Source organism: Phenylobacterium soli, from assembly GCF_003254475.1.
Classification (GTDB): Bacteria; Pseudomonadota; Alphaproteobacteria; order Caulobacterales; family Caulobacteraceae; genus Phenylobacterium; species Phenylobacterium soli.
Genome location: NZ_QFYQ01000001.1, coordinates 2,861,368 through 2,915,620, shown reverse-complemented (window position 1 = coordinate 2,915,620; position 54,253 = coordinate 2,861,368). Strand labels below are relative to the sequence as shown.

The 54,253-nt window shown below is 69.4% G+C and carries 57 protein-coding genes and 1 tRNA gene (2 of these 58 running past the window's edge); 37 read left to right on the top strand and 21 right to left on the bottom strand.

Annotated elements, in window-relative coordinates:
* Nucleotides 1-1,520, top strand: the 3' portion of a protein-coding gene (gene ppdK / locus DJ017_RS14510; protein ID WP_111529381.1) for a pyruvate, phosphate dikinase. It extends 1,177 nt beyond the left edge of the window; only the last 1,520 of its 2,697 coding nucleotides appear in the window; its start codon lies off the left edge, out of view; it ends in the stop codon at nucleotides 1,518-1,520.
* Nucleotides 1,521-1,526: 6 nt separating this feature from the next.
* Nucleotides 1,527-2,054 carry a GNAT family N-acetyltransferase gene (locus DJ017_RS14505; protein WP_111529380.1) on the top strand — a complete coding sequence of 176 codons (528 nt, stop codon included), beginning with the start codon at nucleotides 1,527-1,529 and terminating at the stop codon, nucleotides 2,052-2,054.
* On the opposite strand, the gene DJ017_RS14500 is transcribed toward DJ017_RS14505, so the two are convergent.
* Nucleotides 1,982-3,151 carry a class I SAM-dependent methyltransferase gene (locus DJ017_RS14500; protein ID WP_165830637.1) on the bottom strand — a complete coding sequence of 390 codons (1,170 nt, stop codon included), beginning with the start codon at nucleotides 3,149-3,151 and terminating at the stop codon, nucleotides 1,982-1,984. The genes DJ017_RS14505 and DJ017_RS14500 overlap by 73 nt on opposite strands.
* A gap of 219 nt (nucleotides 3,152-3,370) precedes the next feature.
* On the opposite strand from DJ017_RS14500, the gene DJ017_RS14495 reads away from it, so the two are divergent.
* A complete protein-coding gene (locus tag DJ017_RS14495; protein WP_111529378.1) occupies nucleotides 3,371-4,579 on the top strand; it encodes a M48 family metalloprotease in 1,209 nt (402 codons plus the stop codon).
* On the opposite strand, the gene DJ017_RS14490 is transcribed toward DJ017_RS14495, so the two are convergent.
* Nucleotides 4,566-5,681, bottom strand: coding sequence for a beta-ketoacyl-ACP synthase III (locus DJ017_RS14490; protein WP_111529377.1), 1,116 nt, complete (start codon nucleotides 5,679-5,681; stop codon nucleotides 4,566-4,568). The genes DJ017_RS14495 and DJ017_RS14490 overlap by 14 nt on opposite strands.
* Nucleotides 5,682-5,877: 196 nt before the next feature.
* On the opposite strand from DJ017_RS14490, the gene DJ017_RS14485 reads away from it, so the two are divergent.
* From DJ017_RS14485 to DJ017_RS14475, 3 genes are all read left to right on the top strand, one after another.
* Entirely contained in the window at nucleotides 5,878-6,468 is a 591-nt protein-coding gene (locus DJ017_RS14485) for a porin family protein (protein WP_111529376.1), read from the top strand.
* A gap of 164 nt (nucleotides 6,469-6,632) precedes the next feature.
* A complete protein-coding gene (locus DJ017_RS14480) occupies nucleotides 6,633-7,025 on the top strand; it encodes a hypothetical protein (protein WP_227000153.1) in 393 nt (130 codons plus the stop codon).
* Complete coding sequence (locus DJ017_RS14475; RefSeq protein ID WP_111529374.1) at nucleotides 7,022-7,933, top strand: sterol desaturase family protein; 912 nt, start codon at nucleotides 7,022-7,024, stop codon at nucleotides 7,931-7,933. The genes DJ017_RS14480 and DJ017_RS14475 overlap by 4 nt, the downstream gene beginning before the upstream one ends.
* On the opposite strand, the gene DJ017_RS14470 is transcribed toward DJ017_RS14475, so the two are convergent.
* The 3 genes from DJ017_RS14470 to DJ017_RS14460 are packed head-to-tail and all read right to left on the bottom strand — an operon-like array spanning nucleotide 7,934 to nucleotide 10,070.
* Entirely contained in the window at nucleotides 7,934-8,908 is a 975-nt protein-coding gene (locus DJ017_RS14470) for an NUDIX hydrolase (protein ID WP_111529373.1), read from the bottom strand.
* Entirely contained in the window at nucleotides 8,905-9,417 is a 513-nt protein-coding gene (locus DJ017_RS14465) for a tyrosine phosphatase family protein (RefSeq protein WP_111530122.1), read from the bottom strand. Before DJ017_RS14465 ends, DJ017_RS14470 begins: the two co-directional genes overlap by 4 nt.
* An 8-nt stretch (nucleotides 9,418-9,425) precedes the next feature.
* Nucleotides 9,426-10,070, bottom strand: a complete 645-nt coding sequence (locus DJ017_RS14460) for an HD domain-containing protein (protein WP_377284566.1) — start codon at nucleotides 10,068-10,070, stop codon at nucleotides 9,426-9,428.
* A 105-nt stretch (nucleotides 10,071-10,175) separates the two neighbouring features.
* On the opposite strand from DJ017_RS14460, the gene DJ017_RS14455 reads away from it, so the two are divergent.
* Nucleotides 10,176-10,988, top strand: coding sequence for a universal stress protein (locus tag DJ017_RS14455; protein WP_111529371.1), 813 nt, complete (start codon nucleotides 10,176-10,178; stop codon nucleotides 10,986-10,988).
* Nucleotides 10,989-11,008: 20 nt separating this feature from the next.
* A complete protein-coding gene (locus DJ017_RS14450; protein WP_111529370.1) occupies nucleotides 11,009-11,383 on the top strand; it encodes a sortase family protein in 375 nt (124 codons plus the stop codon).
* A 16-nt stretch (nucleotides 11,384-11,399) separates the two neighbouring features.
* Here the strand turns inward: DJ017_RS14450 and DJ017_RS14445 are convergent, their stop codons facing one another.
* From DJ017_RS14445 to DJ017_RS20655, 3 genes are all read right to left on the bottom strand, one after another.
* Nucleotides 11,400-12,233: a hypothetical protein gene (locus DJ017_RS14445; protein ID WP_111529369.1), complete on the bottom strand. Its 834-nt coding sequence runs from the start codon at nucleotides 12,231-12,233 to the stop codon at nucleotides 11,400-11,402.
* Nucleotides 12,234-12,328: 95 nt separating this feature from the next.
* Nucleotides 12,329-13,201, bottom strand: coding sequence for an AAA family ATPase (locus DJ017_RS14440; protein ID WP_111529368.1), 873 nt, complete (start codon nucleotides 13,199-13,201; stop codon nucleotides 12,329-12,331).
* A gap of 154 nt (nucleotides 13,202-13,355) precedes the next feature.
* A complete protein-coding gene (locus DJ017_RS20655) occupies nucleotides 13,356-13,886 on the bottom strand; it encodes a hypothetical protein (RefSeq protein ID WP_193540003.1) in 531 nt (176 codons plus the stop codon).
* 271 nt (nucleotides 13,887-14,157) lie between these two features.
* Here DJ017_RS20655 and flbT point away from each other — a divergent pair, with 271 nt between their 5' ends.
* The 9 genes from flbT to ssb all read left to right on the top strand — a co-directional run bounded on the left by flbT (nucleotide 14,158) and on the right by ssb (nucleotide 22,033).
* Nucleotides 14,158-14,583: a flagellar biosynthesis repressor FlbT gene (gene flbT, locus DJ017_RS14430; protein WP_111529367.1), complete on the top strand. Its 426-nt coding sequence runs from the start codon at nucleotides 14,158-14,160 to the stop codon at nucleotides 14,581-14,583.
* On the top strand, nucleotides 14,543-14,914 hold the full coding sequence (gene flaF / locus DJ017_RS14425) for a flagellar biosynthesis regulator FlaF (RefSeq protein ID WP_111529366.1): 372 nt from the start codon (nucleotides 14,543-14,545) through the stop codon (nucleotides 14,912-14,914). The genes flbT and flaF overlap by 41 nt, the downstream gene beginning before the upstream one ends.
* Nucleotides 14,915-15,170: 256 nt before the next feature.
* Nucleotides 15,171-16,079, top strand: a complete 909-nt coding sequence (locus DJ017_RS14420) for a flagellin N-terminal helical domain-containing protein (RefSeq protein WP_111529365.1) — start codon at nucleotides 15,171-15,173, stop codon at nucleotides 16,077-16,079.
* A 118-nt stretch (nucleotides 16,080-16,197) separates the two neighbouring features.
* Complete coding sequence (locus DJ017_RS14415; protein ID WP_227000152.1) at nucleotides 16,198-16,476, top strand: hypothetical protein; 279 nt, start codon at nucleotides 16,198-16,200, stop codon at nucleotides 16,474-16,476.
* A gap of 168 nt (nucleotides 16,477-16,644) precedes the next feature.
* Nucleotides 16,645-17,442, top strand: coding sequence for a flagellin (locus tag DJ017_RS14410; protein WP_111529364.1), 798 nt, complete (start codon nucleotides 16,645-16,647; stop codon nucleotides 17,440-17,442).
* A 105-nt stretch (nucleotides 17,443-17,547) separates the two neighbouring features.
* Complete coding sequence (locus DJ017_RS14405; protein WP_111529363.1) at nucleotides 17,548-20,340, top strand: SBBP repeat-containing protein; 2,793 nt, start codon at nucleotides 17,548-17,550, stop codon at nucleotides 20,338-20,340.
* 15 nt (nucleotides 20,341-20,355) lie between these two features.
* Nucleotides 20,356-21,006: a hypothetical protein gene (locus DJ017_RS14400; RefSeq protein WP_111529362.1), complete on the top strand. Its 651-nt coding sequence runs from the start codon at nucleotides 20,356-20,358 to the stop codon at nucleotides 21,004-21,006.
* Nucleotides 21,007-21,058: 52 nt separating this feature from the next.
* Nucleotides 21,059-21,436, top strand: coding sequence for a hypothetical protein (locus tag DJ017_RS14395; protein ID WP_111529361.1), 378 nt, complete (start codon nucleotides 21,059-21,061; stop codon nucleotides 21,434-21,436).
* Between the two features lie 123 nt (nucleotides 21,437-21,559).
* Nucleotides 21,560-22,033 (top strand): single-stranded DNA-binding protein, encoded by a 474-nt coding sequence (gene ssb / locus DJ017_RS14390; RefSeq protein ID WP_111529360.1) that lies wholly within the window; start codon nucleotides 21,560-21,562, stop codon nucleotides 22,031-22,033.
* Nucleotides 22,034-22,219: 186 nt separating this feature from the next.
* On the opposite strand, the gene DJ017_RS14385 is transcribed toward ssb, so the two are convergent.
* Entirely contained in the window at nucleotides 22,220-22,462 is a 243-nt protein-coding gene (locus DJ017_RS14385) for a hypothetical protein (protein ID WP_111529359.1), read from the bottom strand.
* A gap of 1,221 nt (nucleotides 22,463-23,683) precedes the next feature.
* Here DJ017_RS14385 and DJ017_RS14380 point away from each other — a divergent pair.
* Nucleotides 23,684-24,097 carry a single-stranded DNA-binding protein gene (locus DJ017_RS14380; protein ID WP_111529358.1) on the top strand — a complete coding sequence of 138 codons (414 nt, stop codon included), beginning with the start codon at nucleotides 23,684-23,686 and terminating at the stop codon, nucleotides 24,095-24,097.
* A gap of 498 nt (nucleotides 24,098-24,595) precedes the next feature.
* Here the strand turns inward: DJ017_RS14380 and DJ017_RS14375 are convergent, their stop codons facing one another.
* Nucleotides 24,596-25,051, bottom strand: coding sequence for a DUF3617 domain-containing protein (locus DJ017_RS14375; protein ID WP_165830636.1), 456 nt, complete (start codon nucleotides 25,049-25,051; stop codon nucleotides 24,596-24,598).
* Between the two features lie 82 nt (nucleotides 25,052-25,133).
* Nucleotides 25,134-26,186, bottom strand: a complete 1,053-nt coding sequence (locus DJ017_RS14370) for a 2OG-Fe(II) oxygenase (protein WP_111529356.1) — start codon at nucleotides 26,184-26,186, stop codon at nucleotides 25,134-25,136.
* A 96-nt stretch (nucleotides 26,187-26,282) separates the two neighbouring features.
* Here DJ017_RS14370 and DJ017_RS14365 point away from each other — a divergent pair, with 96 nt between their 5' ends.
* The 7 genes from DJ017_RS14365 (at nucleotide 26,283) to DJ017_RS14335 (ending at nucleotide 32,695) form a co-directional block, all read left to right on the top strand.
* Nucleotides 26,283-27,056, top strand: a complete 774-nt coding sequence (locus DJ017_RS14365; RefSeq protein WP_111529355.1) for a CatB-related O-acetyltransferase — start codon at nucleotides 26,283-26,285, stop codon at nucleotides 27,054-27,056.
* 118 nt (nucleotides 27,057-27,174) lie between these two features.
* Entirely contained in the window at nucleotides 27,175-29,946 is a 2,772-nt protein-coding gene (gene gyrA / locus DJ017_RS14360) for a DNA gyrase subunit A (protein ID WP_111529354.1), read from the top strand.
* Between the two features lie 89 nt (nucleotides 29,947-30,035).
* Nucleotides 30,036-30,530 carry a pantetheine-phosphate adenylyltransferase gene (coaD, locus tag DJ017_RS14355; protein WP_111529353.1) on the top strand — a complete coding sequence of 165 codons (495 nt, stop codon included), beginning with the start codon at nucleotides 30,036-30,038 and terminating at the stop codon, nucleotides 30,528-30,530.
* Nucleotides 30,527-30,877 (top strand): nuclear transport factor 2 family protein, encoded by a 351-nt coding sequence (locus DJ017_RS14350; RefSeq protein ID WP_165830635.1) that lies wholly within the window; start codon nucleotides 30,527-30,529, stop codon nucleotides 30,875-30,877. The genes coaD and DJ017_RS14350 overlap by 4 nt, the downstream gene beginning before the upstream one ends.
* A gap of 4 nt (nucleotides 30,878-30,881) precedes the next feature.
* On the top strand, nucleotides 30,882-31,751 hold the full coding sequence (locus DJ017_RS14345) for a peptidylprolyl isomerase (protein WP_111529351.1): 870 nt from the start codon (nucleotides 30,882-30,884) through the stop codon (nucleotides 31,749-31,751).
* Nucleotides 31,751-32,212 (top strand): peptidylprolyl isomerase, encoded by a 462-nt coding sequence (locus DJ017_RS14340; RefSeq protein WP_111529350.1) that lies wholly within the window; start codon nucleotides 31,751-31,753, stop codon nucleotides 32,210-32,212. The genes DJ017_RS14345 and DJ017_RS14340 overlap by 1 nt, the downstream gene beginning before the upstream one ends.
* Nucleotides 32,213-32,224: 12 nt before the next feature.
* The gene (locus tag DJ017_RS14335; RefSeq protein ID WP_111529349.1) at nucleotides 32,225-32,695 is read left to right on the top strand and encodes a hypothetical protein; all 471 of its coding nucleotides are present in this window, start codon (nucleotides 32,225-32,227) and stop codon (nucleotides 32,693-32,695) included.
* Here the strand turns inward: DJ017_RS14335 and DJ017_RS14330 are convergent.
* On the bottom strand, nucleotides 32,667-33,629 hold the full coding sequence (locus DJ017_RS14330) for an endonuclease/exonuclease/phosphatase family protein (protein WP_111529348.1): 963 nt from the start codon (nucleotides 33,627-33,629) through the stop codon (nucleotides 32,667-32,669). The genes DJ017_RS14335 and DJ017_RS14330 overlap by 29 nt on opposite strands.
* Before the next feature lie 61 nt (nucleotides 33,630-33,690).
* On the opposite strand from DJ017_RS14330, the gene queA reads away from it, so the two are divergent.
* Together queA and tgt are read left to right on the top strand one after the other, a co-directional pair.
* The gene (gene queA / locus DJ017_RS14325) at nucleotides 33,691-34,767 is read left to right on the top strand and encodes a tRNA preQ1(34) S-adenosylmethionine ribosyltransferase-isomerase QueA (RefSeq protein WP_111529347.1); all 1,077 of its coding nucleotides are present in this window, start codon (nucleotides 33,691-33,693) and stop codon (nucleotides 34,765-34,767) included.
* The gene (gene tgt / locus DJ017_RS14320; RefSeq protein WP_111529346.1) at nucleotides 34,767-35,897 is read left to right on the top strand and encodes a tRNA guanosine(34) transglycosylase Tgt; all 1,131 of its coding nucleotides are present in this window, start codon (nucleotides 34,767-34,769) and stop codon (nucleotides 35,895-35,897) included. The genes queA and tgt overlap by 1 nt, the downstream gene beginning before the upstream one ends.
* Here the strand turns inward: tgt and DJ017_RS14315 are convergent.
* A complete protein-coding gene (locus DJ017_RS14315; RefSeq protein ID WP_111529345.1) occupies nucleotides 35,818-36,468 on the bottom strand; it encodes a hypothetical protein in 651 nt (216 codons plus the stop codon). The genes tgt and DJ017_RS14315 overlap by 80 nt on opposite strands.
* 116 nt (nucleotides 36,469-36,584) lie before the next feature.
* On the opposite strand from DJ017_RS14315, the gene DJ017_RS14310 reads away from it, so the two are divergent.
* From DJ017_RS14310 to DJ017_RS14285, 6 genes are all read left to right on the top strand, one after another.
* Nucleotides 36,585-36,659: transfer RNA gene (locus tag DJ017_RS14310), tRNA-Lys, on the top strand.
* A 208-nt stretch (nucleotides 36,660-36,867) separates the two neighbouring features.
* The gene (locus DJ017_RS14305; protein ID WP_111529344.1) at nucleotides 36,868-37,068 is read left to right on the top strand and encodes a hypothetical protein; all 201 of its coding nucleotides are present in this window, start codon (nucleotides 36,868-36,870) and stop codon (nucleotides 37,066-37,068) included.
* Nucleotides 37,068-37,796, top strand: a complete 729-nt coding sequence (gene minC / locus DJ017_RS14300) for a septum site-determining protein MinC (protein ID WP_227000151.1) — start codon at nucleotides 37,068-37,070, stop codon at nucleotides 37,794-37,796. The genes DJ017_RS14305 and minC overlap by 1 nt, the downstream gene beginning before the upstream one ends.
* A gap of 39 nt (nucleotides 37,797-37,835) precedes the next feature.
* Nucleotides 37,836-38,660, top strand: a complete 825-nt coding sequence (gene minD, locus DJ017_RS14295; protein WP_111529342.1) for a septum site-determining protein MinD — start codon at nucleotides 37,836-37,838, stop codon at nucleotides 38,658-38,660.
* The gene (minE, locus tag DJ017_RS14290; protein WP_111529341.1) at nucleotides 38,657-38,917 is read left to right on the top strand and encodes a cell division topological specificity factor MinE; all 261 of its coding nucleotides are present in this window, start codon (nucleotides 38,657-38,659) and stop codon (nucleotides 38,915-38,917) included. Before minD ends, minE begins: the two co-directional genes overlap by 4 nt.
* A 95-nt stretch (nucleotides 38,918-39,012) precedes the next feature.
* On the top strand, nucleotides 39,013-39,198 hold the full coding sequence (locus tag DJ017_RS14285) for a hypothetical protein (protein ID WP_111530120.1): 186 nt from the start codon (nucleotides 39,013-39,015) through the stop codon (nucleotides 39,196-39,198).
* A gap of 13 nt (nucleotides 39,199-39,211) precedes the next feature.
* On the opposite strand, the gene DJ017_RS14280 is transcribed toward DJ017_RS14285, so the two are convergent.
* The 4 genes from DJ017_RS14280 to pncB form a co-directional block, all read right to left on the bottom strand.
* Entirely contained in the window at nucleotides 39,212-40,015 is an 804-nt protein-coding gene (locus DJ017_RS14280; RefSeq protein WP_111529340.1) for an ABC transporter permease, read from the bottom strand.
* Nucleotides 40,015-40,773 carry an ABC transporter ATP-binding protein gene (locus DJ017_RS14275; protein ID WP_111529339.1) on the bottom strand — a complete coding sequence of 253 codons (759 nt, stop codon included), beginning with the start codon at nucleotides 40,771-40,773 and terminating at the stop codon, nucleotides 40,015-40,017. The genes DJ017_RS14280 and DJ017_RS14275 overlap by 1 nt, the downstream gene beginning before the upstream one ends.
* 10 nt (nucleotides 40,774-40,783) lie before the next feature.
* Nucleotides 40,784-41,647 carry an enoyl-CoA hydratase-related protein gene (locus DJ017_RS14270; protein ID WP_111529338.1) on the bottom strand — a complete coding sequence of 288 codons (864 nt, stop codon included), beginning with the start codon at nucleotides 41,645-41,647 and terminating at the stop codon, nucleotides 40,784-40,786.
* Nucleotides 41,648-41,763: 116 nt separating this feature from the next.
* Nucleotides 41,764-43,059 (bottom strand): nicotinate phosphoribosyltransferase, encoded by a 1,296-nt coding sequence (gene pncB, locus DJ017_RS14265; protein WP_111529337.1) that lies wholly within the window; start codon nucleotides 43,057-43,059, stop codon nucleotides 41,764-41,766.
* Between the two features lie 276 nt (nucleotides 43,060-43,335).
* Here pncB and DJ017_RS14260 point away from each other — a divergent pair, with 276 nt between their 5' ends.
* A complete protein-coding gene (locus DJ017_RS14260) occupies nucleotides 43,336-44,403 on the top strand; it encodes an acyltransferase family protein (RefSeq protein WP_111529336.1) in 1,068 nt (355 codons plus the stop codon).
* 29 nt (nucleotides 44,404-44,432) lie between these two features.
* Here the strand turns inward: DJ017_RS14260 and DJ017_RS14255 are convergent, their stop codons facing one another.
* The 3 genes from DJ017_RS14255 to panC form a co-directional block, all read right to left on the bottom strand.
* Nucleotides 44,433-47,438 carry a family 16 glycosylhydrolase gene (locus tag DJ017_RS14255; protein ID WP_111529335.1) on the bottom strand — a complete coding sequence of 1,002 codons (3,006 nt, stop codon included), beginning with the start codon at nucleotides 47,436-47,438 and terminating at the stop codon, nucleotides 44,433-44,435.
* Nucleotides 47,439-47,863: 425 nt separating this feature from the next.
* A complete protein-coding gene (locus tag DJ017_RS14250; RefSeq protein WP_111529334.1) occupies nucleotides 47,864-49,981 on the bottom strand; it encodes a family 16 glycosylhydrolase in 2,118 nt (705 codons plus the stop codon).
* 274 nt (nucleotides 49,982-50,255) lie between these two features.
* Nucleotides 50,256-51,104, bottom strand: coding sequence for a pantoate--beta-alanine ligase (panC, locus tag DJ017_RS14245; RefSeq protein ID WP_111530119.1), 849 nt, complete (start codon nucleotides 51,102-51,104; stop codon nucleotides 50,256-50,258).
* A gap of 148 nt (nucleotides 51,105-51,252) precedes the next feature.
* Between panC and DJ017_RS14240 the strand changes: the two genes are divergently transcribed.
* Together DJ017_RS14240 and DJ017_RS20425 are read left to right on the top strand one after the other, a co-directional pair.
* Nucleotides 51,253-52,059 carry a division plane positioning ATPase MipZ gene (locus DJ017_RS14240; protein WP_111530118.1) on the top strand — a complete coding sequence of 269 codons (807 nt, stop codon included), beginning with the start codon at nucleotides 51,253-51,255 and terminating at the stop codon, nucleotides 52,057-52,059.
* Between the two features lie 4 nt (nucleotides 52,060-52,063).
* Nucleotides 52,064-52,513 (top strand): DnaJ domain-containing protein, encoded by a 450-nt coding sequence (locus DJ017_RS20425; protein ID WP_165830634.1) that lies wholly within the window; start codon nucleotides 52,064-52,066, stop codon nucleotides 52,511-52,513.
* A 72-nt stretch (nucleotides 52,514-52,585) separates the two neighbouring features.
* Here the strand turns inward: DJ017_RS20425 and DJ017_RS14230 are convergent, their stop codons facing one another.
* Complete coding sequence (locus DJ017_RS14230; protein WP_319417984.1) at nucleotides 52,586-53,821, bottom strand: D-alanyl-D-alanine carboxypeptidase; 1,236 nt, start codon at nucleotides 53,819-53,821, stop codon at nucleotides 52,586-52,588.
* Nucleotides 53,822-54,155: 334 nt separating this feature from the next.
* Here DJ017_RS14230 and DJ017_RS14225 point away from each other — a divergent pair, with 334 nt between their 5' ends.
* On the top strand, nucleotides 54,156-54,253 hold the 5' end (the start) of the coding sequence (locus DJ017_RS14225; protein ID WP_111529331.1) for a phasin family protein. 466 nt of this gene lie beyond the right edge of the window; 98 of the gene's 564 nt are visible here — the first part of the coding sequence; the start codon lies at nucleotides 54,156-54,158; its stop codon lies off the right edge, out of view.

The window sequence follows — 54,253 nt, the reverse complement described above, 5'->3', positions numbered from 1 at the left end:
CCAGCCTCGACCAGCTCCTGCACCCCACCATCGATCCGGGCAGCCCGCGCGAGGTGATCGCCAACGGCCTGCCGGCCTCGCCCGGCGCGGCCACCGGCAAGGTGGTGTTCACCGCCGAGGAGGCCGAGCGTCTCGGCTCCGCCGGCGAGGCGGTCATCCTGGTGCGCGAGGAGACCTCGCCCGAGGACATCCGCGGCATGGACGCGGCCCGCGGCATCGTCACCGCCCGCGGCGGCATGACCAGCCACGCGGCCGTGGTGGCCCGCGGCATGGGCCGGCCCTGCGTCTCCGGCGCAGGTGAGATTCACATCGACATGAAGTCGGGCGAGTTCCGGGCCCGCGGCCGCAGCGTCAAGGAAGGCGAGATCGTCACGATCGACGGTTCCACCGGCGAGGTGCTGGCCGGTGCCGTGAAGATGATCGAACCGGAGCTTTCCGGCGACTTCGCCACCCTGATGGGCTGGGCCGACGGCGTGCGCCGCCTGAAGGTCCGCGCCAACGCCGAGACCTCGCTCGACGCCAGGACGGCCCGCCAGTTCGGGGCCGAGGGCATCGGCCTTTGCCGCACCGAGCACATGTTCTTCGACCCGGACCGGATCGCGGCCGTTCGTGAGATGATCCTCGCCGACGACACCGCCGGTCGGAAGGCGGCCCTGGCCAAGATCCTGCCGATGCAGCGCCAGGACTTCGTCGAGCTCTTCCAGATCATGGAGGGCCTGCCGGTCACCATCCGGCTGCTCGATCCGCCGCTCCACGAGTTCTTGCCGCACAACGAGGAAGACGTGGCGGCCGTGGCCCAGGCCACCGGCCTCGACGCGGCCAAGCTGCTGCGCCGCGCGCAGGAGCTGCACGAAGTGAACCCGATGCTCGGCCATCGCGGTTGCCGCCTGGGCGTCGCCTATCCCGAGATCTACGAGATGCAGGTCCGCGGCATCATCGAGGCCGCCTGCGAGATCGCCGCCTCCGGCAAGGCCGCGCCAATCCCGGAGATCATGCACCCGCTGGTCTCCAAGGGTGAGGAGATGAAGTTCCTCCGCGAACTCACCGACCGCGTGGCCAAGGAAGTGACCGCCGAGAAGGGCTGCCAGATCGAGTACAAGGTCGGCACCATGATCGAGCTGCCGCGCGCCGCCATCCGCGCCGGGGACCTGGCCGAATACGCCGAGTTCTTCTCCTTCGGCACCAACGACCTGACCCAGACGACCTTCGGCATCAGCCGCGACGACTCCGGCCGGTTCCTCAACGCCTATATCGAGAAGGGCATCTTCGAGAAGGATCCCTTCGTCAGCATCGACACCGAGGGCGTGGGCGACCTGATCCGCATCGCCGCCGAGCGCGGCCGGGCGGCGCGTCCGGACGTCAAGCTCGGCATCTGCGGTGAGCACGGCGGCGATCCGGCCTCGATCGCCTTCTGTGAACAGGTCGGCCTGGATTACGTGAGCTGCTCGGCCTACCGCGTGCCGATCGCGCGCCTGGCCGCCGCCCAGTCGGCCATCGGCGAGCGCGAGAAGGACCGCTAGGCCCGCATGCAGCTCTATCCGGCCGCCGCGGAGGAGCTGCCCGCCGTGGCGGCGCTGGTGAACTCGGCCTACCGGGGCGACACCTCGCGCCAAGGCTGGACCACCGAGGCCGACTACATTGACGGCCAGCGCACCGATGCCGAGGCGCTGGCGGCCGATCTCGCCGCGACGCCCGGCGCCCGCCTCCTGACCCTCCGCGATGCGCCTGGCGGCGAACTGCTTGGTACGGTGTGGCTGGAGCCGGTGGACGAGGGTGAGACCTGGTATCTCGGCATGCTCACCGTGCGGCCCGACATCCAGGACCGCCAGCTCGGGCGCTGGCTGCTGGAGGCCGCCGAGGCCTATGCCGCGCAGGCGGGGGCGAGGCGGATCCGCATGACCGTGGTCTCGATCCGCGACACCCTGATCGCCTGGTATCAGCGGCGCGGCTACGCCCTCACCGGCGAGACCCGGCCGTTTCCCTACGAAGACGAGCGCTTCGGCCAGCCGAAGAGGCCGGACCTGCGCTTCGTGGTGCTCGAGAAGGCGCTCTGAGCCACGGGCGCCGAGGTCGGCTTGCGCAGCAGCACGGCGTCCTGGGTGGTGTTGAGGTCATGGGAGCCCACGTGCAGCACCTCGAAGTACTCGCCCCAGACCCGCCGGACGTAATCCTCGGTGTGGTAGGCGAGGCGGTAGAAGTCCGGCAGGCCGTCCACCTGGCCCATGTCCGGCGCATAGACGAAGCCCTTCTCGCGGGCCGCGTTCGTCATCCAGTCCGGCAGGTCATAGACGTAGGGATTGGTCTTGGTGGTGAGGACGAAGCCGCCGGGCTTCACGACGCGCGCCAGCTCCGCCAGCCAGGCGTGCTGCATGTCCTCGGGCAGGTGGGTGAAGATCGAGATCGAATAGACGAGGTCGAGTTCGCCGTCGGCGAAGGGCAGGGGCGGCTGCGGCTGGTTCACGAAGAACTCACCGAAGTGGCTCATGTGCTCGGCGCACCAGGCCATCGCCTCCGCGTCGATGTCGGAGGCGGAGAAGAGGGTATGCGGATGGCGGACCGCCATCTGGGCGAGCACCCGGCCGGGGCCTGAGCCGAAGTCGTGCACACGGCCACGTTCGGGGAAAGGGACGCCGTAGGCCTCGAGGATCTCCTCGATCTGGCGCGCTACCTCCCGCCCACCGGCCGAGAAGTAGCCCACCGCCGCGCCGGTGACGCGGATCTGCAGCGGCTCCGGCGGCACGGGGAAGGCCTTCAGGCCGTCGTGCCCGAACACCTCGCGCAGCCAGGCGGGCGTCACGGCGTACTCGAAGGTGCGCAGCCGATGATCGGAGCGGACCGCAGCCCGCAGCATGAAGCCGCCGCCATCCTGCATCGGATCGGTGTCGGCCAGGACGTCCTTGAAATTCACCTGGGCGCTCAGCGCCCGCACCTGCAGGCCAGGGAAGTTCTTCCGCACTTCCGGCCGCGGGAAAACGTTGATCGGCACGGGCACGCCGTTGACGGTGAGGGCGATGTCGGGCGCCTCCTCGTCGTTCACCTCCGTCCAACCGATGAAGCGGAAGTCGACCTTGTCGGCGTCCAGGACGTACGGCGGGTCCAGGGTCATGATCGGCCAGGGATCCGAGCCGGGCGGGTTGCGCCTCAGCGGCATGCGGCACTCTCCCGAAAGGGGTACAGCAAAAACTGTACTCTTGCTCATATGTTAGAGTAGCGCAACGGGCGGTAGAGTCTGCCCGCATAGGTGTAGCTCGCTGCATGTGACGACTTCTTGGCTGCCCGAAACGGGTTGAGCGGCCGCAACTGTGCAGCTTTTGGGCGTGACAACGGCGCCTGCGCCGGGTGTGCTCGCCCAGGGGACGGGGGATTCCAGATGACTCAGGGTTTTGACGCGGCCGCCGCGACGGCGGCCTACCTGGCGGCCTTGCCACCGGCGCTGCACGAGAAGGCCAAGGCGTACACCGTGGGCGGCCACTGGCTGACCCTGTGGGGCGCGATCGTCGCGGTGGCTGTCGCCTGGCTGGTCCTTCGCTCAGGGGTGCTGGTGAAGGTCCGCGATCGCGTGGAGCGCGGCAAGCCGCGCCCCTGGCTGGCGGTGTTCGCGGTGGTGATCGTCGACGCTCTCCTCGAGCTCCTCCTCGCCTTGCCGTGGGACGCCTACGCCGCCTGGTTCCGCGAGCTTCAGTACGGCCTGACCAGCCAGCCGTTCGCCGGCTGGCTCGGCGAGCACCTGATGCAGGGCGTCATCGTCGCGCCGCTGACCGCCATCCTGATGAGCGGTCTCTATTTCCTGATCCGCCGCGCCAAGCGCGCCTGGTGGGTCTGGGGCGGCCTGCTGGTCGGCGTCTTCGTGCTCTTCATCCAGATCATCGCGCCGGTGTTCCTGATGCCGATCTTCAATCGCTACACCCCCGCGCCCCCGGGTCCGGTGCGCGAGGAGGTGGTCGCCATGGCGCGGCAGGTCGGCATGCCGTCCGACAAGATCTTCATCTACGACGGCTCGAAGCAGTCGAACCGCTACACCGCCAACGTCGCCGGGGTGTTCGGCAGCGCCCGCATCGCCATGAGCGACGTGATGTTCAAGAAGGACGCCGACATCGCCGAGGTGCGCGGCGTCGTCGGCCACGAGATGGGCCACTACATGCGCCTGCACCTCGTCTGGTCGACACTGGCCTACACGGTGCTCGCCTTCGCGGCCCTGTTCCTCGTCGACCGGCTCTATCCGCTGGTGCTGCGCTGGACCGGAGCGAAGGGCGTGGGCGGGCTGGGCGATCCGGCCGGGTATCCGGTGCTCGGCATCATCGTCACCGTCCTGGCCCTCGCCGGGACGCCGGTGCTCAATTCGATCGTGCGCATCGGCGAGGCCGACGCAGACCGCTATTCGCTGGTGCACTTCAACGCGCCCGACGGCCTCGCCAAGGCGCTCGTGAAGACCATCGAGTACCGCTACGATTCACCGGGCCGGCTCGAGGAGATCGTCTTCTACGACCACCCATCGGTGCGGGCGCGGGTAATGCGCTGCATGGAATGGAAGGCGGCGCATCCGTCGCCGCCGCCCGCCGCGCCGCCTAGCGCTTCCTGACGAACACCGTGCCGGCGGAATAGCCGGCGCCGAAGGAGCAGATCAGGCCGGTGTCGCCGGGCCGGAAGTCGGCGTTGGCCTTGTGGAAGGCGATGATCGACCCGGCCGAGGAGGTGTTGGCGTACTCGTCGAGGATGATGACGTTCTCCTCGGGGCTCGGGTCGCGGCCCAGCACGCGGCGGCCGATCAGGTCATTCATGTTGATGTTGGCCTGGTGCAGCCACATGCGCTTCAGGCTCGTCGGATCGAGGCCGAGCGCGCCGGCGTGGTCGACGATCATCTCCGAGACCATCGGCACCACCTCGCGGAACACCTTGCGGCCTTCCTGGACGAACAGCTTGTCCTTCTGGCCGATCCCCTCCGGGGCGCAGCGGTTCAGGAAGCCGAAGTTGTTGCGGATGTTGTTGGAGAACTGGGTCTTCAGCCGCGTGCCGAGGATCTCCCAGCCGTCGTTCGCCTGGTCGGCCCGCTCGACGATCACGGCGGTCGCCACGTCGCCGAAGATGAAGTGGCTGTCGCGGTCGCGGAAGTTGAGGTGTCCCGAGCAGATCTCGGGGTTGACCATCAGCACGGCGCGGGCCGAGCCGCTGGCGACGAAATCGGCGGCGGTCTTGATGCCGAAGGTGGCCGACGAGCAGGCGACGTTCATGTCGAAGGCGAAGCCCTCGATGCCGAGCGCGTTCTGCACCTCGATCGCCATCGCCGGATAGGCGCGCTGCATGTTGGAGGCGGCGCAGATTACCGCGCCGATCTCGCTGGCCGGCTTGCCCCAGCGGGCGATGGCGTCCTTGGCCGCCTCGACGGCGATCTCGGCGAGGACCGACAGCTCCTCGTTGGGCCGCTCGGGGATGTTGGGCCGCATGAGGTCCGGATCGACGAGGCCGGTCTTGTCGACGACGAAGCGCGCCTTGATGCCCGAGGCCTTCTCGATGAACTCGACGGAGGAGGGGCTCAGGGCCTCGATCTCGCCGGCCTCGATGGCCTTGGCGTTGGCGGCGTTGAACCGTTCGACGTAGGCGTTGAAGGTCTCCACCAGCTCGGCGTTCGAGAGGCTGTTGGGCGGGGTGTAGAGCCCCGTGGCGGCGATGACGGCGTCCGTCATTTGAACTCCCTCCGACTGGCGTGGCGGACTGATAGCACGCGCCGCAGGAGCGTCACCAAGCGATGTGGCCGCAGGGCCACACGTCATGCGCGAACACAGCTTCGCCGCAGAACCAACACGGCGGGGCCGGGGTTAGGGCCCCACCTGCGGGAGGCTCATGGGGGAGCTGTTCGCGTTAGTTTCGGAGTACAACCGAATGAAAGCTCTCATGGCTGCGGCGTCCGCCGCGATCCTGGCCTCGGCCCTGCCTGCCATCGCCTCGGCGCAAGACGCCTCCACCACGCGGCCGGTCGGGGCCTACGGCAACATCGGCTATGCGAACGCCCACGACAGCGGCGTGAACCTGGGGACCATCCAGGGCCGCCTCGGCTACCGGTTCAACGACTATCTCGGCGTCGAGGGCGAACTCGCCGGCGGGGTGAAGAGCGATGACGTCTCCACGACGGTGGGTACGGCCACGGTCACCGGCAAGGCCAAGATCCAGCACCAGGAGGCGATCTATGGCGTCGGCTTCCTGCCGGTCGGGACCAATTGGGACCTCATCGGCCGCGTCGGCTACGGCCACACCAAGGCCAAGGTGAGCGACATCACGGTCACGGGTCCGGGCGGCACGGCCTCGAACCTGTCGGGCTCGGGCGACGGCGATTCCTGGAACTTCGGCGTCGGCGCCCAGTACCACTGGGACGGCCAGAACGGCATCCGCGCGGACTACACGCGCGAGGAATTCCAGGGTTCCGGCTCGGGCCACGGCGACGTCTGGTCGGTCGCCTACAGCCGGAGGTTCTAGCGAGCGCCGGCCGGAAGAAGCGGCTTCCGCTTCTGCGTCCGGCCACGCGTAGACAAGGAAGTCAGCCCTCCCCGGCGACGGGGAGGGCTTTTTCTTGACCGCAGGGGCCGGCATTCGTGACACTGGCGTCAACAATGAAGCAGCGGGCGAGGAGACGACCGGCTTTGCTCAGTCACGCCTTCCTGATCCAGGTCAGCGCTTCCGGCGCGGCAGTGGCCGCACTGGTCGGTCTGGCCGCCTGGGCGCGCATCGCCCGCCCGCTCAATCCGCTGGACGACCAGACCGCCCGTTTCCTGCTCGGGGAGGAATTCCCGGGCAAGCCCATCGACCAGCTCTGGGTCGCCACGGACGGGGCCGGCGCGCTCGCCCGCGCGGGCGCCTCGGCGCTGGTGCTCTGCCGGGTCGGCGACGGCTATGTGGCGCGCCAGCTGCCCTGGGCCCAGGCGCTGTCCGCCGCCTTCCGCGACGGACGCCTGACGCTCGACCTCGCCGACGTCGCCGCGCCGAAGGCCGTGATCAACCTGCCGGCCTGGCCGCCGAAGGATCTCGCCGCATGAAGACCTTCGATCCGGTCACCCTCGCGACCCCGCTCTTCATCCTCACGATCATCGCCGAAATCCTGCTCGCAAAGGCCGGCAAGCTGCGGGCCGAATACGAGACGAAGGACACCGCCGCCTCCCTGTTCATGGGCCTCGGCTCCACGGTGGCCGGCATGCTGATCGGCGGCGTCACGGTGGCCGCGGCGCTGTGGGTCTATCAGCACCGGCTGTTCACGATTCCGATGAACGCGGCCTGGGCGTGGCTGGCGATCTTCCTGCTGGAGGACCTGACCTACTACTGGTTCCACCGCATCAGCCACGAGCGGCGCTTCTGGTGGGCGGCGCACGTCAACCACCACTCCAGCCAGCACTACAACCTGTCCACCGCGCTGCGGCAGACCTGGACGGGCGGGATCTCCGGCACCTGGATGCTCTGGCTGCCACTGTCCTTCCTCGGCTTCCCGCCAGCCATGGTGGCCATCGAGAAGGGCATCAGCCTCGTCTACCAGTACTGGATCCACACCGAGGCGATCCGGCGGATGCCGCGCTGGTTCGAGGCGGTGTTCAACACGCCCTCTCACCACCGGGTTCACCACGCCCGCAACCCGCGCTACCTCGACAAGAACTACGCGGGGATCCTCATCGTCTGGGACAAGCTGTTCGGCACCTTCCAGCCGGAGCTGGACGAGGAGCCCTGCCGCTATGGCCTGGTGAAGAACCTCGGCACCTTCAACCTGCTGCGCGTCGCCTTCCACGAGTGGATCGCCATCGGCGCGGACATCCTGCGCCAGCCGCGCCACGCCCTTGGCTGGCTGTTCGGCCCCCCGGGCTGGAGCCCGGACGGCAGCCGCCAGACGAGCCGCGAGTTGAAGGCGGAGTGGGAGGCCGGCCGCAAGGTCGCGCCCGAGCGGATCGCCGCCGAATAGCTAGTCGCGCAGCAGCGGCAGGCTGAGGCCCGAGACCGGCCGCGCCGAGAGCAGCTCCTCACGGAAGCGGAAGAGTTCGGCGGGGCGACCGCCGGTCTCGGCGTCGATGCGGCCGAGCCCTTCCACCAGCTCGGCCCGCTCCAGGGCGCGCCGGAAGTTCTGCTTGTGCAGCGGCACCCCGGCGATCGCCTCCACCGCCCGCTGCAGGGCGGAGAGGGTGAAGGCCTCGGGCATCAGCTCGAACACCACCGGCCGATACTTGATCTTGCCGCGCAGACGCGAGACGGCCGTGGCCAGGATCCGGCGGTGGTCGGAGAACATGGCTTCGCCGAGCGCGGCCCGCAGCTCGGGGGGCAGGGGCGCCTCGCCGCGGTCGCGCGCCGCCTCGGGCGCGAGGCCCGCCTCGTAGAGCAGCTCATAGCGCTCCAGCACCCGCTCCTCGTTCCAGGGCGCGCCGTCGAGGGCGAAGGCGAGGCGGGCTCGGGCCAGCCGCTGGGGCGCGTCGGCGCCGCGTTCCGTCCAGCGGCGGAGTGCGGGCTCGATGATCTCGAGCGCGGGCGGCCGGCCGGCGCGCCAGTCCTCGTAGGGGAAGAACCGCGACCACGGCCGCCACTGGCTGTCCGGCGCGTGGGTGTCGACGGCCTTGGGCGCCAGCGCCAGATAGCCCACCGAAATGACCCGCGCGGCCGGGCTGCCTTCGCCCATGTCGGCGAGCGGCGCGTCGCGGCCCTTGTCGCCGAAGGTGTAGAGCTGCTCCACATAGCCGAGGTCGAAGCGCGTCTGTTCGGTCACGAAGGCGCGCATGGCGAGCTCGAAGGTGCGATGCCCGCCCGGATCGAACGGGCCGAAGGGCAGGCTCTCCAGGTCGGAGTCCTTCGGGCGGACGGTCAGCACCACGGCCTCGCCGCCTTCGATGGCGACGACCACGGCCGAGAGGCCGATGACCACGGCGGTGGAGGCCGGCGCGAGGCTCATGCGTGGCGGGCCGGGAAGTCGAAGGGGGCCGCGACGGTGAAGTCGTAGTCGCCCATGGCCTCGACCGCCGCGATCATGCGTCCGCCGCGGCCCATCTGCTCGTCCGCCAGGGCGACGATGCGGCGATTGGGCGAGGCGTGGGGCGCGGCCTTGCGCAGGGCCAGGGCGATCCGCCGCTCGTCGGCCGCCGGGCTGTGCTCGCAGGCCAGCAGGAAGGCCGCCGCCGTCGACCGGCTGATCCCGGCCCAGCAATGGATCAGCATGGGCCGCTCGCCGTCCCAGGTGCGGCCGAAGGCGAGGATGCGCCCGACCACGGTCTCGTCCGGGGCGACCATGTCGTCCATCGGCTCGACGATGTCGTTGACGCCGAGCCGCAGGTGCCGCTCGGGGCTGAGCGGCGCCGGCGTCTCGATCAGGCTCGCCGGGTCGAGCAGGGTTATCATGTGCGAGGGCCGGCGGACCGCGATCAGCGGCTCCACGTCGGCCAGTCCGCAGACGATCAGTTGCACGGCCGTGCTCACTCGGTGTCGAAGGCCACGTCCGAGCCGCGATAGCCGGCGGCCTCGGACAGGACATTGTAGCGGTGGACGTAGCGCTCCTGGGCCTGCGCCGCCGGCAGGGGGTCGATCACCAGGCTGTAGCCGGCCGGCGGCGCGCCGAAGAAATCGAGCGCCTCGTCGTGCTCGAAGCCCGCGAGCTGAATCGCCTCGAAGAAGGCGCAGGCCCGGTCGGCCTGCTTGATCAGCTTCTTGACCAGCGGCGGCGTCTTGGCCGGCAGGCCGAAGCGCACGTGGATGGCGGTTTCCAGGCTGTCCTCGAAGGTGCGGTAGTCGACGCCGAGCGCCGCCTTGAACGGCGAGATCATGTCGCCGATCACATATTCGGGGGCGTCGTGCAGCAGGGCCGCCAGGCGCCAGCGGGGCTCGAGGTCGGGACGGATGTGAGCGGCGATCTCCTCCACGACCAGGCAGTGCTGGGCGACTGAGAAGGCGTTCTCGCCGGTCGTCTGTCCGTTCCAGCGCGCCACGCGCGCCAGGCCGTGGGCGATGTCCTCGATCTCGATGTCCATCGGCGAGGGATCGAGCAGATCCAGCCGCCGGCCCGACAGCATGCGTTGCCAAGCGCGCGGCTCCCGGGTCGAACGACGCAGCCCTTTCCTCACGGACGCATTACCTCCACAGTCGTGATCAGGAACTGGCGCATGCCCTGACAAAGATCAATGCGAGCATAGGGTGTTGGTTCGAAAGGTCACGCGAAGGAAGACGGGATGAGCTGGGCACGGATCATGGCGCCTCTCTCGGGCGGGCAGGGCGATCGCGCGGCGGTGGCGGCGGCGGCGCTCATGGCCGAGCCGTTCGGCGCGGAGCTGGCGGGCGTCTACACCCCGGCCGACGTGGCCGACGTCATGCCCTGGATGGGCGAGGGTTTCATGGGCGGGGTGCAGACCACCGCCCTCGAGTCGCTGAAGGAAGCGGCCCAGGTGGGCGAGAAGAACGCCCGCGTCGCCATGGACGCGTGCACCTACGCCAAGCGGCAGTTCATCAGCCTGCAGACGCCCGTCTGGGCGGGGCTGTCGGCGGAGGCGCGCCTTTCGGATCTGGTCGTCTTCACCAACGAGCCGGCCCGCGGCCGCGGGCCCCTGGCGGAGGCCTTCCAGCAGGTGCTGGCCGACGAGCAGCGCCCGGTGCTGATCGCCCGGGAGGGCCTGAAGGTCGGCGGGACCATCGCGGTCGCTTGGGACGGCGGCAAGGAGGCCTCGCGCGCCGCGCGCCTGGCCCTGCCGCTGCTGGAGAAGGCCGACAAGGCGGTGATCCTCGCCGCGCCGAAGGCCAGCTCGCGCAGCTTCGATCCGGCCCGGCTGCAGTCGTACTACGCCGCGCGCGGGGTGAAGGCCGAGGTCGATGTGCTGCCCGACAGCGGCGACGCCGCGCCGGTGCTGCTCTACGCCGCCCGCAAGGCCGAGGCCGACATCCTGGTGGCCGGCGCCTTCGGCCATCCGCGGCTGCAGGAGTTCATCTTCGGCGGCACCACGCGCACGCTCTTGAACTCCGACCATCCCTCGTTGTTCTTGTCCCACTAGCTTTCATAAGGATCGACCCAATGCCCCTGTCGCGCATCGTGATGCGGCTCGCCCGCAATCCCGGCACCGAATTCGCCGGCGGCGACGATCACCGCGGCTATGCGCTGACCGCCCCGCTGACGGCCGACGGCATGCTCGACGAGGAGAGCTATGCGAAGACCCGCGACCAGTGCGTCGTGCGCCGCTTCGCGCCGGACGAGGATCCGGCGGACGGCCGCCTGGCGCGCCGCGGCCAGCGCTGGTTCTTCGACTACGACGACGCCGACACTGCCGACGATGAGCCGGTCTATCGCTTGGGCGAGCATCGGTTCGCGGTCGGTGAATACGTCACCGTCACCGACGAGGACGGCCGTCCGCTGACTTACAAGGTCGTCGAGGTCCAGCCGGCGGGCTGACCGCCGGCCGCGAGGCTCAGGCGCCGCCGTTGCGGCGCACCAGGCGCTGGAGGTCGTGGTAGAGGCGGTTGCCCTCGTCGAGGTCCTCGCGCGACTTCACCACGCCGACCGTCAGGGGCCCGCTCTTCGGACCCGACGCCTGGTAGCCCACGAAGCGATAGCCGTCGGGCAGATTGTCCCGTTTGGCGATGAAGGTGGCGCGCAGGCCCCGACGCTCGCGGCTGAAGGGCTCGCCGCGCAGGCGCACGTCCTTGACGACGTGGACCGTCGCCTCGCCGTTGCTGGCGTCGATCTTCACGCCGGCGACATTGACCTTGGCCTTGTGGTCGCCGGCCTCGATGTGCAGGCCGGGCAGGTCCACCTTGGCGTGGTCATCGCCATCGACGATGACGCCGTGGTTCTTGCCAATGGTCACGGCGGTACGGTCGCTGTCGCTGTTCCAGTCCTCCTCGGAGGCCCCGGAGCCCTTGGCGTCCTGGGCCGCCTCTTGAGCAGCGCGGGCGACGTCACCGGAGGGCGGCGCCGGCGGCTTGGGCGCTTCGGGCGGGGCAGGGGCCTTGGGCTCGGTCTCCACCGATGCGGCTGCGGCCGGTCCCACGAGGGAGGTCTCCAGCGCCGCCAGGGTCGTGGCGGCGTCGCCGTTGACCGGCGTCAGCTGCAGGGTGATCTCGGCATTGCCCGGGCCGCGATAGGTGCAGGTCTTGCGATCGGCGGCGATCGAGGTCCGCTCCAGCACGCCCTGCCGGTCCGGGCAGTCGAGCGCGGTGCGGTGGGCATAGTCGACGCGTGGCGCGCAGGCCCCCAGGCCCATGACCAGGGTAGAGGCGGCGGCAAGCAGGATTACGCGCATAGCGAAAGGGCTCCGTCCATTCGCCGCAAAGCGTGGCCGGAGCCCTTGGAAAAATCGAGTGAATTCGTCGTAAGCCCCGCGGCCGGGGCCAATGGCTACTGGCCCGGGCGGGCGCCGGCCGAGCCCTCGCGCCGGGCGAGGAAGGCGAGGCGCTCGAAGAGGTGCACGTCCTGCTCGTTCTTGAGCAGGGCGCCGTGCAGCGGCGGGATCAGCTTGGTGGGATCCTTCTCCTTCAGCGCCTCGTCGCTGATGTCCTCGACCATGAGGAGTTTCAGCCAGTCGAGCAGCTCGGAGGTGGACGGCTTCTTCTTCAGGCCCGGCACCTTGCGCATGTCGTAGAAGATGCGCAGCGCCTCGGCGACGAGCTTCTGCTTGATGCCCGGATAGTGCACCTCGACGATGTCGTTCATCGTGTCGGAGTCGGGGAAGCGGATGTAGTGGAAGAAGCAGCGGCGCAGGAAGGCGTCCGGCAGCTCCTTCTCGTTGTTCGAGGTGATGATCACGATCGGGCGAACCGCCGCCTTGATCGTCTCGTTGGTCTCGTAGACGAAGAACTCCATCCGATCGAGCTCCTGCAGGAGGTCGTTCGGGAACTCGATGTCCGCCTTGTCGATCTCGTCGATCAGCAGCACCGGGCGCTGGGGGCTCTCGAAGGCTTCCCAGAGCTTGCCCTTCTTGATGTAGTTCTTGACGTCCTTGACACGCTCGTCGCCGAGCTGGCTGTCGCGCAGGCGGGTGACGGCGTCGTACTCGTAGAGCCCCTGGTGGGCCTTCGTGGTCGACTTGATGTGCCAGGTGATCAGCGGCGCATCGAGCGCCTTGGCGATCTCGTAGGCCAGCACCGTCTTGCCGGTGCCGGGCTCGCCCTTGATCAGCAGCGGGCGCTCGAGGGCGATGGCGGCGTTGACCGCGACCTTCAAATCTTCAGTGGCGACGTAATCGTCCGTGCCTTCAAAACGCTGGCTCATTCCGGCTCCCGGCGGGCCGAGGCCCGCATTCGAACAATTGTTTCAACTCGGGGCCAGACTAAAGGCAGGCGCGCGACATTCAAGCGCCTTGAGCGCGCAGGCGCGGCCGGATTCAGGGTGACGCTGCGTCAGTCGGCGCCTTGGGCGCGCCGCCTCAGGCCTTGCCGTCGGGCTTGCCGCCCTTGGAATAGCCGAGGCGCTGGAGGTCGTCGTCGTCGAGCGCCTTGGATTGGAAGTTGGTGAAGTCGTCCTCGCCGCCGCTCACCTGGTCGGCGTCCTCGACGGCCTCGGACAGCCCCTCGATGTCGCTGCGTGCGTCGATGCGGTCCTCGTTGAACCCGTCTTCTGGGCCTAGGCCGTCGATGTCATCCTCCCGTTCCTCGGTCGCGGCCTTGTAATCGCCCTCGTCGTCCTCCTCGAGGTCGGCGTCGCCGAAGGCGTCCTCGTCGAACTCGTCGGCGTCGAGGGCCAAGGCCTCGTCGTCATCGGCGTCGCCGACCGCCTGGGTGACGTCCTCGACGTCCGGTAGTTCCTCGAAGGTGCGCATGTCGGAGCCCGGGCTCGCCGGGCTGTCGAAGCCGAGGGCGGAATCGCCTTCGCCGCCGACGACGTTGCTCTCGTCGAAGGTTTCGGCCTGGTCCTGCGGATCGAAGTCCGCATCCGCGTCGTAGCTCGTGCCGGGCATCACCGATCTCCTTGCGAGGCGCCTTCCGGGGGAGGGCGAGAGGACCGGAACTGTGGTCCCGGCGCCCATCGCCGCCGTGCGCCAGATCAAACCCGCGGGGACAGAGGGCGTTCCGGCGTGCAGGCGGGGCGGACGCAACCTTCGCGCGTGCAAGGGGCCGTTAAGAAGTGGCGCTTTACGGTGAGGATGCGTCGGGGGCCGCCAGCAGTGACAATGCAGGTCCCAGGCGAATCGAGGGGGCGGTTCGCAGCCGAAAGGATCAGGTGCCGACGTGCCGCTCAAACTGTCGCTGAAACCGGGAGAAAAGTTCGTCCTCAACGGGGCCGTCGTCCAGAACGGCGATCGCCGGGGGGTTCTCGTCCTGCAGAACAAGGCTTCGGTGCTGCGGGAAAAGGACATCATGCAGCAGGAGGACGCCAGTACGCCCGCCCGCCGCATCTATTTCCCAGTGATGATGATGTACCTCGATGAGGGTGCGGCTCAGAGTTACTACCACGAGTTCGCGCAGAGACTGACGGAGTTCATGGGGGCGATCAGCAATCCCAAGGTCCTGGTCGACTGCGTCGAGATATCGAAGCTGTGTATGTCCGGCGAGTACTACAAGGCGTTGATGCTCTGCCGGAAACTGATCGAGTACGAAGACGAGAGGTTGGGGAATGTCGCTTCAGGCGTACCAACAAGCAGCCGCCCGGGCTGAATCGCCCCGGGACATCGAATACCGCCTGTTCGGCCAGGTGACGCGCGCGTTGATCGCGGCCGCGGACCTGGACGTGACGGACATCGCCGGCCGGATGGAGGCGCTCGACTGGAACCGCCGGCTCTGGTCGGTCCTGGCCTCCGACTGCTCGAGCCCGGGCAATCAGCTGCCGGTGCAACTGCGCGCCAGCATCATCTCGCTGAGCCTCTGGGTGAACCGCCACACCAGCGAGATCATGCGCAACGAGGCCGAGTTCGGGCCGCTCATCGACGTCAATCGGATGATGATGCAGGGCCTTGAGCCGGCGCGCGAGACGCCCGCCGCCGCTTAGCTGACGATGCCTGACCTGGGCTGACGACGCCGGCGCTCGCGCCGGCGTTTTTCGTTGTGTCGGCGCGCCCGCGCGGCATGCCGCTCGGCAACTTCCGCCGAGCCCAACGGGGTCGCTGAGTCAAATTTACCCAGTGATTCGTCGCTGGCGGCAGAGCTTTAACCTGTCGTCAAGCGTGGCCGTGATTTTGTCGACCCTGGGCAAAACGCCCCCCGCGCCAGAACGGCGTGCGGACCTATGAAGAAGGAAGACGACGATGGCTATGAACTCCATCAACACCAACACCGCGGCGATGATCGCCCTGCAGAACCTGGCTGAAACCCAGACTTCTCTCGGCACCACTCAGAACCGGATCAACACCGGCCTGAAGATCGCCTCGGCGAAGGACAACGGCGCCATCTGGGCCATCGCGCAGACCGAAAAGGCGCAAGCCTCGTCGCTCGACGCGGTGGTGAACTCGCTGAACAACGGCAAGTCCGTGGTCGACACGACCCTGCAGGCCGGCGCCCAGCTCACCGACATCCTCACCCAGATGCGCTCCAAGGCCCTGGCGGCCTCGGACGCCACCATCGACGACCCGTCGCGCGCTCAGTATGCGTCGGAATTCGCCAAGCTGGGTCAGGCCTACGCCAACACCATCGCTTCGGCCACGTTCAACGGGGTGAACCTCGTCGACGGCGGTACGGGCCAGGTGCAGGCGCTGGGCTCTTCGGACGGCAAGATCACCGTCAACTCGGCCCACGCGAACATCAGCTTCAACAACCTGTTCTCGACGGCCAAGGCCACCACGACCACGGCTGGCGCCGTCGTCGCGGGTCAGACCTACTTCACTGCCGATGCGGTCGCCATGACCGCCGCGGCGTGGACGGGCGCGACCGGCGCCGCCGATGCCGGTGCTGACCTGGCGCTCGTCGACACGGCCATGAAGACCGTCACCCAGACCCTCTCGGGCTTCGGTGTGGACTCCAAGGCCATGGACAACCAGCTGACCCTGGTCGGCAAGCTGCAGGACAGCTTGAACACCGGCGTGGGCAACCTGGTCGACGCCAACCTGGCTCAGGAAAGCGCGAGCCTGCAGGCTCTGCAGACCAAGCAACAGCTCGGCGTGCAGGCCCTGTCGATCGCCAACCAGTCGACCGGCATCCTGCTCGGCCTCTTCCGATAAGCCGATCCGGCGCGCTCCGGCGCGTCAGACGCAACGTCGGCGGCGGGGAGGCTCGTCCTCCCCGCCGTTCCTTACGAGAGGAGTCGTCTGACCGGGCCTCCCGGCGGGCGGACGAACCATGGAGAACAAGCTCGCAACCATCGCTCTGACCCCCGCCACGGGTGTGGCCCCGTCTCCGGCGCCGCCGGCGGCGACCTCCAACACCATGGCGATGCAGAACGACGCCGCCGACCTGCGGCTGGTCATCGAGGAGGACCGCGCCAGCGGGCTCTTCATCTACAAGACCATCGATCGCCGCACGGGCGACATCGTCCAGCAGCTGCCGCGAGAAGCGGTGGTGCGCATGCATCAGGCCGAGGACTACGCGGCCGGAGCGATCATCAAGGCGAAGATCTAGGGCGCAGCCCCGATCAAGCCGCCATCGACCGCCTCGCGGTCCGACCCGCCGCCGGAGCCCCGGTGTGCGGCCATTCGTGTTTCATTAACCATCCGATGCGGGACTCGGCCTACTCAGGCTCGAAGACGGGCGCGGACGGCGCCTGAGAGCTGACGGAAGAGGCGCGAGATGGTCACGAGCGTGAACGGCAACGCCCTGGCGGCCCTGCAGGCGCGGGAGAACGCGCTGGCCAACCGATCGACGGGCGCTCCCACGTCCAACGCGGCCGATGCGGTCGGCGGTGTCCGGGATCCGGCCGTCGTCTACGCGGGGCCCGGCGAACTGCCCGGCGCCAGCGCGCTGCTGTCGGTGCAGGACAGCCTGAACCGCGCCGCCTCGATCGCGGACGTGGCGATGAGCGCGGGCCAGACCATCGGCGACCTCTTGAAACTGATGCGCGAGAAGGCGGTCTCGGCCCAATCGGGCGGCGCGGACAAGGCCAGTCTCGACGCCGACTATCAGCAGCTCCTGCAGACGCTCGACCAGATCGCGAGGTCGGCGTCCTTCCAGGGCGTGAAGATGCTCGACGGCGGCTCGACGGGCGACCTGCAGTTCAAGGCCGACGTGAACGGGGACGCGAGCATCTCCCTGTCGCCGCAGGATTTCACCGCGGACGGTCTGGGGCTCGCCCGCACCGGACTCTCGGGCGCAGACGGCGATCTCGCCGGCCTGCTCGACCAGCTCGACGCCGCGGGCGCCAGCGTGGCGGCCCACCTCGCCAAGATCGGCGGGCAGTCGGAGCAGATCCAGGCCCACCTCGCGGTGGTCAGCCGCCTGCAGACCTCGCTGGCCAACGGCGCCTCGTCCGACCTCGACGCCGACACGGCGCGTCTCCAGGCTCTCCAGGTGCAGCAGGCGCTGGCCGGGCAGGGGGGCGGGGTCGCCAATCAGGCGCCCCAGGCCCTGCTGGCCCTGTTCCGCAGCTGAGCCGGTAAGGGCTGGGTGCGCGGATTTCTTTACGCGCCTTAACCCCTCGTCAGCCCTGAGCGTGCGAATCTCCCGCCAGGAGTCTTCGGCGTAGGCGGAGCGGCAGTGACCGTCACCTTCGACACGAGCGTTCTGGTCAACTGGTACCAGGCCAAGGCGGGCTTCGCCTCGGCCGCGGCCACGGCTGCGGGCGGGAGTGGCGCGTCCGGCAAGGTTCCGACGGCTCCCTGGAACCCCGGCGTCAAGCAGCCCAAGACCAGCGCCCTCGTCAGCGCCGCCCTCAGCGGCAAGTCGTTCATCGACGAGAAGGCGGCCAAGCTGGACGTTCCCAACGCCAGCGCCGACTACAAGAAGCTGTTCGCCATCAACCAGGGGCTGGTGACGCTGCAGGCCCTGGCCAATGCGGCCAACGACTCCAAGACGCCGGCTTATCAGCTCACCCAGATCCAGGCGGCCTTCGACCGCGGGATGAACGAGCTCAGCAAGTACGTGCAGGGGACCAAGTTCGCCAATTTCCGCCTGACCGAAGGCGTCGTGAACACCGCGGCCGTGAGCGCGGCCGGCGTCGGCGTGGCCTCCGACAGCTACACCACCGCCCCGCTGGTCAGCGGCTCGGCCGACACGGTGGTCTCGGCCTTCCAGGGCACGGTGCAGTTCAGCGCCGACGTGACCAATCCGAGCACCGGCAACACCACGACGGTGAACTTCGACCTTTCGGAGATGGGCGCGACGCCGCGCACCATGACCAACGTCACCCTCTACATGAATGACAAGCTGAAGACGGCCGGCGTCGGCATCCGCGTGCAGCTCGACCGCACCGACAGCGCGGCGGAGACCGCGACCGTCAACGGCAAGACCGTGACCATCAGCGCCAGCCAGCCGCAGTTCGGCTTCAAGTTCACAGGTCTCGCCAACGAGAAGCTGGCGTTCTCGGCCCCGACGACGGCGCCTTCTGTGTTCATCGCCCAGACGGCCGGCAATCCGGATCCGGACGGCAAGGCCACCACCAACGACGGCGTCACCCAGCAGGAGCTGCTCAAGCTGGAGACGGGCTCCGGCGCCGACGCGGCGCGTCGACCGGGAGACGAGAACTACGTTTCGGGGCGGGTGTTCTCCGAGAAGCTGCCGGACGGCGTCACCGCCGTGCACGCCACCGCCACCGGCGCGGACGGCTCGGTCTACATGCTCGCGGACGCCACCGGCACGGTCTCCGGACAGCCGATCAAGGGCGCGCAGGACGCGGTGCTCCTGAAGTACGACTCGGCGGGCAAGCTCATCTACACCCAGACCCTCGGGGCCGGGGTTTCGGCCAGCGGCGCGTCCCTGGCCGTCTCGGCGGACGGCAAGGTGGCCATCGCCGGCGCGATCACCGGCGAGCTCGACAGCGGCGACGCGGGGGCCGACGCCAAGACCAGCGACAGCTTCGTCACCGTCTTCGACGCTCAGGGCCAGGAGATGTGGAGCGACCGCCAGGGTGCGACCGGCGCCGACCAGGCGCAGGCCGTGGCCTTCGACGCCTCCGGCCGCGTCTACGTGGCCGGCAAGACCCAGGGCAGCATCGGCGGCGGCACGCCGTCCGGCGGTTGGGACGGCTATCTGCGCGCCTACGACACGACGGGCGCCGTGCTCTCGACCCGCCAGTTTGGCACGGCGGGCGACGACAGCGTAGCCGGCATCGTGGTCAACGGGACCGACGTCCTGGTGGCCGGCCAGGACGGCGGCTCGGGGATGGTTCGCCGGTTCGACGCCACCGATCCCAGGCAGATGTCGCTCGCCGCGACGCGCAATCTCGGCGCCCTCGGCGGCGGTTCGGTCTCGGGGATCGGCCTCGACGGCGCCGGCAATGTGCTGATCGGTGGCACGACGGGCGCGGACCTCGGCGTCGGCACGACGACGCTCGCGCGCGGCGGCGGCCTCGACGGCTTCGGTGTGAAGCTCTCGGCTGACCTCACGGCCGGGGCAGGGGACGCGGTCGCCTACTATGGCGGCGGCGGGGCGGACAAGGTCACCGCCGTGACGGTCGCCAACGGCCAGCTCTGGCTGACCGGCACGGCCACGGCGGCCCTTCCGAGCCTGAGCGCCATCGGCAAGCAGGACGGCTTCGTGGCCGCGCTCGACGTCGGCGCCGGCGCGGTCATCTACTCGCAGCGCTTCACGGCCAAGGACGAGATGGACGCGCCCGAGGCGATCGCCGTGGACACGGGCGGCGGCAGCGCCCTCGACCGTCTGGGCCTGCCCAAGGGGACCATCCAGTACGGCGGCTCCGACCTGCTGACGGCGGCCACCTCGCTGCGCGCCGGCGACCAGTTCCAGATCCGCCAGGGCTCCAGCCCTACGCCGGTGACCATCACCATCGCCGCGAACGAGACCCTCGACAGCCTGACCAAGAAGATCCAGTCGGCCGGTCTCTTCGGCGTCGTCGCCACGACCGTGACCGACGCCAACCATACGACGCTCAGCCTGAAACCGGCCACCGATCGCCAGAGCTTCGAACTGCTGCCCGGCCCCGACGGTCGCGACGCCCTGCAGTCGCTCGGGATCAAGCCCGGCCTGATCCGCAAGGTGGTCATCGACAAGAAGAAGGGCGTGCTGCCGGCCGACAAGGGCTCGCAGACCTACGGCCTGCACATCACCTCGAACCTCGACCTGTCCTCGAAGGCGGACATCAAGTCCGCGATCGACGGGATCAACAACGCGATCACCACGGTGCGGGCCATCTACGTCGACCTGAAGCAGGCGGCGCAGCCGAAGAGCGCCACGGCCTCGGGCTCGGGGACGGTGCCAGCCTACCTGAAGTCGCAGATCGCCGACTACCAAGCGGCCCTCGCCCGCCTGAGCGCCAGCAGCTCGAGCAGCAGCTCCTCCTCCGGCTCCTCGCTTGCCAGCCTGTTCGGCTGACGCTAGCGAGGGGGCATGGACTCCCCCAATCGGAACCGGATTGCGCTGATCGGCGGCGGCGCCGTCGTCGCGCTCGTGGCGGGCGTCTCCATCGCCTGGATGCTGACGGCGAGCCATCGTGGCGAACCGACGCCGCCGCCGCCCGCCTCGCAGGGGGGGCTGGTGATCGATCCGAGCGCCCAGCCGGAGGGCAAGGTCGCTTCCACCAAGCCGCTGCGCTGCTTCGTGGCCGGCCAGTTCGTCGGCGAGTTCACTCTGGCTGAATGCGCCCAGCGCAACGGCGTGGCCACCGACGCCCTCGACGTGGGCGTCGACCAGACCGGCGCCCTGGCCGCCGCCCAGCAGGGCGGGGCCGTGGTCACGCCCCTGCCGCCGCAGGAAGTCAAGCCCGTGGCCCAGCCCGCCCCGGAGACCCAGTCGGCGAGCGGCCCGGCCGCCGCCTGCTGGCGCTACGAGGGGACCTGGCGGAAGCTGCCGGCCGACATGACCCTCTCCGCCTGCGCCCAGACGCTGTTCGCAGGCCGCTGCGAGAAGGCCGGCCAGGCGCTCTATGGCCGCTGGGGTCAGCAGACCCTGCGCCTGGTGCCCGGCCGGATCGAGATCTCCAGCGACAATCGCAGCTTCCGGACCCTGAGCGAGCAGGGCCAGGCGTGTCCGTCGTCCTGAGAGGGCCCCTGACGCTCTCGCGCTCCACCGCCCCCTTGTGTAGGTTCACGCGATGATCCGCACCGCGCTCTTCCTCGCCCTCGCCGCCACCGCCACGCTTGCCGGCTGCGCCAAGCGCACCGAGCCGCCCGGCACGCCTGGCGTCTGCTACCACGTGGTGTTCGAGAAGGGCGGGGCGCTGAAGTACAACAAGGTGGTCGCCACCCCGAACCTTGAGACCTGCGCGGCCAACCTCGAGGCCATGCGCATCAAGTTCCTGACCATGGGCGGCTCGGCGCAGGAGATCCTCGGCGCCTACCAGGCGAATTTCATTTTCCTTCAAAAGGAAGGGATCTTCACTTCAACCACCCTGGAAGGTCCCCGCTACATCGCCCTGGTGCGCACCGGCGACGGGCGGCTGGCCGTTCCCGGCGCCATGCCGCAGCAATAGGTTGTGGGTAACCGCCGTTCGGACGTGAACGTATGGGGAACGGATTGCTTGCGATTGTGTTAACGGGCCGCTAGCGTGCGCCTGGGCGATCAGCCCGCAAACACGGAAGCTTAGGACATCGACATGGCGGGCAGCGTCAACAAGGTCATCCTGGTGGGCAATCTCGGGGCCGACCCCGAGATCCGCTCCCTCAACTCCGGCGACCGCGTCGCCAATCTCCGCGTGGCCACCTCCGAAACCTGGCGCGACCGCAACAGCGGCGAGCGCAAGGAGAAGACCGAGTGGCACCGCGTCGTGATCTTCAACGACAACCTGGTGAAGGTGGCCGAGAACTACCTGCGCAAGGGCTCGAAGGTCTACATCGAGGGCTCGCTCCAGACCCGCAAGTGGCAGGACCAGTCGGGCCAGGAGAAGTTCTCGACCGAGGTGGTGCTGCAGAAGTTCCGCGGCGAGCTGACCATGCTCGACGGCCGCGGTGGCGACGCCGAGCAGGGCGAGGGCGGCTATTCCGGCGGCTTCTCCTCCGGCCCGCGCGCCCAGAGCTCGGGCCCGCGCGAGGAGTTCTCCGCCGACCTCGACGACGAAATTCCGTTCTAGCGGGTAGCTAAGGCAGATCTGTAAATAGGCGGTCGGTTTCATCTCGAAACCGGCCGCTTTTTTATTGCACCTATCGCACCTGCGATTGCGCTCGGTAGCCTCCGAAAGACGTACCTCTTCGGAGCTGTCCATATGTGGCCCGTGGTGAGATGGCATGTGCGCCCGTGTGGTGAGCGGTTGCCGCTGCTAGTCGACCGTGAAAGCGGTGTGCCGCTTCACAACCCCACTCTGTATGTGCTCACTCGTTGTCGAGCCCGGGCCGCAAAGACCATCGAGCAGCGGTTGATCGGCGTGCAGGTCCTTCTGATCTGGAGCAAGAGCCGGGGGGTCTCGCTCGAGGAGCGGGTCGCGACTGGGGCCCTGTTCCGCGGCCATGAACTCGACGATCTCTGGGATGCCGCAGCCCGACCAATCGCTGCGCTTGCTCATCCGAATGGCCTCGCGTCCGGCCGCGGGGGCAATGTGGTTGAGTTAGCGGCGGGCACCCGCACCCTCTCGCGGGACAACGCAGGTATCCTTGCTCGCTGTGATCTTGGCTCTTGTCGCCCCTGCTTCCGCAGGAGCCCCGGCAAGTGTGGAAGTCGCGGACGCACGTGCCGTGCTCCCAGAGCGGCATCTCAACAAGGATCGCTATGTCCGCTACTGGATGAGAGCGACGATCGGGAGCGATGAGGACCTTCCCTTCACTACGTCAGGCTCCTTCAGTCTTGCTGCTCCGCGTGCCGTATGGCTCGGCGTTTACGTCCGAACTCCCAGCCCCTGGACGAGCGCGCCGGCTGGTATGCACGTCATCACCCCGCGGGAGCAGTTCCCACAATTCGTCCACGGTGGCTGTGCGGTCGTGAACATGGTGGCGGACGCCGAGACGGGAGAGACGCTGCGAAGCTGGTGCAACGTAGATGATGGGCCACCGCTGAAGGGTGCGCCCACTCCGCTACCAACCTATTTCCCTGCCCACTCGCCCCTGCGCTGAGCGCTCCAAGGTCTGCGATGGGTCGCGATCCGTCTTTGATGTCCAACCTGAGAGCAGACGTCGAATCGCGGCTGGGTCCAGAACCGGCTCAGACGACGGCATCGGGGCTGGCCTGATAGCGCCAGGGCAGCATCTGACCGATGTCGCTCTGCTGGCGTCCGGCGACGATGCGGGTGATGACCAGGGCGCGACCGCTCGCGACAGAGGATCCCTTCGGCGCCTTTGGCGAATGGGACAGCGCCGCCGACCGAAAGGCGTACGTCGACCTTTAGGCAGGCAGAGGTCCTTCGGGCGCCTTTCCCCACCGAACCGGCAGCGAGCGCAGGCATGCGGGATGTGCGCCCGGGCGATCGGAACCATGCCGTCCCCGGTCCGCCAGGGGAGGGTTGCCGGTCTGGGTAGTCCAACTCGCGGGGGCTGAACCATCCGGCATGGCGGTGCGCCGCTCTCAATCACGATCCCTGACCGGGGCGGACCGGTCCAAAAGCCAACCCCGCTGCGCGAGGCGAGGGCGGCGGACCCTCCGGCCTTCCGCGCTTCGCTTGTGCAGGCCGGCTTCCACCGGCCTCGGGCTTTCGCCCCGGCCCTGTCTGCCCGGTCCTTGGCGGGACGTGATCGCGGCGATGACCGCGTGCCGGTCCGAAGGTTCGGGCCGGTCGAGCTGAAGGATTACCAAGATGACCGCCAACCGCGTGACCCTGATCGGCCGACTGGGGACCAACCCTGAGTTCCGCACGACCAACAACGGCGCCAAGGTCGCCACCTTCCGGATCGCCACCGAAGAGCGTTGGAAGAAGGACGGAGAACGCAAGTCTCGCACCACCTGGCACACCGTCGAGACCTTCATGCAGGGCACGGTGAAGTTCCTCGAAGCCTACGTCCAGAAGGGCGATCTGGTCGAAGTCACTGGCATCCTGCGTTACGACGAGTTCGAAAAGGGTGGCGTCAAGCAGTCTCGGGCCAAGATCGCCATGTCCGGTCCGCAGCACCAACTCACCGTGCTGCAGGGCTCGAGGTCGAACGGCGCTAGCCAGCCTGATGAGCCCGCCGACCGTGATTTCCAGCCGGAGATCGATGAACCGGTCTGCTAGTCGGCTAGCCTCGGAGGCGGTCGGGCGTGTGAAGCGTCCGGTCGCCTCTGAACGCACCAGCGCTCCAGGCGCCCACACCAGCTCGTATCCTGGCGAGACGCGGAACCGGCCTCGACGCCGCTCCAGCGGGACAGCCATTCCGACGCCTTTTATACAGCGTCCCGCGGCCGGCCCTCTCGCTCTCTCCCCCCGCCCCCCCTCTCTCACTCTCCATTGGTGCTTTTATTGACACGCGGCGTGCGCGCGCCGGTCGGCGCACGCCGCTCCTGCCGAGCTTGTTGTCAAACTGCGCGAATTGCAGACCTGAACGGATTTCAAATCAGTGGCTTACGCCGCTGTTGACGCAATTTGGTCCGCATAACCGTTCTGATCACGGAACGGCCTTCGGGCGTCGGCCGTTGTCGGGGGGCAGCGGCAGGCGCCTTCGGGTCAGAGCCGCAGCAGAGCCCCGCCGTTGCGAGACGGCGGGGCTTCGGCGTTTTGGGGCGTGCGCCGGGCTTACTTGGCGACCTGGGCCGTCGGGCAGACGTCGCCGATGCGGGTCGCCGCCGTGCGGGCGTGGACGGGCACCGTCAGGCCGCCGAGCTTTGGACGGATATAAGCGTCCATCCTGAGCGTCGTGGCCGTGTAGACCCCATCGCTGGAGATCGGCACCGGATCGCCGTGCTTGGTCTTGCAGCTGCCGGCCAGGCGGATCTTGCCGCCGCCGATCTCCTTGGTCGGATAGGTGCAGGTGTAGTTGTGGTTCGGCGAGCCGGCGATCACCTTCTCCACGTCCTCGGCCCGGATGCAGCGCTTCTCGACCTTCTTGGTCGGGAAGGGCGAGATCACCTGGCTGGTGGTCTCCCAATAGCCGGGCTGGATGGTGGTCTGGGCGTGCGCCGCCAGCGGCCCGAGGAGGGCGGCCGCGGCGGCGAAGCTTGCGGTGAGGGCGGGGGCGCTGAGGTGGGTCATGGGCGGCATATAGGAAGTCCTCATCACCAGAGCATGCTCGAACGCTGCTGAACCGCGCATGACGGACGGCGCCGCGTGGGGTTCAGGTGGCCTGCTGGGCCCTGATACGCTCCGCGTAGGCCTCCCGCACCTTGCGGCCTTCGGCGTCGAAGAAGAAGGGCACGAAGGCGTAGCGGCGGCCAGAGGTCACGCGGCTCACCTCGTGCAACAGGCCGCAGGCGAAGACGGCCGCCGCCCCGGCCGGAGGGCGGTAGGGCTGGGCTCCGAATTCTGGAAACCGCAGGTCGCCGCCCTCGAAATCGTCGTTGAGCAGGATCGAGCAGGCGAACTTGCGGTGCGCGGTCTGGAACGTGAAGTTGTCGCGGTGGGCGTGGAAGACGCCGCCGTCGGCCGCGTCGTAGCAGGTGACCAGGTAGCGCTCGACCTCGGTGACCTCGAAGCCGAACGCCCGCTGGACAAGCGGGAACAGCCGCCGCTCGAAGCGGTCGCGGATCTCCGCCTGCAGCGCCGGATCCTCGATCAGCAGGTCGCGGCGCTTCTTGAGCTCGTCCATGACGGCGACGGTGACCTCGCCCTGGTCGCGCATCACGCCGCTGAAGGTCGAGCCCTGGGTCTCCACCATGCGGATCAGCCGGGCGCAGAGCTCGGGCTCGAACACCCGCGGGGCGATCAGCACCGGGGCGGGAACGGACAGCCCGGCGTGCTCGGCCGGCGGCGGCAGCGACCACAGCCTGCGGAAGACATCGTCACCGGCCTCGGCCGGAGCCTCCCACATCACCCGCAGGGTCGGGTCGAGGACGAGCCAGAAAGGCCGCTCACGACCTTCCGCGTCGAGAGCCCCGTAGAGCCGGCTGACGGCGCCGTCCTCGTCGCGGAACCAGCGCAGGCCACGGGCGTCGGCCGCCCCCTTCACCCGTTCGGGCTCGCGCAGCACCACGAAGGCCGAGACGCGGACGTCGTCGAGCAGCGCCCGATGGATCATCAACTGCTGCAGGGCCTCGGCCTTGGGCGCGCCGTCGCTCGGCGGGAAGAGCAGGAGGACGTAGCGCCCCGCGGCGGTGTCGAACAGGAACTCGGGGCTGGACAGCGTGGGCGCCCTGAACCAGGGCGCGGCCTCGCCGGACAAGAACGGCATGGACGGTGACTCTCCTGGCGCCAACCTAGGCGCTTCGCCGGCTGCGGTCACGCGCGGGTCTGTCGCGGCTCGGGCGGGCCATGGTAGAGCCCGGCCATGACCGCCGTGATCGTCACCCAGGGCCTCCTCGACCTGCTCCGCGAGCGGCGGTTCGCGCACGCCGCCTGGCGCGGCGACAGGCTGAAGGTCGGCGAGCGGATCTCGGTCCCCGAGGACTGCCGGCTCGAGCCCCACGCGCAGATGTTCTTCGGCTACCTGCTGCCGGCTTCCATGGGAGCCTTCACCTACAGCCACTCCCAGCTCGACGGGCGGCTGGAGATCGGTCGCTATGGCTCGATCGGCAGCGGCGTGACCTGGATCGGCGACCCTCACCCGCTCGATTGGGCCAGCACTTCGCCGTTCAGCTATGGCGCCGGCCCGCTGCAGGGCGTCATGACCTATTTCCGCGATCACGTCCGTGGCGACGCCGCTAACCAGTGGACCTTCAGCCCGCCCGACCAACGCATCCGCCTCGGCCACGACGTCTGGATCGGCGACCAGGCCTCCATCGGCCCCGGGGTGAGCATCGGCGATGGGGCGGTGATCGGCGCGCGCAGCCTGATCCTCGAGGACGTTCCGCCCTACGCGGTGATGGTCGGGGCCCCGGCCCGAGTGCTGCGGATGCGCTTTCCCGAGGCGCTCGTCGAGCGGCTCCGCGCGCTCGCCTGGTGGCGCTATGGTCCGGACCTGCTGGTCGAGCTGCCGGTTCCCCAGCCAGAGCGGTTCATCGAGGCCCTGGAGGCGCGCATCGCCGCCGGCGGCGTCCAGCCGTTCGCGCCGCAACCCATCACCCACGACGAGATCCTCGCGGTCGCCGAGCCGATGCGCTGAGCGCCTCACGCGTACGCGCATGCGTACGCATGCGCGCGCAGAGATGGCGCCCGGGCCTTCAGGGTGCTAACCATGATCCCCACATAAGCGTCTCGATTCGAACGGCGAAATCCCTCCCTTGACCGATGACAACACCACGCCTCCCGCCGACCGGCAGGGGGGCATCGCGCCTATCGCCATCGAGGATGAGCTGAAGCGCTCGTATCTCGACTACGCCATGAGCGTGATCGTCAGCCGCGCGCTTCCGGATGTGCGCGACGGCCTGAAGCCGGTGCACCGGCGCATCCTGTTCTCGATGAACGAGCAGGGGCACACCCCTGACCGCGGCTATGTGAAGTCGGCCCGCGTCGTCGGCGACGTGATGGGTAAGTACCACCCGCACGGCGACCTCGCGATCTACGACACCCTGGTGCGGATGGCCCAGCCGTTCTCGATGGGCCTGCTGCTGATCGACGGCCAGGGCAACTTCGGCTCGGTGGACAACGACCCCCCGGCGGCCATGCGCTACACCGAGTGCCGCCTGACCCACGCCTCCATGTCGATTCTGGCCGACCTCGACAAGGACACGGTCGACTTCAAGGACAACTACGACGGTTCCGAGCAGGAGCCGGTGGTCCTGCCCTCGCGGATCCCCAACCTGCTGGTCAACGGCGCCGGCGGCATCGCCGTCGGCATGGCCACCAACATTCCGCCGCACAACCTCGGCGAGGTGGTCGACGCCTGTCTGGCGCTGATCGACAACCCCGAGATCGGCACGGACGAGCTGCTGGACATCGTGCCCGGCCCGGACTTCCCGACCGGCGGCGAGATCATCGGCCGTACGGCGCCGCGCCAGGCGCTGCTGTCGGGTCGCGGCTCGGTGGTGATGCGCGGCAAGGCCAGCGTCGAGGAGATCCGCAAGGACCGCGAGGCGATCGTCATCACCGCGATCCCCTACCAGGTGAACAAGGCCGCCCTGGTCGAGCGCATCGCCGAGCTGGTCCGCGAGAAGCGGATCGAGGGCATCGCCGACCTGCGCGACGAGAGCGACCGCGACGGCATGCGCATCGTCGTCGAGATGAAGCGCGACGCCCCGGCGGACGTGATCCTCAACCAGCTCTACCGCTACACCCCGCTGCAGACCTCGTTCGGCGTCAACGCTCTGGCGCTGAACCGCGGCCGGCCCGAGCAGATGGGGCTGCGGGAGATGATCGCCGCCTTCGTCGACTTCCGCGAGGAAGTGGTCGTGCGGCGGACCAAGTTCGAGCTCGGCAAGGCGCGCGACCGCGGCCACGTCTTGGTCGGCCTGGCCATCGCCGTCGCCAACATCGACGAGTTCATCCACATCATCCGCTCGTCCAAGGATCCCGCCGAGGCCCGCGAGCGCCTGGTGGCCCGCGACTGGCCGGCCGGGGACATGCTGCCGCTGGTGGAGCTGATCGCCGATCCGCGCACCGTGGTGGTGGACGGCGCGCGCATCCGGCTGACCGACGAGCAGGCCCGCGCCATCCTGGCCCTGACCCTGTCGCGCCTGACGGGCCTCGGCCGTGACGAAATCTTCGGCGAGGCCGAGACCCTGGCCGAGGCGATCAAGGGCTTCCTCGAGATCCTGGCCTCCCGCGAGAAGGTGATGGGCATTGTCCGCGAGGAGTTGGTGGAGGTGCGCGAGCGCTTCGCCGTGCCGCGGCGCACCGAGATCGTCGAGGGCGACGCCGACGTCGAGGACGAGGACCTGATCGCTCGCGAGGAGATGGTCATCACCGTGACGCACGGCGGCTATGTGAAGCGCACGCCGCTGTCGATCTACCGGACCCAGCACCGGGGCGGGAAGGGGCGCTCGGGCATGGCGACCAAGGAAGAGGATGCGGTCACCCGCGTCTTCTCCGCCAACACCCACACGCCGATGCTGTTCTTCTCCTCGGGCGGCAAGGCCTACAAGCTGAAGGTCTGGCGCCTGCCGCTCGGCACGCCGACCAGCCGCGGCAAGGCCTTCGTCAACCTGCTGCCGATCGAGCCGGGCGAAAGCATCACCTCCATCCTGGCGCTGCCTGAGGACGAGGCGAGCTGGGATCAGTACGACGTGATGTTCGCCACCCGCTCGGGCAACGTGCGGCGCAACAAGCTCTCCGACTTCGTGGACATCCGCCGCAACGGCAAGATCGCCATGAAGCTCGACGACGGCGACGCGATCGTCGGCGTCGGCGTCTGCAACGCGGGCCAGAACGACATCCTGCTGACCACCGCGCTCGGCCGCTGCATCCGTTTCGCCACCGAAGAGGTCCGTGTCTTCGCCGGCCGGGACTCCACCGGTGTGCGCGGCATCCGCCTGGCCGAGGGCGACGTGGTCATCTCCATGGCCATCCTGCGCACGGCTCCGGCGAGCCCGGCCGAGCGCGCCGCCTATCTCAAGCACGCTCGCCTGATGCGCGCGGCCATGGGCGAGGGCGAGGAGGAGGCTTCCGTTCCGGACGACGAGGAGGAGGGTGCAGGCGAGGCCTCGCTGACGCCGGACCGCATCGCCGAGATGGGCGCGGCGGAGGAGATCCTGCTCACCGTCTCGACGGAAGGCTACGGCAAGCGGACCTCGGCCTACGAGTTCCGCCGCACGGGCCGCGGCGGCCAGGGCCTGCTCGCCCAGGACCTCACCAAGCGGGGCGGCAAGCTGGCCGGCTCGTTCCCGGTGGAGGACGGCGACCAGATCCTGCTGGTCAGCGACCAGGGCCAGCTCATCCGCGTTCCGGTGAACCAGGTTCGCCTGGCCGGCCGCAACACCCAGGGCGTGATCATCTTCCGCAAGCACGAGGACGAGCACGTGGTCTCCGTCGAACGCCTGCCCGATCAGGGCGAGCAGGAAGAGGCGGATCAACCCGAGGGCGAGGCCGGCGGCGAGGACCAGGCGCCGCAAGGTTAGGCCTGAGGTCCTTCCGGGCAACTTAGCGCTTGCCAGAACTCCCTACGGCGGCGAAAGGCGGAGCGGACCAGTTGGGGGACCTACGGCGCATGACGCGTATCGGGCTCTATCCGGGAACGTTCGACCCGATCACGAACGGCCACACCGACATCATCGGTCGGGCCGTGAAGCTGGTGGACCGGCTGGTCATCGGGGTGGCGATCAACACCGGCAAGGGGCCGATGTTCTCCCTCGACGAGCGGGTGGCCATCGTCGAGGAGGCGGTCGAGCCGCTCCGCAATCGCGCCGAGATCGTCGTCCAGCCGTTCGAAGGCCTGCTGATGCACTTCGCTCGCCAGGTGGAGGCCTCGGTGATCGTCCGTGGCCTGCGCGCGGTGGCCGACTTCGAATACGAATTCCAGATGACCGCCATGAACCAGCAGCTCGACCGGGAGATCGAGACCGTGTTCCTGATGGCCGACCCGCGGCACCAGGCCATCGCCTCGCGCCTGGTCAAGGAGATCGCCATCCTGGGCGGCGAGATCGGCAAGTTCGTCAGCCCGGCGGTGGCCGAGCGCCTGCTCGAGAAGGTCGGCCGATCTTGAGGCCCGAACCCCAAGCCTTCGCCAAGGCCTGGGTCGCCGCCTGGAACGCCCACGACCTGGAGGCGATCCTCTCGCACTACGCCGAGGACGTCGTCTTCGTCAGCCCATACTCCAGCCGCTTCACCGGCGATCCTTCCGGCCGCGTGATCGGCAAGGCGGCGCTCCGGGACTACTGGGGCAAGGCGCTGCCGGCTTCGGAGCTCCGCTTCGAGCTGCGTGGCGTCTACGACGGTCCGGACGGGGTGGCGATCCGCTATCACAGCTCGCGTACGGACGCCGAGGCGGTGGAAGTCATGCGCTTCGGCGATGATGGGCTGGTGCGGGACTCGGCGGCGTTCTACGAGTGACCCCATGAAACCTGTGCTTTGCGCCGCGGTCGCCCTGGCCGCGCTCTCCACCTCCGCGCTCGCCGCCCCGAAGAAGCCGGCCATCGTGCCGCCGCCGCCCCCCGCCGCCCGGCCAACCGCCGGCGAGTGGCGCACGCCCGACCCCAACGACGTGCTCGTCATCGACGCCAACAAGGGCCGAGTGGTGGTCGAGATGGTCCCCGAGGTCGCGCCGCTGTTCGTCGCCCGCATGCGCGAGCTGGCGCTCGCCCACTTCTTCGACGGCCAGAAGTTCTTCCGTGTCATCGAGAACTTCATGGACCAGACCGGCGACCCGCAGAACACGGGCACAGGCGGCTCGGACAAGCCCAACGTCCCGGCCGAGTTCACCTTCCGCCGAGGCGCCGACCTGCCCTTCGTGCTCGCCGCCGACCAGACGGTGGCCGAGGTCGGCTTCGTCAAATCCCTGCCGGTGATGACCCAGTCCTGGATGCTGTCGGCCATGACCAAGGACCAGAAGGTCGCCGGCTGGGCGCTCTATTGCCCCGGCGTGGCGGGCGCGGCCCGCGACAGCGATCCCGACAGCGCCAACAGCCAGTTCTTCCTGATGCGCGCCGGTTATCCCTCGCTCGAAAAGCGCTACACGGCCTGGGGCCGGGTGATCGCCGGGCAGGACGTGGTCAAGGCGATCAAGGTGGGCGAGCCGGTGGCCGAGCCCATGGACCGGATGGAACGTGTTCGCCTGCTGGCCGATTTGCCGGAGGGGGAGCGTCCGAAGGTCCGCGTGATCGATCCCAAGAGCGGCTGGTTCAAGGCCGAGATCGAGCGCGTGCGGCGCATGAAGGGCGCGGACTTCTCCGCGTGCGATATCGAAATTCCCTCCGAGGTGAAGTGATGGACCCCGAAAACACCCTGATCATGACGCTCGAAACGGGGCCCGTGACGATCAAGCTGCGGCCCGACCTGGCGCCCGGCCACGTGGCCCGCATCAAGGAGCTGGCGCGCGAAGGCTTCTACGACGGCGTCGTGTTCCACCGCGTGATTCCCGGCTTCATGGCCCAAGGCGGGGATCCCACCGGCACCGGCTCGGGCGGCTCCGACAAGCCGAACCTGCAGGCCGAATTCAGCCGCGAGCCGCACGTGCGCGGCGTGTGCTCGATGGCGCGGACGCCGAATCCCAACTCGGCCAACAGCCAGTTCTTCATCTGCTTCGATGACGCGACCTTCCTCGACGGCCAGTACACCGTCTGGGGCGAGGTGACCGAGGGTATGGAGAACGTCGACGCCCTGCCCAAGGGCGAGCCGCCGCGCAATCCCGGCAAGATCGTCTCCATGAAGGTCGCCGCGGACGCCTAAAGGGCCACGCCGATGGCTCCCAGGCTGAAGGTCTTCGTCACCTCCGACGGGCTCACCGACTTCGTGGTCGCGGCCTCGTCGCGGCCGAAGGCGCTCTCGGCCTGGGGCAGCCATCAGGACCTCTTCAAGACGGGCCTTGCCCACGAGACCGAGGATCCGGACCTGGTCGCCGCCGCCACGGCGCGGCCGGGCGAGGTGCTGCGCCGTCCGGCCGGCACGCGCGGCGAGCTGGCGAAGCTGAAGCCTCTGAAGAAGCCGGCCGCGGCCAAGACGGCCGGCCCATCCAAGGCCGCGCTGAAGAAGGTTGCCGACCTGGAGGCCAGGCTGTCGGCGCTCGACGCCCAGCACGCCGCCGCCCGGGAAGAGATCGCCGAGCAGCGCGCCGCGCTCGATCGGCGGGCGGACGCGCTCGAGACGCGGCGCGCCGCGCAAAGGGCGAAGCTCGAGGCCGCGCTCAGCGCGGCGCGACGGGCGCTAGGATAGCCACCACGGGATAGTGGTCGGAGGCGAGCTTGGGACCGCGAGTGATGCTGACCGTCGCCCAGTCGTCGCCGGCGTAAACGTGGTCGATCGGCAGGAACGGGACCGAGCCCAGCCAGCGCAACCGCTTGTAGGGCGTCGCCGGCCAGGTGAAGAGCGCCCGCTCCCGGCGGATCAGGCCGAAACGCGCGTCCCATCTGCGCCGCTGGAAGGACCAGGGCGCGGAGTTGAAGTCCCCCGTGACGATGGTCCGCTCGCGCGGAAAGCGCGCGATGGCCTGGGCGAGGCGCGCTTCCTGGCCCGGCTGGTCCGCGTCGGTGGGCCAGGCGTTGTGGACGCCGATCACGGTGAACTCGCCTCGGGCGTCGCGGAAGGTGGCGCGGGTGATCGGGCCATGCACCTTGCCCAGCCCCTCGGCGACGGGCTCGGACTTGGACAGGATCATGACCTCGCAGTTGGGGCAGGTGACGCGCCACCTGCCTGACGCTTTGATCGCCTCGCGCAGCCGCGGCGTGGTCTCCTCCAGGACGGTGATGTCCGGATCCTCGCGCATCAGCCAGTCCAGGTTCCGCTCAGGGTCGGGGCTGTCGTGCCAGACGTTGAACTGGACGATCTTCAGCTGGCCTGGCGCATCCGGCGCGGCGGAGGGCCCGGCCGGCCGCGTCAGCTCCGGACCGATCAGCATGGCCGAGAACACCAGGCCGGTCGCCGCCATCCCGAGCACCAGCAGCTTGGCGAGGCCGCGGAACGCGATCAGAGCCACGAGGGCGCAGGCGAGGGCGCCTGCGAGCCAGAGGGGCGCGAAGTGCGCCAGGACGTCCCAGCGCAGGCTGTCGCGGCCCTGCTGGGCCGCCGCGGCCGCGCCCGCGCAGAGGGCCGCCAGCAGGAAAACCGGCGGTCCGAGCAGGAAGGAGAGGGCGAGTCGCACGAGACCCATGCCGCCGTGTAGCAACCCCCTGCTTGACGCCAAAGCCGGCGCATGGCCTCAGGGCCGCTCCATGCAAGTCGCCGACTTCGATTTCGAACTGCCCGAAGAGCGGATCGCGCTCCGCCCGGCCAACCCGCGCGACGCCGCGCGCCTGCTGGTGGTCACGCCCGGCGCGCCGCTGCAGGATCTGCGGGTCGCCGACCTGCCGGGCCAGCTCAGCGCCGGCGACGTCCTGGTGCTGAACGACACTCGCGTGATCCCGGCCCGGCTGAAGGGCGTGCGGATGCGCGAGGAGAGCCGCGTCGCCGTCGAGGCGACGCTTCACAAGCGCCTCTCGCCTCACGTCTGGACCGCCTTCATGCGGCCCGGGAAGCGCCTGGCGGAGGGCGATCGCGTGTCGTTCGGCGAGGCCCACGATCGCGCCTGTTTCCTGGGGACGCTCGACGCCACGGTGAAGGCCAAGGGCGAGGGCGGCGAGGTGACGCTGGCCTTCGATCTCTCCGGGCCCGACCTCGATGCCGCCATCGCCGAGCGTGGCGCCATGCCCCTGCCGCCGTACATCGCGGCCAAGCGGGCGGAGGACGAGAAGGACCGCACCGACTATCAGACGGTCTATGCCGCCGAGGACGGCTCGGTGGCCGCGCCCACGGCGGGGCTGCATTTCACGCCCGAGCTGTTCGAGCGCCTGGGGGCCGCCGGCGTCGAGACCGCCTGGGTCACCCTGCACGTCGGGGCCGGCACCTTCCTGCCGGTGAAGGTGGAGAACCTCGCCGAGCACCGGATGCACGCCGAATGGGGCGAGGTGGACGCGAAGACTGCCGAACGCCTCAACGCGGTGCGCGCCGCGGGCGGGCGCATCATCTGCGTCGGCACCACCTCCCTCCGGCTCATCGAAAGCGCCACGGGCGAGGATGGCGTCGTGCGGCCCTTCATGGGCGACACCGACATCTTCATCACGCCCGGCTATCGCTTCCGGGCCGCGGACGGGCTGATGACCAATTTCCACCTGCCCAGGTCGACCCTGTTCATGCTGGTCTGCGCCTTCGCCGGGACCGAGACCATGAAGGCGGCCTACGCCCACGCCATCGTCAGCGGCTACCGCTTCTATTCCTACGGCGACGGCAGCCTGCTCTGGCGGGCGGCCTGATGGCGGCCTTTCCGTTCACCATCGCTGCGACCGAGGGCCGGGCGCGCACCGGCGTGCTCGCCACCCCGCGCGGGGAGATCCGCACGCCAGCCTTCATGCCGGTGGGCACCGCCGGCACCGTCAAGGCGCTGACCGTCGAGCAGGTCGCCGCGACGGGCGCGGACATCATCCTCGGCAACACCTACCACCTGATGCTGCGGCCGACGGCCGAGCGCGTGGCGCGGATGGGCGGCCTGCACCGGTTCATGCGCTGGCAGAAGCCGATCCTCACCGACTCCGGCGGCTTCCAGGTCATGTCGCTCTCCAAGATCTCCAAGGTCACGGAGGAGGCGGTGACCTTCCAGAGCCACCTGGACGGGTCGCGGCACGTGCTGACGCCGGAACGCTCCATCGAGATCCAGGCCGACCTGCTGGGCTCGGACATCGTCATGCAGCTCGACGAGCTGACCTCGCTTCCGGCCACCGAGGCGCGAACCGCCGAGGCCATGCGCCGCTCGGCCCGCTGGGGCGCGCGCTCGAAGGCGGCGTTCGGGGCGCGGGACAGCCAGGCCCTGTTCGGCATCCAGCAGGGCGGCACCACCGAGCATCTGCGGGGCGAGTCCGCGGAGCGCCTCCGGGAGATCGGCTTCGACGGCTACGCCATCGGCGGCCTGGCGGTGGGCGAGGGGCACGAGGCCATGGTCGAGGTGCTCGACTACGCCCCTGAGATGCTGCCGCCCGAGCGGCCGCGCTACCTGATGGGCGTCGGCAAGCCGATCGACATCGTGGAGGCGGTCTGGCGCGGCGTCGACATGTTCGACTGCGTCTTGCCGACCCGCTCTGGCCGGCATGGCCAGGCCTGGACCTGGGATGGCCCGATCAACCTCAAGAACGCCCGGTTCGCCGAGGACGACAGCCCGCTGGACGAGGCCAGCGCAGTCTCGGCAAGTCGCGATTATTCAAAGGCCTATCTTCATCACCTCGTGAAGTCGGACGAGATCCTCGGACAGGTCCTGCTGTCCTGGCACAACATCGCCTTCTTCCAGGCCCTGATGGCCGAGATGCGAGCGGCTATCGCGGAGGGTCGGCTGGAGACGTTCCGTCGCTCGTTCCGCTCGCGGGCGCTAGCTTCGTCGGATAGCGCGACCTGATCGACTGATCGACCACCGTCGTCTGGCCGGTCTTCACGTGACTGGGCGTCGCCGGCGGCGGGCAGCCGCGCGATTCGCCCAGGCCCTTCAGATAGCCGCGCCGCACGGCCCCGGCGGTGATGGCGGCCTGCACATAGCTGTCGTGCTTCTCGGCCCCGGTCAGCTTGCGCACCCAGCCGCGGAACGGGATCACGCCGGAGGTCGCGCCGGCCACGGCGCCGAGCACCGTTCCGCGGCCCTTGTCGACCAGGTCGTCCTCGTCCTTGGAGGGCGTGTCGAGATCGGCGCCCAGCGCATTGTTCAGCGGCTCCATCATGGAGACGACATCGCCGCAGGAGAGCGCGCCCGGCGGGCGGTAGTAGGGATCGGCCATGGCCTCGAGCAGGACCGGCGGGATCTTGGTCCGCAGCACGTTGAGGTCGCGCAGCGGCGCGCCCATGGCGCCCTTCAGGTTCTCCCGCTCCGCCTGGCCAGTGGTCTGCACCCGATCGGGATTCGTGGCCGAGGTGGTCATGCAGCCCGCCAGGAGGAGGGCGGCAAGCAGGGCGGAGGCGGCGAGGGCGTAGCGCATCGCCCGCCAATCTACCCGAGCCGACGCGTCTGTTAAGGCTTCGTCCCTTGCGCCGGGCTGGACCGCTGAATATGGTCCGCGCCGCTTCGCCGGGGCTCGTGGGCCTTAAGCGTCGTGGGCCGGTAGCTCAGCGGTAGAGCATTCGACTTTTAATCGAATGGTCGTGAGTTCGATCCTCACCCGGCCTACCATTTTCCTGTCCTGAGAATTCGGGCGCCGTCAGCGCTCCCAAAGGCGCGGCCGCGCAGGCGCGCGCCCGGTCTCTCGCTCGGCGAAACAAGCGCTGCGGTACCCATTCTTCACCAATAAGGCGCGCCGCGCCGCAAGATCGCCCCGCGCTCGCCGCGGACTCGCGGCCGAACTGTGGCTCCCGACGCCGAGACGGCCAGGAGATGCGCCATGGTCCAGATCACCTACGTCTGCTTCGTACCGAAGACGAAGAGGGACCGGCTGCGCCAGGTGCTCGAGTCGGAGGACACCCGGCCCATCCAGTGGGCGGAGAAGGCCTCCTGGGGCGGCAGCGAGTTCTACTTCTCCGGCCCCTCGCTGCTGGTCCGCAAGACGCACTCCTACATCAGCTGGTGGGTGGCGCAGGACTGATGCCCGCCGAAATGCTCGCCACCCCGCCGCCGCTGTCGCGCCTGAACCTGCGCGGCCGCAGCTTCCTGGCGCTGGTCCTCGCGCCGCAATTCCCCATGGCCGAATGGTTCGGCGACCTCGACCGCGAGATGGCCGAAGCGCCCCGGTTCTTCGCCCACCGCCCCGTCGTCGTCGATCTGGCCGCAATCGCCAGCGCCGGTCCCGAGGCGCCGATGATCGTATTGGAAGGCCTTGAAGCGCGTGGCCTGCGCCTCGTTGGCGTCGAAGGCGTCAGCGCCTCCAGCCTCGCCGGGACGCGCTGGGCCGGGCTCGCCGAGACCTTGCCCGGCCGCGACCAGCCGGTGAGCCCCACGCCGGGCCGGCGGTCCGGCCGGTCGGCTCCCGCGCGGCGTCCGGCCGCCACCTCGCTGCTGATCGATCGCCCGGTGCGATCCGGCCAGTCGGTGGTGTTCGAGGAGGGGGACGTCATCGTCCTCGGCGCCGTCGCCTCCGGGGCCGAGGTGCTGGCGGGCGGTTCGATCCACGTCTACGGGCCGCTGCGCGGACGCGCCATCGCGGGCCTCGTGGCGGGGCCATCGGCGCGCATCTTCTGCCGTCGCCTTGAAGCCGAAATGGTCGGCGTCGACCGTCTCTACCGCACGGCCGAGCACTGGGGCCCCGCGCTCCACGGCCGTGCCGTCCAGGTGCTCTGCGACCGGGGCGCGCTGCGCCTCCTGCCCCTCGATTGAATCGGTCTCGCCTGCGGGCGAGGGAAGGAAGTGTGCCGCATGTCCAACGTTCTCGTCGTCACCTCCGGAAAAGGCGGGGTCGGCAAGACCACCTCCTCGGCCGCGCTCGGCGCGGCGCTGGCCCAGGCGGGCCAGAACGTGGTCGTGGTCGACTTCGACGTGGGCCTGCGCAACCTCGACCTGGTGATGGGCGCTGAGCGGCGGGTGGTCTTCGACCTCGTCAATGTGGTGCAGGGCGACGCCAAGCTTCCCCAGGCCCTGATCCGCGACAAGCGCCTCGAGAACCTCAGCCTGCTGCCGGCCTCGCAGACCCGTGACAAGGACGCCCTTACCGAGGCGGGCGTCGGCCGGGTGATCGAGGAGTTGCGCGGGCGGTTCGACTGGATCGTCTGCGACAGCCCGGCCGGCATCGAGAAGGGCGCGACCCTGGCCATGCGCTTCGCGGACATCGCCGTGGTGGTGGCCAACCCCGAGGTGTCGTCGGTGCGCGACTCCGACCGCATCATCGGACTGCTGGATTCCAAGACCCGGCGCGCCGAGGCCGGCGAGCGGCTCGACAAGCACCTCCTGCTCACGCGCTACGACGCGGCCCGGGCGGCCCGCGGCGAGATGATGAAGGTCGAGGACGTGCTCGAGATCCTGGCGACGCCCTTGCTGGCCATCGTGCCGGAGAGCCCGGACGTGCTGACCGCGTCCAACCTCGGCGCGCCGGTCACCCTGCACAATCCCGGTTCGGCTGTGGCGCGCGCCTATGCCCAGGCCGCGCGACGCCTGATGGGCCAGGAGGCTGGGGACGCGGCCGCACCGCCGGAGCGCCGCGGGCTCATGAGCCGCCTGTTCGGCCGGCGGAGGGCTGCGGCATGAACCTGGTCGACATCTTCCGCCGGCGGCGCTCGGCCCCTGTGGCGCGCGACCGGCTGCAGGTCCTGCTCGCGCACGAACGCGGCCAGGTCGGTTCGGTGGACCTCGCCGCCGTGCTGCAGGCGGAAATCCTGGCGGTGATCGCCCGGCACTTCCCGGTCGACGGTGACAAGGTGGTGGTGCGGCTCGACCGCGGCGCGCAGGTCTCGACCCTGGCCATCGACATCGAGATGCCCGAACAGGCGCTCGTGCGGCCCTGAGGCCGACCGCGGCGGCGGGCGGACGAAGCTGCCGCATGGGCGACTCCCTGCGCCAATGCTAGAGCTTCGGCCGGGGGACGCATTCGGAGATGAAGATGACGAAGCTCTCGACGCTGATCGTGGCCGGCGCCGCCGCGCTGGCGCTGGCCGGCTGCGGCCACAACACCGAGCAGCGCGCCGCGACCGGCGCTGCGGCCGGCGCCGTGGTCGCCGGACCCGTCGGCGCCGTGATCGGCGCGGGCGCCGGCGTGGTCGTCAGCAAGGCCAACAAGGGCCACTAGGGAAGGCCGCGGCTCAGCTCGCCGTCTCGGCGCTGTAGCGGGCGATCAGGCCCGTGCGCAGGGCGAAGCGGTACACGCGGGCGAACACCCAGCAGGCGCCGAGCAGGTAGATCACCGACAGTCCCACCGCAAAGGCGAGGTCGCCGGCGTTCGCGCCCTGGCCCGCCACGATGCCGCGCATCGCCTGGAAGACGTAGGAGGGCGCGAGGCAGCGGCCGATCGCCTGCATCCAGCCGGGCAGGGTGGAGAGCGGGTAGAACACCCCGACGAACGGCGACAGGAGCGAGGGGATCGGCCAGATCAGCCACTCCGAGGCCGGCCCGAGGCGCAGGACGATCGCGGCGCCCAGGATGCCGAGCGAGATGCCGGTGACGAACAGCACGAGGACGAAGGGTACGATCGCCGCGCCATAGGCCAGGAACGAGAAGCCGAAGACGGTGGTCGCCAGGGTCAGCATGGCGATCAGACCAAGCAGGCTTGTGCCGATGCCGGTCAGCACCAGGCCCCCGATGTAATCGGCGATGGTCAGGGGCGTGGCGAAGATGTTCAGGAAGTTGCGCGACCAGACGTCCTCGAAGAAGGCGGTGGTCACGCCCTGCATGACCCGGCCGAGGAAATCCCACAGCAGCACAGCGCCGAGGATCGAGGCGACGAGGTTCACCTTCGGGCCGGTGAGCGCCGAGAGGTAGCGGGTGATGAAGCCCCAGAGCACGATGTCGATCGCCACCCAGGCGATCATCGGCAGCAGTCGGGTGGGGCTGCCCCGCAGCAGATAAATCTGGCGCAGCACGATGGCGAGGGTCCGCGAGGCGCGCATCAGGCGTGGACCCCGCTCGCCCCGTTCGGATCCAGCTGCTCGTTGGCGACGCTGACGAACAGGTCTTCAAGGCTCGCCGCCTTGTGTTCGGCGACCAGGGCCTCGGGCTCGCCGGAGAGCAGGATGCGGCCGTGCGACAGGAAGAGCACCCGGTCGCAGACCTCGGCCACCTCGTACATGTTGTGGCTGGTCCAGAGGACGCCCGCGCCGGCCTTTTCGGCCACGTCGACGATGTGGCGACGGATGCGCCGGGCGGTGGCCGGATCGATGGAGGCCGTCGGCTCGTCGAGCAGGAGGAGCCGGGGCTTGTTGAGCATGGCCTTGGCGAGGGTCACCCGCGTCTGCTCTCCGGAAGACAGGACGCCGGTCTTGGCCTTGCGGTGGGCGAGCAGGTCGTATTCGGCGAGCAGCGCCTCGATGCGGGCCGTGAGGTCCGGCACGCCATAGATCATCCCGAAGACCCGCAGGTTCTGCTCGACCGTCAGGTTGCCGGGCAGGGGCGCGTAGGTGGCGGCGAAGTTGGTGTGGCTGAGCGCGGCGGTGCGGCGGCGCTCGATATCGTAGCCCTCGATGCGGATCGCGCCGGACGACGGCTCCAGCACGCCGAGGATCATATTGATCGTCGTGGTCTTGCCCGCGCCGTTCGGCCCCACGAGCCCGACGATCTCGCCGGGGTCCACGTGGAACGAGACGCCGTCCACCGCCGTCAGCGGGCCATAGGTCTTGCGCAGGCCTTCGACGGCGAGGACGGGCTCCATGCCCGCGAGACTAGGACGCTTCGCTCCACCAGGGATACCCCGCCGGCATCCCGTCGGAGACGCGGCCGGGGAAGCTGGGCGGCCGCTTCTCGAGGAAGGCCGAGACGCCTTCCTTCACGTCGCCGGTGGCGCCCAGGTCCATGGCGAACTTGCCGTCCACCTTCAGCAGGTCGAAGGGCTGCTCGGCGGAGCCGAAGCGCCACAGCATCTGGCGGGTGAGGGCGATCGAGACGGGCGCGGTGTTCTCGGCGATCTCGGCGGCGATGGCGCGGGCCCGGGGCAGCAGCTCCTCCGGCGCCACCACCTCGCTGACCAGGCCGCCACGCAGGGCTTCCGCGGCGTCGAACACATTGCCCGTGAGGCACCAGCGCAGCGCCTGCGACAGGCCCACGAGCCGCGGCAGGAACCAGGCGCTGCCGGCCTCGGGCACCAGGCCGCGGCGGGCGAAGACGAAGCCGAACCGCGCTGCGCTGGAAGCGATCTTGATGTCGGTGGGCAGGGCGAGGGTGATCCCGACGCCCACGGCCGCGCCGTTGAAGGCGGCGATCGTCGCCTTGCGGCAGTTGAACATGGCCCCGATGAAATCGGCGCCGCGGCCGCCGGTCGCCCGGCCGCCGCCGAAGTTCTTGGCCCCTTCGCCGGAGGTGGTGTCGAAGCTGCCTGCGCCGGCCGAGATGTCGGCCCCGGCGCAGAAGCCGCGGCCCTCGCCGGTCAGGATCACCGCGCGGATCGCATCGTCCTCGTCGGCGCGGTGGAAGGCGTCGGCCAGCTCCGCGCCCATCTGGGCGGTGTAGGCGTTGAGCTTGTCCGGCCGGTTCAAGGTGATGGTGAGGATCGGCCCTTCCGCCTCGTAGCGGATCGTTTCATACGCCATGCAAGCCTCCCGTGGCCCGCCTCGCGCGAGCTCTTCGCCAGCCAGACTTCGGAACCCGCCGCCGCGGCCGTCAAGCCTGCCGTCGCGGCGCCCTTGTGGGATATGTCGCCGGAGCCTCAGGCGGTGAGCTCTCGGGCGGCGAAGCCCTCCTGGCCGAAGACCCGCAGATAGCGCGCCACCTCCGCCGGCTCGCCCAGGGCCTTGCGCGGGTTGTCCGAGAGCTTCACCGTCGGCCGCCCCGCCGCTTCGGTGACCTTGATCACCAGCGAGGCCGGCGAAAGGCCCGGCCGCTCGTCCGTCGCGCAGCCCTCGAAGTCATTGGTCAGGTGCGTGCCCCAGCCGAAGCTCGTCCGGACCTTGCCCAGGAAATGCCGGTGCACGGCCTCGATGGTCTCCACCTCGAGCGCGTCGGAGAAAATCAGCAGCTTGTCGCGCGGATCCTGGCCGTGGGCGCGCCACCAGTCGATGATCGCCTCGCCGCCCTCGACGGGCGGGGCGCTGTCCGGCCGGAAGCCGGTCCAGTCGGCGACCCAGGCCGGCGCGTCGCGCAGGAACGCGGTGGTGCCGAAGGTGTCGGGCAGCACGACCCGCAGGTTGCCGCCGTAGACCTGCTCCCAGGCCCGCAACACCTCGTAAGGGGCGCAGCGCAGCGCCTCGTCACCGTCCGCCAGCGCGGCCACCACCATCGGCAGTTCGTGTCCGTTGGTGCCGATCGCCTCCAGGTCTTCCTCCATGGCGATCAGGGTGTTGGACGAGCCGATGAAATCCGCACCCAGACCCTCCTTGAGGGCCTGGACGCACCAGCGCTGCCACAGGAAACCGTGGCGCCTGCGCGTCCCGAAATCCGAGATCGCGAGCCCGTCCAGCGCCCGCAGCCGCTCCACCTTCGCCCACAGCTTCGCCTTGGCCCGGGCGTAGAGCACATCGAGTTCGAAGGGGCCCATGCCGCGCATGGCCCGCCGGGCGCGGAGCTCTGAGATGATCGAGAGCGCCGGGATCTCCCACAAGGTCGTCTCGGCCCAGGTCCCGTGGACGGCGAGGCGGATCTGGTCACCGTCCCGCGCGAGTTCGTACTCGGGCAGGCGGTAGTCGGCGAACCAGGCCAGGAAGTCGGGCTGGAAGATCTGCGGATGGCCATAGAATGCGTTGCCCCCGAGCCAGAGCCGCTCCTTGTGGCTGAGCCTCACGCTGCGTGCGTGGTCGAGCTGCTCGCGCAGTTCTCCGAGGTCCAGCTCCTCGCCCAGGCGGACGTCGCGGCTGCGGTTGGTGAGGGCGTAGGTCACTGGCGTCTGACGGTAGAGCCGCCAGATGAGCTGCAGCATCAGCAGCTTGTAGAAGTCGGTGTCGAGCAGCGAGCGGACGATCGGGTCCAGCCGCCAGGCGTGATTGTAGACGCGGGTTGCAAGGTCCAAGGCGGCTCTCCAGGGCCCACTAGAACGCGCGCCCTACCGCCGGCCGTTCCGCGCACCTAGATTGGAGCCGCTGCGGCGGGCTACGACGGTCCACCGGCGCGCCATCTCGGCCCCATTCGGACGGTGGGTCAGAGCGTCTTCGCAAGAGCGCTTTCCCGTCGCAGCGCCCCGTCCCGAACTTGCGCCTAGGTGGTGAACCTTTTCGCCAGCGCCGCTGTTTAGCTCAGCGTCGCCCGCGCGCCCGTCGGGCGGCGGCTGGTCGCGGAAAGGGGCTCCATGCTGCTCAATGTGCAGGCGCTGCGAGGACTCGCGGCCTTCCTGGTGGTGTTCGTGCACCTGGAGACCCTGGCGCGCCTCGCCGGTCTGCCCGCCGGGATCACCGTCTTCGGCAATTCCGGCGTCGACGTCTTCTTCGTGATCAGCGGCCTGATCATGGTGGTGACCACCTCCGGCCGCCGCCAGACGCCACAGGGCTTCCTGCGCAACCGGCTGACCCGCATCGCGCCACTCTACTGGGCGATCACACTGGCGGTGTTCGCCCTCGCAGTGGTCGCGCCGAGCCTCCTGCAGTCCACGACCGCCGATCCGATCCAGCTGGCCAAGTCCCTGGCCTTCATCCCCTACGCCCGCGCCGACGGGGCCATGCACCCGGTGGTCTTCGTCGGCTGGACGCTGAACTACGAGATGGCCTTCTACGTCATCTTCGCGCTCGGCCTGCTGCTGCCCAGCCGGCGGGCGGGCCTGGCGCTCTCGATCGCCGTGCTGGCGGCGGCGGCTGCGGCGGGCCTGGTGCTGCGACCGGCGGATCCGGTGCTCGCCTTCTACACCGCCCCGATGATCCTGGAGTTCGGCGCCGGCATGCTGCTGGGCGCCCTGTTCGTAGCCGACCGCCTGCCGCGCTCCCGCGCCGCCGGCTGGATCGCAGTCGCGGCCGGCGCGGCGGCCTTCGCGGTCATGGTGCTCGCGCCCACCCTCTGGCCATCCGTCGACCGCGCCTGGGCGGCGGGGATTCCGGCCCTGGTCATCGTGACGAGCGGCCTCGTCGCCGAACGCGCCGGCCTCGTCCTGAGGCAGGGCTGGATCCAGCTCCTCGGCGCCTCGTCCTACGCCACCTACCTGACGCACTTCTTCTGCACTCAGGTGGTCAGCAAGGCCGGCGAGCGGCTGGCCGGGCTCGGCCCGGCCATGGCGTGGGCGCTGATCCCGGTCGCTTTCGTGCTGGTCGCGATGGTGGGCGTGTTCGCCCACCGTCGCATCGAGCTGCCGCTCACCGAGCTCGCCCGCCGCTGGCTGGCGCCCCTGGGACCCAGGCCCCGGCCGACGATCGCCGGCGGAGCCTGGTGACGGCCCCTGGTAGCGCCGCTGCTGAGGCCTTAGCCGACGATCCAGTCCTTGGCCGTGAGGCTGGCCGGGGACACGTGCTCGAGGTCGATCACATAGTCCCCCCACTGCTGGCCGGAGCCCGCGCCGTCGCGATCGAACAGCACCGCCGTCCCGCCGTTCCCGTCGGGGATCAGGGTCAAGTAGTGGTCGGCCACCGGGTCGGTCCCGGCGTAGCCGGTCCCCTGGAAGAGGCCGCGCAGGTCGATCTTGTCCTCACCGGCCGTGAAGTCGGTGATGTGGGCCGGCGCCCAAGGCTCATGGGCGAAGACGAAGTGGTCGGCGCCCGCGCCGCCCGTAAGGGTGTCCGCGCCGCGGCTGGCGTTGAGCGTGTCGGCGCCCTGGCCGCCGGCGAGGCTGTCGCCCGCAACCGACGAGGTCAGGACCACGCCGGCCGGCGCCGTGGGCGCGGTGGGCTGGGTCGTCGTCGTGGAGGTGGTCGATGTCGGAGCCTGACCGCCGAACACCTGGGCCGCCGTCAGGGACGAGGGGGCCACGTGCTCGAGGTCGACCACATAGTCGCCCCAGGCGTGGCCGGCCGCGCGGCCGTCGGGATCGACGATCACCGCCGTGCCGCCGTTGCCGTCGGACGCGAAGCGCACGTAGCCGTCGGCCACAGGGTCGGCGCCCTTGTAGCCGTCGATGTAGAGCTTCGAGACGTCCAGCTTGTCGACCCCAACCTGGAAGTCGGCGACGTGGGTCGCCGTCCAGGGCGTGGTGCTGAAGACGAAGGTGTCGGCTCCCGCGCCGCCGGTCAGGGTCTCACCGCCGTTGCCCGCGGTCAGGGTGTCGGCGCCGGCGCCGCCCGTCAGGGTCGCGCCGTAGCCGCTCGCCGTCAGCACCTGGCCCGTGACCGTGGCGGGCGCAGTGACCGGAGCAGTGACCGAGGTCGTCGGCGTGGAGGTCGCCGTCGTCGAGCTCGGCGTTGACGTGGAGACGGGCGTGGAGGCGACCGTCTGGCCGCCGAACACCTTGGCCGCCGTCAGGGTCGCGGGATCCACGTGCTCCAGGTCGACCACGTAGTCGCCCCACTGATGACCGCTCGCCCGGCCGTCCGGGTCGACGATCACCGCCGTGCCGCCATGGCCGTCAGAGGCAAAACGGACGTAGCCGTCGGCGACCGGATCGCTTCCCGTGTAGCCGTCGAGGTAGAGCTTGGCGACGTCCAGCCTGTCGACGCCCACCTGGAAGTCGGTGATGTGCGTCGCGCTCCACGGCGTGGTGTTGAACACGAAGACGTCGGCGCCGGCGCCGCCGGTCATGGTCTCGCCGCCCTGGTTGGAGGTCAGGGTGTCGGCCCCCGAGCCGCCGGTGAGCACGTCACCGTAGCCGTGGCTGGTCAGGTTCTGGCCGGCGCTCGGATCCACCGGCGTCGGGGACGGCGGGGGCGGGGAGACGGTGGTCGTCGCGGCGCCGCCGGTCGAGGTCGTGGTCGAGCTCGAAGTCGCCGTCGTGGTCGAGCTCGAAGGCGTGGTCGAGGTCGACGTCGAGCCGGTGCTCGCCGTCGAACCGGTGGTCGCCGTGCCCGTGGTCGGCGCCACATAGGCCGCGCCGCCGCCGGTGATCGCCTCGCGGCCTTGCACGGTCGTCGAGCCGTCCGCCAGGCCGTAGGAGCGGATGTAGTCGATCTTCATGGTCTCGGGCATGGCCGAGTTGTCGATCGAGCCGCCCCAGCCGCCGAGCGCCAGGTTGGCGATCATGTACATCGGCTTGTTCATGTCGGCGGGGGTCGCGGTGTGGAACACCTGCACGCCGTCCACGTACCAGGTCAGGTCGGTCTTGGTCCAAAGCACGCCATAGGTGTGGAAGCCGTCGGCGGTGTCGGGGATGTAGGACGAGATGCCGTTCGAGGTGTGCACCCCGCCGACGCCCGAGTGCTCGGTGGTCCAGTCGGCGTGCGGATCGTTGGTCAGAGTCTCCATGACGTCGAGCTCGGGCGGCCAGGAGCCGTCCGCCGGCACCAGCCAGAACGCCGGCCAGCCGCCAGCGGATTGGGGCAGTTCGGCCTTCATCTCGAAGTAGCCGTAGGTCTGGGCGAAGCTCTGCTTCGTCGAGATCATCCCCGAGGTGTAGCTGTAGCCGAACAGCTCCGAGTTGGTGGACGGGCGGGCGGTGATCGACAGGGTGCCGTCAGCGTTCGAGGTGAACGGGCTCTCCGAGAAGTCACCGTTGTGGTCGCGGAAGTAGGGCGAGGTGTAGATCTGCTGCTCGCCGTTGCCGGTCAGGGTGTAGGAGCCGACGCCGTTGGCGCCCTGATAGCCGTAGTCCGGGCGCCAGACGCCCGTCGGGTTGTAGGTTGCGTTCCACACCGACAGGGGCGCCGAGAACTCGTCGTGGAAGGTCATGCCGCCCAGCTTCGAACCGTCGAGCTGGAGCTGGAAATTGGCCGACGTCAGCGACGTGGCCTGGACGCCGCGCAGGACGAGGCCTTCGCCCCCGCCGAGGTCGATCTTCGTGTCGGCGCCGACCTGGGTCATGTGCGTCTGCACGTCCGAGAAGGTCTGGAAGCCCGCGGTGAGCCGGACCACGTCGGTGGCGGACTTGAAGCCGTAGATCGCGTCGGAGCCTTCGCCGGCCTTGACGATGAAGGTGTCCTGGCCCGTGCCGGCCACCATGACGTCCTGACCGCCGCCGCCGTAGAGCTGCTCCTTGCCCGAGCCGGCGTAGATGATGTTGTCGTGGGCGTCGCCCGCGCCGAAGATCCCGTCGCCGTCGATCTTGAGGTTCTCGATGTTGGCGTGGTCGGCCAGGCTGGCGTTGCGCCAGGCGACGAGCATGTCCGTGCCCGCGCCGGGCTGCTCGACGACCTGGGCGGTCTTGTCCTGAAGGTAGTAGGTGTCGTCGCCGGCGCCGCCCACCAGCACGTCGCCCGCCTTGCCCCAGAAGCCCTCGGCGGCGCTCGTCCCCGTTTGGGTCTCGGCGGCGTCGGTGCCGTAGAAATTGGACACAGGCGTGCTGGTCACGACGGCGGCTGAGCCGTCGTACTTGAGGTAGCTCATCTTGTAGTTCCCGTCCGCTGGCGGCTGCGCCGCGAGGTTGTGCTGAGCGCTGGCTGCGCGTCGGCCGGGAAGTTAGCCATCGGCCTTGCGAAATCACCGGCTAGAGATGTCGCAGCTTGGCCTTGGCGGCGGTGCGGGGACCTGTTCCGGGCGTCGGCGCAGCGCCGGTGCGGAAGCCACGGCAAGCGTCGCCGCAAACGCCTGCAACGGGCTGAGAAGACAGGCGGAATCATCGGAAAAAGCGCTGCTGTATCCACAGCTTAGGGTAGCGCTTGAAAGCGCTTCTCAGGACCAGGGTGCGCGCATCCGCACACCTCTGCTGTGTCGCCTTGTCACAGCTAAGGTGTGGCGGGCCGCCGCATGGGTCGCAGGGGTCGCGCGACCGCCTGCCGCGGCCCCTGCGACAGCTCGCGCGATTGCGCAGCTCAGGCCTGGAAGATCCAGCCGGGCGGCAGGGACGACAACGACACGCCGGCGAGCGTCAGACTGTCCCCGGTGTCGAGCGTCACCATAGTGTCGGCGCCCACCTGGGACGCCTGATAATGCACGCCGACGTCGAGGGCGACGTGATCGCCTTCGGCCGCGTTGAAGTCGGTCACGCGGTCCGCGCCCGAGCCGGAGAACAGCTGGAAGGTGTCCGCGCCGGCGCCGCCGGTGAGGGTGTCGGAACCCCGGTCGCCGGTCAGCCAGTCGGCCCCGTCGCCGCCCTTGAGCAGGTCGTCGCCCTGGCCACCGCGGACCACGTCGTCGCCGGCCCCTCCGTCCATGGTGTCGTTGCCGAGATTGCCATTGAGGATGTCGCGGCCGTCGTCGCCGAACAGCAGGTCGTTGTCGCGCCCGCCGGTGACCCAGTCGTCCCCGCCATTGCCGTGGACGGTGTCGTTTCCGGCGTTGCCGTTGGTGCGGTCAAAGCCGGAACCGCCGTTGATCAGATCGTCGCCGTCGTCGCCGGTGAGGAAGGAATTCCCGGACCAGCCGGTCAGGGTGTCGGCGCCGGCGCCGCCGTGGATCTCGGCCTGGCCGGCGCTGGCCTGCAGCACATCTGAGCCCGAGGTCGGCTGGAGCGGGGAGGTGGCCTGCCCGCTGCCGGTGGGCGGAGGAGGCGAAACGACCGGCGGCGGGCTCGCCGTCGCGGTCGAGCCAAGGCTGTAGGCCCGTATGTAGTCGATCTTCATCTCGGCCGGCATGGCCGCGTTGTCGATCGAGCCGCCCCAGCCGCCGAGGGCCAGGTTCGCGATCATGTACATCGGCTTGTTCATGTCCGCCGGCGTGGCGGCGTGGAAGACCTCCACATTGTCCACGTACCAGACGAGGTCCGAGGACGTCCAAAGGACCCCATAGGTGTGGAAGCCGTCGGCGGTGTCCGGGATGTAGGAAGCGATGCCGCTCGAGGTGTGCGTGCCGCCGACGCCGGAATGGGCCGTGGTCCAGTCCGCGTGCGGATCGTTGGTCAGGGTCTCCATCACGTCGAGCTCGGGGGGCCAGGAGCGGTCCGCCGGCAATAGCCAGAACGCCGGCCAGCCGCCCGCCGCGTGCGGCAGCTCGGCGCGCATCTCGAAGTAGCCGTAGGTCTGGGCGAAGCTCTCCTTCGAGGAGATCATCCCCGAGGTGTAGCCATAGCCGAAGATCTCCGGATTGCTCGACGGCCGGGCGATGATCGACAGGGTCCCGTCGCCGTTCGAGACGAACGGACTCTCAGCGAAGTCGCCGTTGTGATCGCGAAAGTAGGGCGAGGTGTAGATCTGCCGCTCGCCGTTGCTCGACAGGGTGTAGGAGCCGGCCCCCTGCGTACCCTGCAGGTCGTAGTCCGGCCGCCAGGTCCCGCCCGGATTGCTCTCCTTGTCGTAGAGGGAGAGGGGCCCCGAGAACTCATCGTGGAAGGTCATGGCCCCAAGCCGGGCCGGCGCGAGCTCGAGCTGGAAATTGGCGCCGGTCAGGGCGCTGGCCTGGACGCCGCGCAGGATGAGGCCCTCGCCGCCGCCGAAGTCGATCTTCGTGTCGGCGCCGACCTGGGTCATGTGCGCCTGGACGTCGGCGAAGCTGGTGAAGCCGGCGCTCAGCCGGACCACGTCGGTGGCGGTCTTGAAGCCGTAGATCGCGTCCGAGCCTTCCCCCGCCTTGACGATGAAGGTGTCCTTGCCCGAGCCCGCCACCAGCACGTCCTGCCCGCCGCCGCCGTAGAGCTGCTCGGTCCCGGAGCCGGCGTAGATGACGTTGTCGTGGCCGTCGCCCGCGCCATAGACGCCGTCGCTGTCCACGGCGAGATTCTCAACGTTCGCGTAGTCGGCGAGGTTGATGTTGCGCCAGGCGTGGATCAGGTCGGTCCCGCCGCCAGCCTGCTCGACCACGCGGTCCGTCGCCGACTTGATGTAGTAGGTGTCGTCCCCGCCGGCCCCGACCATCAGGTCGCCGTCGCCGCCCCAGAAGGACTCGGCCTGGGCGCCGCCGGTCTCGCTGTCGACCGCGCCGCTGACGCCATAGAAGTTCTGCACGGGCGCAGCCGTCTCGGCGGCGGCCTCGCCGTTGAATTTGTAGAGAGCCATCTGAGGTCCGGTGCTGGGCGCGCAGGCCCCCGTGCTGCGCGGTCGAGACCCTAGTGTGTCGGCATTAAGAACCGGTACAGCGAAGTTGTCGCAGCCACCTGAGGTAGATCAAATGAGCACTTACGCGGGTATAGGCCCGGCTCATCGCCAAGCTTTGCCGTAGAGTGCTAAGTCTCTGACCTTTCGTCGGTCGTAGCTTAGCTGTTTCAGCGGAGGTCGACTTGTCCGACAGCTTGGCTGTGCGTCAACGCGCCGCAGAGGTCGCAGGGAACCTTCAGACCGCCATGTTGTCGATCAGGCGGGTCTTGCCCAGAAACGCCGCCGCCAGGATCCGCGCCGGCGGGGTGATCGGCCCGGGCCCGAGGCGGGCGAGATCGCCGGCGCCGCGCACCTCCACATAGTCCACGCGGGCGAAACCGGCGGCCGACAGCCGGGCGATCGCCCCGGCCTCCACCTCGGCGACGGGCCGGCCGGCGTGGAGCTGCTCGATGGCGGCCGTGAGGGTGCGGTGGATCTCCGGCGCCACCTGCCGCTCTTCAGGGGTGAGATAGGCGTTGCGGGAGGAGAGGGCGAGGCCGTCGTCGGCCCGGGCGGTCGGACCGCCGATGATCTCCACCGGAATGTCGAGGTCGCGCGTCAGGCGGCGGATCACCTGCAGCTGCTGATAGTCCTTCTCACCGAACACCGCGACATCCGGACCACACTGCAGGAGCAGCTTGGAGACCACCGTCGCGACCCCCGCGAAGTGGCCGGGGCGCGCCGCACCGTCGAGCGGCTCCGAGACGCCGGCCACCGTCACCGTGGTGGAGAAGCCTTCAGGGTACATCTCGCCGACCGTCGGGGCGTAGAGCAGGTTGCAGCCGACGCTGGCCAGCAACTCGGCGTCTTGCGCCTCGCCGCGGGGATAGGCTTCGAAGTCCTCGTTGGGTCCGAACTGGGTGGGGTTGACGAAGACACTGGCCACGGCCCGCGTCGCCCGGCTCTTGGCCAGGCGCACCAGCGACAGGTGACCCTCGTGCAGGGCGCCCATGGTGGGCACGAAGCCCACGGTTTCGCCCTCGGCCCGCCAGCGGCGCACATGGGCGCGAAGCTCGGCCACGGTGCGGACGATGGGCGGCGTCATCTGGCTCATGGGAAGCGGCTTATGGCGGGGGCGGCGGCGCAAGTCCATCCACAGGCGCCACGCGACGCCGCGTTGACGCGACTTCCCCCGCCGCGCTCAGCTAGGGCCGATTGAGTCGGCCTTCGCCGAGGACTTGGAGATCGAGCGCATGCCTCAGGCCAGCGTCATCGTAGTCGGCAACGAGAAGGGTGGGGCGGGCAAGTCCACCATCGCCATCCATACGGCCACGGCCCTGCTGCACGCGGGCGCCCGCGTCGCCACCATCGATCTCGACCTGCGACAGCAGTCGATGGCCCACTTCTTCGCCAACCGGCGCGCCTGGCTGGCGGCGAACGGCGCCGAGGCTCCGATGCCCGCCGAGTTCGCGGTGCCGCTCGGCGCGGACGCCGACGCCCGCTTCGAAGACGCCTTCGCCCAGGCGCGCGAGGCCGCCGACTTCGTGCTCATCGACACGCCTGGCAGCGACACGGCGGTCAGCCGTTCGGCGCACGCCAAGGCCGACCTGATCGTCACGCCGATGAACGACAGCTTCGTGGACTTCGACATGCTCGGCGTGGTCGATCCCGTGACCCTCGAGCTGAAGCGCCACAGCCTCTACGCCGAAACGGTGTGGGAATGCCGCAAGCAGCGCGCCGCCATCGACCGCAAGATGATCGACTGGGTGGTGCTGCGGAACCGCCTGGCGCCCACCGAGGCGCGCAACCGCAAGCGCCTGGACGAGCGGGTGCAGGCGCTGTCGCGCAAGGTCGGCTTCCGCGTCGGGCCGGGCCTGCGCGATCGCGTGATCTACCGCGAGCTCTTCCCCTTCGGCCTGACCATCGCCGACCTCTCGCCGTCCATCCGGCCCGTGGCCATGTCGCTGCAGCACGTGGCCGCGCGCCAGGAACTGCGCGCCCTGATGGCCGCCCTCGGCCTCTCCGGGTTTGCGGACGTGGAGCCGATCGCCGCAGAATAGGCGGATGATCTACCTGATCCTCGGCGGCCTGATCCTGCTGGTGCTGGTCACGGCGGGCCGCGCCGGGCGACCGGTGAGGATCCGCCGTGAGTGGCGGTTCGCATCGGGGACGGGGGCTCTGGCCTGCCTCGTGGCCGCCGCCTACCTCGGGGTGCGCGAGGCCTGGCTGCCGGCCCTGGCGCTCGTCGCCATCGGCCTCAGCCTCGCCGGCACGACCAGGTTCAACCCGAGGGTCAATCCGAGGGCAGGGCGGGGCGAGGCTCCGCCGCCGCGGCGAGAGGCCATGTCGCTGGCCGAAGCGCGGTCGATCCTCGGCGTCAGTCCGCAGGCCGGACGAGAGGAGATCCAGGCGGCCTATTCGCGGCTGATGCGCATGGCCCATCCGGACAAGGGCGGAACCTCAGGCCTCGCCGCCCAGCTCAACGCCGCCCGGGATCGCCTGCTCGGCGGCTGAAGGCGCGCAAGAGAAAGGCCCCGGGGATCGCTCCCCAGGGCCTCTGGCGCCCCGCCATGTTCTCGTCGTGGGTCAGCTCGGCTCGACGACCGCGCAGGCGAGGCGCTTGGCCTTCAGGGCGCGGCAGGCGTCCTTGGCCTCGCCTTGCGAGAAGCCGGTGAACACCGCCCGGTAGCGGCGGCCGGCCTTCTCGGCCGCGCCATCGGCGCTGTCGAAGTGCCTGCCGAACTTGCGCTGGACGAGGGCGATCTGCTCCTTGGCGTCGGCGCGGCTGCGGAACTCGCCCACCTGCACGCCCCAGCGCTCGGCCTTGGCCGCCGGCTTGGCCGGCTGGCCTCGCACCTTGGCCCGCGGTGGCGGGGCCGAGGTCAGCTCGATCTTCAGGGCGTCCTGGTCGCCGTCACCCTGTTCGACCGGCGGGCGGACCACCGGGCCGGTGGGCTCCGGCTCGAACAGGTTCTGGGCGATCGTCAGCTTCTCGCCCATGGCGCGGCGGCGCATGACGTCGAAGCCGGTGAGCAGCAGGTCCTCGGCGTTCTGGTCACGCTGCACGCGGGTCGGGCCGCCCAGGACCACGACGATCAGGCGGCGGCCGTCGCGCACGCCGGAGATGGCGATGTTGAAGCCCGAGGCGTTGGTGAAGCCGGTCTTCAGCCCGTCGACGCCCTGCACGCCTTCCAGCATGTGGTTGTGGTTCTGGACGTAGCGGCCGCGGAAGGTGAACGAGCGCTGGCTGAAGTAATGGTAGTACTGCGGATAATCCCGCATCGCCGCCCGCGACAGGATCGCGATGTCCCGCGCCGTCGACAGGTTGCGGCTGTCGGGCAGGCCGTTGGCGTTGGCGAAGTGGGTGTTCTGCATGCCCAGCTCCTGGGCGCGCAGGTTCATCAGGGCGGTGAAGCGGCTCTCAGTGCCGCCGATCTTCTCGGCCATGGCCACCGCGGCGTCATTGGCCGACAGGGTGGTCATCGCCTGGATGGCTTCGCTGACGCTCACCGAATCGCCGGGCCGGACGCCCAGCTTGGTGGGGGCCTGGGCCGAGGCGTGGGGCGAGAACACCACCCGGTCGTCCAGGTGCAGCTTGCCCGTCGAGAGCGCCTCGAAAGTGAGGTAGAGCGTCATCACCTTGGTGATCGACGCCGGGTAGCGCGGGGCGTCCGCATGCCGGTCGTAGAGGACCTCGCCGGTCTTGGCGTCCACCACGATCGCTGCATAGCGGCCGCTCGTGGCGGCCAGCAGGTTACGGAAGTAGGGGATCTGCGCCTGCGCCGCCGGTGGGGTGGCCGCCATCAGGGTTGCGGCGGCCAAGCCAAGGGACACAAAAAGGCGGCGGGCGTGCTTCAGCATGCTTTCGTCCGTCGAATCTGAACGTTACCGGGCGCGGCTCACCACGCCTGAATCGTAGGTACCATGGCACGCTCACGGTTGCGCCACGGTAAACAAGGAGTTGAACGGGCTGAATTGTCGCGGAAATGCGGTCACGCTTTCGTCATTGTGCAGTGCACAAAAATTCACTTGACTGCTGCAGTGCAACATGAGAGCGTCCTGGCAACGTCGGGGGTTTCGTACCCAAACTTACCGCCAAAGCCTGTTGCATCGCGGCGAAGAGCCGTTCCTCCCCATCGCTCAAGGACGCCCAGCCATGGACGCTGCTGAAACCCTCAAGCCGGCCGCCGAAAAGGTGAAGGCCGCCGTCGAAAGCCTGAAGCCGGAGGCCGAGGCCGCCCGCGCCACGGTCGA

Bases quoted from the DNA above. Each gene is read 5' to 3' on its own strand.
- DJ017_RS14505 (WP_111529380.1), top strand. From the start codon at position 1,527: ATGCAGCTCTATCCGGCCGCCGCGGAGGAGCTGCCCGCCGTGGCGGCG.
- DJ017_RS14500 (WP_165830637.1), bottom strand. From the start codon at position 3,151: ATGCCGCTGAGGCGCAACCCGCCCGGCTCGGATCCCTGGCCGATCATG.
- DJ017_RS14495 (WP_111529378.1), top strand. From the start codon at position 3,371: ATGACTCAGGGTTTTGACGCGGCCGCCGCGACGGCGGCCTACCTGGCG.
- DJ017_RS14490 (WP_111529377.1), bottom strand. From the start codon at position 5,681: ATGACGGACGCCGTCATCGCCGCCACGGGGCTCTACACCCCGCCCAAC.
- DJ017_RS14485 (WP_111529376.1), top strand. From the start codon at position 5,878: ATGAAAGCTCTCATGGCTGCGGCGTCCGCCGCGATCCTGGCCTCGGCC.
- DJ017_RS14475 (WP_111529374.1), top strand. From the start codon at position 7,022: ATGAAGACCTTCGATCCGGTCACCCTCGCGACCCCGCTCTTCATCCTC.
- DJ017_RS14470 (WP_111529373.1), bottom strand. From the start codon at position 8,908: ATGAGCCTCGCGCCGGCCTCCACCGCCGTGGTCATCGGCCTCTCGGCC.
- DJ017_RS14455 (WP_111529371.1), top strand. From the start codon at position 10,176: ATGAGCTGGGCACGGATCATGGCGCCTCTCTCGGGCGGGCAGGGCGAT.
- DJ017_RS14450 (WP_111529370.1), top strand. From the start codon at position 11,009: ATGCCCCTGTCGCGCATCGTGATGCGGCTCGCCCGCAATCCCGGCACC.
- DJ017_RS14445 (WP_111529369.1), bottom strand. From the start codon at position 12,233: ATGCGCGTAATCCTGCTTGCCGCCGCCTCTACCCTGGTCATGGGCCTG.
- DJ017_RS14440 (WP_111529368.1), bottom strand. From the start codon at position 13,201: ATGAGCCAGCGTTTTGAAGGCACGGACGATTACGTCGCCACTGAAGAT.
- DJ017_RS20655 (WP_193540003.1), bottom strand. From the start codon at position 13,886: ATGCCCGGCACGAGCTACGACGCGGATGCGGACTTCGATCCGCAGGAC.
- flaF (WP_111529366.1), top strand. From the start codon at position 14,543: ATGTCGCTTCAGGCGTACCAACAAGCAGCCGCCCGGGCTGAATCGCCC.
- DJ017_RS14420 (WP_111529365.1), top strand. From the start codon at position 15,171: ATGGCTATGAACTCCATCAACACCAACACCGCGGCGATGATCGCCCTG.
- DJ017_RS14415 (WP_227000152.1), top strand. From the start codon at position 16,198: ATGGAGAACAAGCTCGCAACCATCGCTCTGACCCCCGCCACGGGTGTG.
- DJ017_RS14410 (WP_111529364.1), top strand. From the start codon at position 16,645: ATGGTCACGAGCGTGAACGGCAACGCCCTGGCGGCCCTGCAGGCGCGG.
- DJ017_RS14400 (WP_111529362.1), top strand. From the start codon at position 20,356: ATGGACTCCCCCAATCGGAACCGGATTGCGCTGATCGGCGGCGGCGCC.
- DJ017_RS14395 (WP_111529361.1), top strand. From the start codon at position 21,059: ATGATCCGCACCGCGCTCTTCCTCGCCCTCGCCGCCACCGCCACGCTT.
- ssb (WP_111529360.1), top strand. From the start codon at position 21,560: ATGGCGGGCAGCGTCAACAAGGTCATCCTGGTGGGCAATCTCGGGGCC.
- DJ017_RS14385 (WP_111529359.1), bottom strand. From the start codon at position 22,462: ATGAGCAAGCGCAGCGATTGGTCGGGCTGCGGCATCCCAGAGATCGTC.
- DJ017_RS14380 (WP_111529358.1), top strand. From the start codon at position 23,684: ATGACCGCCAACCGCGTGACCCTGATCGGCCGACTGGGGACCAACCCT.
- DJ017_RS14375 (WP_165830636.1), bottom strand. From the start codon at position 25,051: ATGACCCACCTCAGCGCCCCCGCCCTCACCGCAAGCTTCGCCGCCGCG.
- DJ017_RS14370 (WP_111529356.1), bottom strand. From the start codon at position 26,186: ATGCCGTTCTTGTCCGGCGAGGCCGCGCCCTGGTTCAGGGCGCCCACG.
- DJ017_RS14365 (WP_111529355.1), top strand. From the start codon at position 26,283: ATGACCGCCGTGATCGTCACCCAGGGCCTCCTCGACCTGCTCCGCGAG.
- coaD (WP_111529353.1), top strand. From the start codon at position 30,036: ATGACGCGTATCGGGCTCTATCCGGGAACGTTCGACCCGATCACGAAC.
- DJ017_RS14345 (WP_111529351.1), top strand. From the start codon at position 30,882: ATGAAACCTGTGCTTTGCGCCGCGGTCGCCCTGGCCGCGCTCTCCACC.
- DJ017_RS14340 (WP_111529350.1), top strand. From the start codon at position 31,751: ATGGACCCCGAAAACACCCTGATCATGACGCTCGAAACGGGGCCCGTG.
- DJ017_RS14335 (WP_111529349.1), top strand. From the start codon at position 32,225: ATGGCTCCCAGGCTGAAGGTCTTCGTCACCTCCGACGGGCTCACCGAC.
- DJ017_RS14330 (WP_111529348.1), bottom strand. From the start codon at position 33,629: ATGGGTCTCGTGCGACTCGCCCTCTCCTTCCTGCTCGGACCGCCGGTT.
- queA (WP_111529347.1), top strand. From the start codon at position 33,691: ATGCAAGTCGCCGACTTCGATTTCGAACTGCCCGAAGAGCGGATCGCG.
- tgt (WP_111529346.1), top strand. From the start codon at position 34,767: ATGGCGGCCTTTCCGTTCACCATCGCTGCGACCGAGGGCCGGGCGCGC.
- DJ017_RS14315 (WP_111529345.1), bottom strand. From the start codon at position 36,468: ATGCGCTACGCCCTCGCCGCCTCCGCCCTGCTTGCCGCCCTCCTCCTG.
- DJ017_RS14305 (WP_111529344.1), top strand. From the start codon at position 36,868: ATGGTCCAGATCACCTACGTCTGCTTCGTACCGAAGACGAAGAGGGAC.
- minC (WP_227000151.1), top strand. From the start codon at position 37,068: ATGCCCGCCGAAATGCTCGCCACCCCGCCGCCGCTGTCGCGCCTGAAC.
- minD (WP_111529342.1), top strand. From the start codon at position 37,836: ATGTCCAACGTTCTCGTCGTCACCTCCGGAAAAGGCGGGGTCGGCAAG.
- minE (WP_111529341.1), top strand. From the start codon at position 38,657: ATGAACCTGGTCGACATCTTCCGCCGGCGGCGCTCGGCCCCTGTGGCG.
- DJ017_RS14285 (WP_111530120.1), top strand. From the start codon at position 39,013: ATGACGAAGCTCTCGACGCTGATCGTGGCCGGCGCCGCCGCGCTGGCG.
- DJ017_RS14280 (WP_111529340.1), bottom strand. From the start codon at position 40,015: ATGCGCGCCTCGCGGACCCTCGCCATCGTGCTGCGCCAGATTTATCTG.
- DJ017_RS14275 (WP_111529339.1), bottom strand. From the start codon at position 40,773: ATGGAGCCCGTCCTCGCCGTCGAAGGCCTGCGCAAGACCTATGGCCCG.
- DJ017_RS14270 (WP_111529338.1), bottom strand. From the start codon at position 41,647: ATGGCGTATGAAACGATCCGCTACGAGGCGGAAGGGCCGATCCTCACC.
- DJ017_RS14260 (WP_111529336.1), top strand. From the start codon at position 43,336: ATGCTGCTCAATGTGCAGGCGCTGCGAGGACTCGCGGCCTTCCTGGTG.
- DJ017_RS14255 (WP_111529335.1), bottom strand. From the start codon at position 47,438: ATGAGCTACCTCAAGTACGACGGCTCAGCCGCCGTCGTGACCAGCACG.
- DJ017_RS14250 (WP_111529334.1), bottom strand. From the start codon at position 49,981: ATGGCTCTCTACAAATTCAACGGCGAGGCCGCCGCCGAGACGGCTGCG.
- panC (WP_111530119.1), bottom strand. From the start codon at position 51,104: ATGACGCCGCCCATCGTCCGCACCGTGGCCGAGCTTCGCGCCCATGTG.
- DJ017_RS14240 (WP_111530118.1), top strand. From the start codon at position 51,253: ATGCCTCAGGCCAGCGTCATCGTAGTCGGCAACGAGAAGGGTGGGGCG.
- DJ017_RS20425 (WP_165830634.1), top strand. From the start codon at position 52,064: ATGATCTACCTGATCCTCGGCGGCCTGATCCTGCTGGTGCTGGTCACG.